The sequence below is a fragment of the Sphingomonas sp. GC_Shp_5 genome (genome assembly GCF_026540855.1).
GTDB lineage: Bacteria > Pseudomonadota > Alphaproteobacteria > Sphingomonadales > Sphingomonadaceae > Sphingomonas.
The window spans coordinates 396,129-453,345 of record NZ_JALNUP010000001.1; the positions used below are offsets into that span (position 1 = coordinate 396,129).

Annotated in this window: 48 protein-coding genes, 1 tRNA gene and 1 riboswitch (2 of these 50 only partly in view); of the genes, 26 read left to right on the forward strand and 23 right to left on the reverse strand. The window is 67.7% G+C overall.

The window, feature by feature from the left end:
- The 3 genes in view from secB to trpS are tightly spaced (at most 24 nt apart) and all read left to right on the forward strand, a layout consistent with a single transcriptional unit that may run on beyond the window.
- A protein-coding gene (secB, locus tag OXR60_RS01895; protein ID WP_267393446.1) for a protein-export chaperone SecB crosses the window boundary here: on the forward strand, positions 1-115 show its 3' portion. Its footprint begins 380 nt before the window's first position; only the last 115 of its 495 coding nucleotides appear in the window; the start codon falls outside the window, past its left edge; the stop codon is at positions 113-115.
- Between the two features lie 24 nt (positions 116-139).
- Positions 140-1,699 carry a murein biosynthesis integral membrane protein MurJ gene (murJ, locus tag OXR60_RS01900; protein WP_267393448.1) on the forward strand — a complete coding sequence of 520 codons (1,560 nt, stop codon included), beginning with the start codon at positions 140-142 and terminating at the stop codon, positions 1,697-1,699.
- 9 nt (positions 1,700-1,708) lie between these two features.
- Positions 1,709-2,713, forward strand: coding sequence for a tryptophan--tRNA ligase (trpS, locus tag OXR60_RS01905; RefSeq protein WP_267393450.1), 1,005 nt, complete (start codon positions 1,709-1,711; stop codon positions 2,711-2,713).
- A 133-nt stretch (positions 2,714-2,846) separates the two neighbouring features.
- Here the strand turns inward: trpS and dnaA are convergent, their stop codons facing one another.
- Complete coding sequence (gene dnaA / locus OXR60_RS01910) at positions 2,847-4,385, reverse strand: chromosomal replication initiator protein DnaA (RefSeq protein ID WP_267393452.1); 1,539 nt, start codon at positions 4,383-4,385, stop codon at positions 2,847-2,849.
- A 117-nt stretch (positions 4,386-4,502) separates the two neighbouring features.
- Between dnaA and OXR60_RS01915 the strand changes: the two genes are divergently transcribed.
- A complete protein-coding gene (locus OXR60_RS01915) occupies positions 4,503-4,664 on the forward strand; it encodes a hypothetical protein (protein WP_267393454.1) in 162 nt (53 codons plus the stop codon).
- A 184-nt stretch (positions 4,665-4,848) separates the two neighbouring features.
- On the opposite strand, the gene rpsT is transcribed toward OXR60_RS01915, so the two are convergent.
- Both rpsT and mutM read right to left on the reverse strand, forming a co-directional pair.
- Positions 4,849-5,112, reverse strand: coding sequence for a 30S ribosomal protein S20 (rpsT, locus tag OXR60_RS01920; protein ID WP_267393456.1), 264 nt, complete (start codon positions 5,110-5,112; stop codon positions 4,849-4,851).
- 126 nt (positions 5,113-5,238) lie between these two features.
- Positions 5,239-6,054, reverse strand: a complete 816-nt coding sequence (mutM, locus tag OXR60_RS01925) for a bifunctional DNA-formamidopyrimidine glycosylase/DNA-(apurinic or apyrimidinic site) lyase (protein ID WP_267393457.1) — start codon at positions 6,052-6,054, stop codon at positions 5,239-5,241.
- 56 nt (positions 6,055-6,110) lie between these two features.
- Here mutM and OXR60_RS01930 point away from each other — a divergent pair, with 56 nt between their 5' ends.
- The 7 genes from OXR60_RS01930 to moeB are packed head-to-tail and all read left to right on the forward strand — an operon-like array spanning position 6,111 to position 12,321.
- Positions 6,111-6,842 carry a class I SAM-dependent methyltransferase gene (locus tag OXR60_RS01930; protein WP_267393459.1) on the forward strand — a complete coding sequence of 244 codons (732 nt, stop codon included), beginning with the start codon at positions 6,111-6,113 and terminating at the stop codon, positions 6,840-6,842.
- Positions 6,843-6,849: 7 nt separating this feature from the next.
- Positions 6,850-8,385, forward strand: coding sequence for a 2-polyprenylphenol 6-hydroxylase (ubiB, locus tag OXR60_RS01935; RefSeq protein WP_267393461.1), 1,536 nt, complete (start codon positions 6,850-6,852; stop codon positions 8,383-8,385).
- A gap of 7 nt (positions 8,386-8,392) precedes the next feature.
- On the forward strand, positions 8,393-9,514 hold the full coding sequence (locus OXR60_RS01940; RefSeq protein ID WP_267393463.1) for a hypothetical protein: 1,122 nt from the start codon (positions 8,393-8,395) through the stop codon (positions 9,512-9,514).
- An 11-nt stretch (positions 9,515-9,525) separates the two neighbouring features.
- Positions 9,526-10,725, forward strand: a complete 1,200-nt coding sequence (coaBC, locus tag OXR60_RS01945; RefSeq protein WP_267393465.1) for a bifunctional phosphopantothenoylcysteine decarboxylase/phosphopantothenate--cysteine ligase CoaBC — start codon at positions 9,526-9,528, stop codon at positions 10,723-10,725.
- Positions 10,722-11,165 carry a dUTP diphosphatase gene (dut, locus tag OXR60_RS01950; RefSeq protein ID WP_267393467.1) on the forward strand — a complete coding sequence of 148 codons (444 nt, stop codon included), beginning with the start codon at positions 10,722-10,724 and terminating at the stop codon, positions 11,163-11,165. The genes coaBC and dut overlap by 4 nt, the downstream gene beginning before the upstream one ends.
- Entirely contained in the window at positions 11,165-11,569 is a 405-nt protein-coding gene (locus tag OXR60_RS01955; RefSeq protein ID WP_267393469.1) for a hypothetical protein, read from the forward strand. Before dut ends, OXR60_RS01955 begins: the two co-directional genes overlap by 1 nt.
- On the forward strand, positions 11,566-12,321 hold the full coding sequence (gene moeB / locus OXR60_RS01960) for a molybdopterin-synthase adenylyltransferase MoeB (protein WP_267393471.1): 756 nt from the start codon (positions 11,566-11,568) through the stop codon (positions 12,319-12,321). The genes OXR60_RS01955 and moeB overlap by 4 nt, the downstream gene beginning before the upstream one ends.
- 20 nt (positions 12,322-12,341) lie before the next feature.
- Here the strand turns inward: moeB and OXR60_RS01965 are convergent, their stop codons facing one another.
- A complete protein-coding gene (locus OXR60_RS01965; protein ID WP_267393473.1) occupies positions 12,342-13,343 on the reverse strand; it encodes an NAD-dependent epimerase/dehydratase family protein in 1,002 nt (333 codons plus the stop codon).
- Positions 13,340-14,209: a UTP--glucose-1-phosphate uridylyltransferase GalU gene (galU, locus tag OXR60_RS01970; protein ID WP_267393475.1), complete on the reverse strand. Its 870-nt coding sequence runs from the start codon at positions 14,207-14,209 to the stop codon at positions 13,340-13,342. Before galU ends, OXR60_RS01965 begins: the two co-directional genes overlap by 4 nt.
- Before the next feature lie 123 nt (positions 14,210-14,332).
- On the opposite strand from galU, the gene wecB reads away from it, so the two are divergent.
- From wecB to OXR60_RS01990, 4 genes are all read left to right on the forward strand, one after another.
- Positions 14,333-15,478: a UDP-N-acetylglucosamine 2-epimerase (non-hydrolyzing) gene (wecB, locus tag OXR60_RS01975; protein WP_267393476.1), complete on the forward strand. Its 1,146-nt coding sequence runs from the start codon at positions 14,333-14,335 to the stop codon at positions 15,476-15,478.
- Positions 15,462-16,760, forward strand: a complete 1,299-nt coding sequence (gene wecC / locus OXR60_RS01980; protein WP_267393478.1) for a UDP-N-acetyl-D-mannosamine dehydrogenase — start codon at positions 15,462-15,464, stop codon at positions 16,758-16,760. The genes wecB and wecC overlap by 17 nt, the downstream gene beginning before the upstream one ends.
- Positions 16,761-16,826: 66 nt before the next feature.
- Positions 16,827-17,624, forward strand: coding sequence for a metallophosphoesterase family protein (locus OXR60_RS01985; RefSeq protein ID WP_267393479.1), 798 nt, complete (start codon positions 16,827-16,829; stop codon positions 17,622-17,624).
- 163 nt (positions 17,625-17,787) lie between these two features.
- Positions 17,788-18,033, forward strand: coding sequence for a hypothetical protein (locus OXR60_RS01990; protein WP_267393481.1), 246 nt, complete (start codon positions 17,788-17,790; stop codon positions 18,031-18,033).
- Positions 18,034-18,200: 167 nt separating this feature from the next.
- Here OXR60_RS01990 and OXR60_RS01995 read toward each other — a convergent pair whose 3' ends face one another.
- Positions 18,201-18,824: an FKBP-type peptidyl-prolyl cis-trans isomerase gene (locus tag OXR60_RS01995; RefSeq protein WP_267393483.1), complete on the reverse strand. Its 624-nt coding sequence runs from the start codon at positions 18,822-18,824 to the stop codon at positions 18,201-18,203.
- A gap of 114 nt (positions 18,825-18,938) precedes the next feature.
- Positions 18,939-19,145, reverse strand: coding sequence for a 30S ribosomal protein S21 (gene rpsU, locus OXR60_RS02000; protein WP_267393484.1), 207 nt, complete (start codon positions 19,143-19,145; stop codon positions 18,939-18,941).
- A 216-nt stretch (positions 19,146-19,361) separates the two neighbouring features.
- Here rpsU and OXR60_RS02005 point away from each other — a divergent pair, with 216 nt between their 5' ends.
- On the forward strand, positions 19,362-20,273 hold the full coding sequence (locus tag OXR60_RS02005) for an intradiol ring-cleavage dioxygenase (RefSeq protein ID WP_267393485.1): 912 nt from the start codon (positions 19,362-19,364) through the stop codon (positions 20,271-20,273).
- An 80-nt stretch (positions 20,274-20,353) separates the two neighbouring features.
- A complete protein-coding gene (gene cysS / locus OXR60_RS02010) occupies positions 20,354-21,799 on the forward strand; it encodes a cysteine--tRNA ligase (protein ID WP_267393487.1) in 1,446 nt (481 codons plus the stop codon).
- Positions 21,800-21,948: 149 nt separating this feature from the next.
- Here the strand turns inward: cysS and OXR60_RS02015 are convergent, their stop codons facing one another.
- The gene (locus OXR60_RS02015) at positions 21,949-22,950 is read right to left on the reverse strand and encodes a M48 family metallopeptidase (RefSeq protein WP_267393488.1); all 1,002 of its coding nucleotides are present in this window, start codon (positions 22,948-22,950) and stop codon (positions 21,949-21,951) included.
- 307 nt (positions 22,951-23,257) lie between these two features.
- Here OXR60_RS02015 and OXR60_RS02020 point away from each other — a divergent pair, with 307 nt between their 5' ends.
- The 3 genes from OXR60_RS02020 to OXR60_RS02030 all read left to right on the forward strand — a co-directional run bounded on the left by OXR60_RS02020 (position 23,258) and on the right by OXR60_RS02030 (position 26,285).
- Positions 23,258-24,631, forward strand: coding sequence for a 3-deoxy-7-phosphoheptulonate synthase class II (locus OXR60_RS02020; RefSeq protein ID WP_267393489.1), 1,374 nt, complete (start codon positions 23,258-23,260; stop codon positions 24,629-24,631).
- An 80-nt stretch (positions 24,632-24,711) separates the two neighbouring features.
- Positions 24,712-24,786, forward strand: a tRNA-Glu gene (locus tag OXR60_RS02025).
- A 140-nt stretch (positions 24,787-24,926) separates the two neighbouring features.
- Positions 24,927-26,285, forward strand: coding sequence for a cation:proton antiporter (locus OXR60_RS02030; RefSeq protein ID WP_267393614.1), 1,359 nt, complete (start codon positions 24,927-24,929; stop codon positions 26,283-26,285).
- A gap of 49 nt (positions 26,286-26,334) precedes the next feature.
- Here OXR60_RS02030 and OXR60_RS02035 read toward each other — a convergent pair whose 3' ends face one another.
- Genes OXR60_RS02035 through OXR60_RS02045 form a run of 3 tightly spaced genes read right to left on the reverse strand, consistent with a single transcriptional unit; the run spans position 26,335 to position 32,310 of the window.
- Entirely contained in the window at positions 26,335-27,885 is a 1,551-nt protein-coding gene (locus OXR60_RS02035; protein WP_267393490.1) for an efflux transporter outer membrane subunit, read from the reverse strand.
- 6 nt (positions 27,886-27,891) lie between these two features.
- Complete coding sequence (locus OXR60_RS02040; protein ID WP_267393492.1) at positions 27,892-31,101, reverse strand: efflux RND transporter permease subunit; 3,210 nt, start codon at positions 31,099-31,101, stop codon at positions 27,892-27,894.
- Positions 31,102-31,107: 6 nt separating this feature from the next.
- Positions 31,108-32,310 (reverse strand): efflux RND transporter periplasmic adaptor subunit, encoded by a 1,203-nt coding sequence (locus OXR60_RS02045; protein WP_267393494.1) that lies wholly within the window; start codon positions 32,308-32,310, stop codon positions 31,108-31,110.
- A gap of 102 nt (positions 32,311-32,412) precedes the next feature.
- Here OXR60_RS02045 and OXR60_RS02050 point away from each other — a divergent pair, with 102 nt between their 5' ends.
- Positions 32,413-33,063 carry a TetR/AcrR family transcriptional regulator gene (locus OXR60_RS02050; protein ID WP_267393496.1) on the forward strand — a complete coding sequence of 217 codons (651 nt, stop codon included), beginning with the start codon at positions 32,413-32,415 and terminating at the stop codon, positions 33,061-33,063.
- On the opposite strand, the gene OXR60_RS02055 is transcribed toward OXR60_RS02050, so the two are convergent.
- Positions 33,047-36,838 (reverse strand): PAS domain S-box protein, encoded by a 3,792-nt coding sequence (locus tag OXR60_RS02055; protein ID WP_267393498.1) that lies wholly within the window; start codon positions 36,836-36,838, stop codon positions 33,047-33,049. The genes OXR60_RS02050 and OXR60_RS02055 overlap by 17 nt on opposite strands.
- A gap of 143 nt (positions 36,839-36,981) precedes the next feature.
- Between OXR60_RS02055 and OXR60_RS02060 the strand changes: the two genes are divergently transcribed.
- Positions 36,982-37,380, forward strand: a complete 399-nt coding sequence (locus tag OXR60_RS02060; RefSeq protein ID WP_267393500.1) for a cupin domain-containing protein — start codon at positions 36,982-36,984, stop codon at positions 37,378-37,380.
- A 72-nt stretch (positions 37,381-37,452) separates the two neighbouring features.
- On the opposite strand, the gene OXR60_RS02065 is transcribed toward OXR60_RS02060, so the two are convergent.
- Positions 37,453-38,028, reverse strand: a complete 576-nt coding sequence (locus tag OXR60_RS02065) for a hypothetical protein (protein ID WP_267393502.1) — start codon at positions 38,026-38,028, stop codon at positions 37,453-37,455.
- A gap of 336 nt (positions 38,029-38,364) precedes the next feature.
- Here OXR60_RS02065 and OXR60_RS02070 point away from each other — a divergent pair, with 336 nt between their 5' ends.
- From OXR60_RS02070 to OXR60_RS02080, 3 genes are read left to right on the forward strand one after another with little or no spacing between them, the layout of a single operon-like run.
- Positions 38,365-39,330, forward strand: coding sequence for an ATP-binding cassette domain-containing protein (locus tag OXR60_RS02070; RefSeq protein WP_267393505.1), 966 nt, complete (start codon positions 38,365-38,367; stop codon positions 39,328-39,330).
- Positions 39,327-39,992, forward strand: a complete 666-nt coding sequence (locus OXR60_RS02075) for a methionine ABC transporter permease (RefSeq protein WP_267393507.1) — start codon at positions 39,327-39,329, stop codon at positions 39,990-39,992. Before OXR60_RS02070 ends, OXR60_RS02075 begins: the two co-directional genes overlap by 4 nt.
- A 14-nt stretch (positions 39,993-40,006) precedes the next feature.
- Complete coding sequence (locus OXR60_RS02080; protein WP_267393508.1) at positions 40,007-40,807, forward strand: MetQ/NlpA family ABC transporter substrate-binding protein; 801 nt, start codon at positions 40,007-40,009, stop codon at positions 40,805-40,807.
- 9 nt (positions 40,808-40,816) lie between these two features.
- On the opposite strand, the gene gcvA is transcribed toward OXR60_RS02080, so the two are convergent.
- The gene (gene gcvA / locus OXR60_RS02085) at positions 40,817-41,728 is read right to left on the reverse strand and encodes a transcriptional regulator GcvA (protein WP_267393510.1); all 912 of its coding nucleotides are present in this window, start codon (positions 41,726-41,728) and stop codon (positions 40,817-40,819) included.
- Between the two features lie 115 nt (positions 41,729-41,843).
- Between gcvA and OXR60_RS02090 the strand changes: the two genes are divergently transcribed.
- Complete coding sequence (locus OXR60_RS02090) at positions 41,844-42,026, forward strand: hypothetical protein (RefSeq protein WP_267393512.1); 183 nt, start codon at positions 41,844-41,846, stop codon at positions 42,024-42,026.
- A gap of 56 nt (positions 42,027-42,082) precedes the next feature.
- Here the strand turns inward: OXR60_RS02090 and OXR60_RS02095 are convergent, their stop codons facing one another.
- The 9 genes from OXR60_RS02095 to OXR60_RS02135 form a co-directional block, all read right to left on the reverse strand.
- Positions 42,083-43,135, reverse strand: a complete 1,053-nt coding sequence (locus tag OXR60_RS02095; RefSeq protein ID WP_267393515.1) for an NAD(P)-dependent alcohol dehydrogenase — start codon at positions 43,133-43,135, stop codon at positions 42,083-42,085.
- A gap of 122 nt (positions 43,136-43,257) precedes the next feature.
- Complete coding sequence (locus OXR60_RS02100; RefSeq protein ID WP_267393518.1) at positions 43,258-44,166, reverse strand: LysR family transcriptional regulator; 909 nt, start codon at positions 44,164-44,166, stop codon at positions 43,258-43,260.
- Between the two features lie 98 nt (positions 44,167-44,264).
- Entirely contained in the window at positions 44,265-44,834 is a 570-nt protein-coding gene (gene pnuC / locus OXR60_RS02105) for a nicotinamide riboside transporter PnuC (protein ID WP_267393520.1), read from the reverse strand.
- The gene (locus tag OXR60_RS02110; RefSeq protein ID WP_267393523.1) at positions 44,834-45,988 is read right to left on the reverse strand and encodes a phosphotransferase; all 1,155 of its coding nucleotides are present in this window, start codon (positions 45,986-45,988) and stop codon (positions 44,834-44,836) included. Before OXR60_RS02110 ends, pnuC begins: the two co-directional genes overlap by 1 nt.
- A gap of 4 nt (positions 45,989-45,992) precedes the next feature.
- A complete protein-coding gene (locus tag OXR60_RS02115) occupies positions 45,993-48,320 on the reverse strand; it encodes a TonB-dependent receptor (protein WP_267393525.1) in 2,328 nt (775 codons plus the stop codon).
- Between the two features lie 32 nt (positions 48,321-48,352).
- A riboswitch (TPP riboswitch) is annotated at positions 48,353-48,462 on the reverse strand.
- Positions 48,463-48,575: 113 nt separating this feature from the next.
- Positions 48,576-52,844, reverse strand: a complete 4,269-nt coding sequence (locus OXR60_RS19935) for an autotransporter domain-containing protein (RefSeq protein WP_267393527.1) — start codon at positions 52,842-52,844, stop codon at positions 48,576-48,578.
- 279 nt (positions 52,845-53,123) lie between these two features.
- Positions 53,124-53,558: a hypothetical protein gene (locus OXR60_RS02125; RefSeq protein WP_267393529.1), complete on the reverse strand. Its 435-nt coding sequence runs from the start codon at positions 53,556-53,558 to the stop codon at positions 53,124-53,126.
- A 147-nt stretch (positions 53,559-53,705) separates the two neighbouring features.
- Complete coding sequence (locus OXR60_RS02130; RefSeq protein WP_267393531.1) at positions 53,706-54,950, reverse strand: ROK family transcriptional regulator; 1,245 nt, start codon at positions 54,948-54,950, stop codon at positions 53,706-53,708.
- A 108-nt stretch (positions 54,951-55,058) separates the two neighbouring features.
- Positions 55,059-57,217, reverse strand: the 3' portion of a protein-coding gene (locus tag OXR60_RS02135) for a glycoside hydrolase family 3 C-terminal domain-containing protein (RefSeq protein WP_267393533.1). The gene runs 151 nt beyond the window's last position; the window shows 2,159 of its 2,310 coding nt (coding positions 152-2,310); its start codon lies beyond the right edge, outside the window; the stop codon is at positions 55,059-55,061.

Consider the following 57,217-nt stretch of genomic DNA (forward strand, 5'->3'; position numbering starts at 1 on the left):
GCGCGACGGCGGCTTCCCGCCGCTGCTGCTCGAGCCGATCGATTTCAGCCAGCTCTACCTGCAGCAGGCCGAGGCCCAAAGCCAGGCGATCCCCGAAGGCTTCGGTCAGGCCTGATCTGATCCGAGGGGGCGGACAGCGATGAACCTAACCAAGTCGCTGGGATCGGTCGGCGGGCTGACGCTTGCCAGCCGCGTGCTCGGCCTGGTGCGCGACTCGCTGTTCGCCCGCTACATGGGCGCGAGCTTCGCGTCCGACGCGTTCCAGATCGCGTTTCGCCTCCCTAACATGTTCCGCGCGCTGTTCGCCGAGGGCGCCTTTTCCGCCGCGTTCATCCCGATGTTCAACCGCAAGGTGGCGGACCCCGACGGCGGCGGGCTGCCGAACGGCATCGCCTTCGCCGAGGACGCGCTCTCCGTCCTGCTGCCGATCCTGATCGCGCTGACGGTAATCGTCGAGGTGGCCGCCTGGCCGGCGACCTATCTGATCTCGGGCGGCTTCCACGATGCCACGCCCGACCAGTTCAGCTATGCGGTCGAGCTGTCGCGCTGGACCTTTCCCTATCTGATGCTGATCAGCGTGGTGTCGCTGCTCGGCGGCATCCTCAACTCGCTGCACAAATTCTGGATCAACGCCGCGGCGCCGATCCTGCTCAACGTCACGCAGATCGCCGCGCTGATCTTCCTCCACACCAGCCCGATCGGCACCGCGCGCAACCAGGCGATCGCGGTGACCGTCGCCGGGGCGCTCCAGCTCGGCTGGCTATGGTGGGCATGCCGGCAGAGCGGCGTGCGGCTGCGGATCAAGCGGCCGCAGCTCAACCCCGACGTCAAGCGGCTGATGGCGCTGATCTGGCCTGCCGCGGCCGGCGCCGGTGCGGTGCAGATCAACCTCGTCGTCTCCAGCGCGCTGGCGGCGCATTTCCTGCCGCATGGCTCGGTGACCTACATCTACCTTGCCGATCGGCTCAACCAGCTGCCACTCGGCCTGATCGGTATCGGCCTTGGCACCGTGCTGCTGCCGACGATCTCGCGCCTGCTCGGGCGCGGCGAGGAAGCGCAGGCGATGACCACGCAGAACCGCGCGATGGAACTGGCGCTGTTCCTCACCCTGCCGGCCACCGCCGCGCTGGTGATCTGCGGCCGGACAATCATCGCGGCGTTGTTCCAGCATGGTCATTTCCGCGCCGACGATGCCGTGGCGACCACCCAGGCGCTCGCCGCCTTCTCGATCGGCCTCCCGAGCTACATCCTCGTCAAGGTGCTCACCCCGGGCTATTATGCCCGCTCCGACACCAAGACGCCGGTGCGCTATGCGACCATCTCGATGGCGGTCAATCTGGTGCTCAATCTCGCCTTCATCCTGCCGCTCGGCCACATGGGCCCGCCGCTCGCCACCGCAATCGCGAGCACGGTCAACGTCACCCTGCTCTATCGTACGCTCAACCGCCGCGGCCAATTCACCCCCGATGCGCAGCTGCGCCGTCGGGCGCCGCGGATGCTGGTCGCCGCGGTGATCATGGGCGTGGTGATGTTCTTCCTCAACGACCTGTTCCAGCCCTATGTCACCGGCCCCAGCCTCGCGCGCTGGATGGCGATGGTGGTGCTGGTCGGCACCGGCGGGCTGGTCTATGCCGCGGCCGTCTTCGCGACCGGCGCTCTGCGCCCGCGCGACATCCGTCAGCTCGTTCGTTCAAAGTAAGGCCCTGCCATGCGCGTCGTTTCCGGCATCCAGCCCACCGGCAATCTCCATCTCGGCAATTACCTGGGGGCGATCCGGCAGTGGGTGGCGATGCAGGACGCGATGGGCCCGGACGACGATTGCCTGTTCTTCCTCGCCGATCTCCACGCGCTGACTCAGCCGGTGGTGCCGGCGGATCTCTCGGCCAACACCATCGAGATGGCAGCAACGCTGCTCGCCTGCGGGATCGATCCCCAGCGCTCGATCCTGTTCAACCAGGCGCGCGTGCCGGCGCACAGCGAGCTCGCCTGGATCCTCAACGGCACCGCGCGGGTCGGCTGGCTCAACCGCATGACCCAGTGGAAGGACAAGGCCGGCAAGAACCGCGAGGGCCAGAGCGTCGGACTGTTCGTCTATCCGGTGCTCCAGGCCGCCGATATCCTGGCTTATCAGGCGACCCATGTGCCGGTGGGCGACGACCAGAAGCAACATCTCGAGCTGGCGCGCGACATCGCGACCAAGTTCAACACCGATTTTGGCGTCGAGCTGTTCACCCTGCCCGAGCCGCTGATCAGCAAGGCCGCGCCGCGGATCATGAGCCTGCGCGACGGCAGCGCCAAGATGTCCAAGTCCGATCCGTCCGACGCGTCGCGGATCAGCCTGATCGACAGCGACGACGCCATTGCCCAGAAGCTGCGCAAGGCGAAGACCGATCCCGAGCCGCTGCCGGCGATGCTGGAGGAGCTGGACGGCCGCCCCGAGGCGAAGAATCTGGTGACGATCTTCGCCGCGCTGGCGGATCGTACGCCGGCCGAGGTGCTCGGCGACTATGCCGGCCAGGGGTTCGGCGCGTTCAAGCCCGCGCTGGCGGATCTCGCCGTGGCGACGCTAAGCCCGATACGCGAGCGGCTGACCAGCCTGCTCGCCGATCGCGCCGAAGTCGCCGCGACTCTCGCCCGCGGCGCGCACAAGGCCCGCGACATGGCGGCGCCGACGGTGGCGGCGGCGCAGGCGGCGGTGGGGCTGCAGCTCTAGCCAACGCCGTCATCCCAGCCGAAGCTGGTGTCTCTCGCGGCTCCGTTCCTGCGCATGCCGCATGAGATCCCAGCTTTCGCTGGGATGACGTACTTGCGGCTGGTCGAGCGCCGGGCACTCGATGGCGGAAGCGCTAGGCTTCCAGCTCGCGCATCAGCGTGCGCACCGCGGCGTCGATGTCGCGGTCCTGGTCGCGCAATTCCTCGATCTTGCGCACGGCGTGGATCACCGTGGAATGATCACGCCCGCCGAACTTGCGGCCGATCTCGGGCAGCGAGCGCGTCGTCAGCCGCTTGGCGAGATACATGGCAATCTGGCGCGGGCGGGCGACGGCGCGGCTGCGGCGCGCCGAGACGAGGTCGAGCGGCTTCAGCTCGAAATGCTGGCTGACCAGCTTCTGGATCTCGTCGATCGTCACCCGGCGCTGGGCGCCACGGAGCAACTCGCCGAGCGTCGCCACCGCGAAATCGAGATCGATGGTGTCGCCGGTGAGATGGGCATAAGCGATGACGCGGTTGAGCGCGCCCTCGAGCTCGCGGATGTTGGCGTGGATGCGGGCAGCGAGCAGGTCGAGCACCTCGTCAGGCACGCGGGCCTCGGGAAGGTCGGCAAGCTTGCGTTCCAGTATGGAACGCCGCAGCGTGAGGTCCGGCGACTTGATGTCCGCGACCAGCCCGACAGACATCCGGCTGATGATCCGCGCTTCCACCCCTTCGAGCGCCTGGGGGCACCGATCGGCCGAGATCACCAGCCGCTTGCCCGCGCTCATGATCTCGTTGACGGTGTGGAAGAACTCTTCCTGGGTGGCGTCCTTGCCGGCGATGAACTGCAGGTCGTCGATCAGCAGCAGGTCGGCGCCGCGCAGCCGCTGCTTGAACGCGAAGGTGTCGCGCGCGCGCATCGCCGCGACGAAGTCGAACATAAAGCGCTCGGCCGACATGCACAGCACTGTCGCATCGGGATGCGCCGCGAGGAACGCATGGCCGATCGCATGCATCAGGTGGGTCTTGCCCTGGCCGGTGCCGCTGTGGAGAAACAGCGGGCTGAACCTGGGCGGACCCGGCTCGGCGAGCACTTTGGCAGCGTTGAACGCCACCCGGTTGGTCGCGTCAACGACGAACCGCTCGAAGGTGAAGCGTGCGTCGAGTGGCGGGCGCTCGGCCGGCGCGCGCACGACCGCGGCGGCGGCGACGGCGACGGGCTTCAACGCCGCGATTGCCGCCGAGACGTGAAAGCGGCCAGGCGCCGGGGTCTCGGCCGGCGCCGGCACCTGAGCCGCTGGGGCCGCGAGCGCTGGCGCTGGAGCTGCGGCAGCGGCCGGCGCCGCCACATGGAAACGGCTCGGCGGCGGCGGTGCGGGTGTTTCGGCCACGGGTGCCGGCACCTCGGCGACGAGCGTGACCGGCGCGGGGCGTGATGCCCGCGTCTCGATCGCGACGCTGCGCACCCGCGGCATCAACGCCTTGAACTCAAGCAGCAGGCGATCCGCATAATGGCTACGGACCCAGTTGGTCATGAACGCGGACGGGAGGCCGAGGCGGATCGAGTCGGGCTCTTCGCCATCGATCAGCTCCATCGGCTTGAGCCATTGATCGAACAATCGCGCGCCGGCAGATTCGCGCAGGTTGGCGCGGACGCGGGCCCAGGCGCGATGCGCCTCGCTTCCCGTCATCGCTGCCCCCTGCCCGTAAGCCAACGCACACACCTCCTCGATCTCGCACGCAGGGCGCGCAAGTAGCCAAATTGCGGACAGTAAGAGTTCCCCCTCACGGCCAGTCGGCCGATCGGCATGCTCACGCTGTTCAGTAACGCGGTGGTGAATACCGCCGCGGTGAGGGTCAGTTATGAAGGGTTGGCTGAGTCGATCAAGGCCTGCCCAGGTCGCATTTCTGAAATAAACCGGATTGACACTCCGTCAGCCCAGCAAATGCGTCAGATTTTTGATAAGTGATTGTTTCGGTGGGCTTTTATGCAGCGTTAACGGTTAAGCATCCACTCGAATCGCGGTAAGTCCTGGGTTTCTCTTTTCGTTCCAAATTCGCGCGTTTCGCACATCAAAAAACCCGCCGGGAATGATCCCGACGGGCTAAACTTTTGAGCCTGAACACTTAGTCCCGGCCGAGACCCTTATGGTCTCACGCCATCAGCGACAGACGCTTGGTGAGGCGGGCGAACTTGCGGCTCGCGGTGTTCTTGTGGAGCACGCCCTTGGCGACGCCGCGCGCCAGCTCAGGCTGTGCCTGCTGCAGCGCCACCGCCGCCGCCGACTTGTCGCCCGAGGCGAGTGCCGACTCAACCTTCTTGATGAAGGTGCGGATACGGCCGACACGCGCGCCATTCACTTCGGCGCGGGCCTGGTTACGACGGATGCGCTTCTTGGCTTGCGGCGTGTTCGCCATTCTTACGTCCTCGAAATCTCTGAAACGGTGAAAAAGGGGCGCCGGATAGACCCTACGCCCTCTCGAAGGCGCTGCCCTTAGCGATTGCCGGGCGGCCGGTCAACCAACTTGACCCCTTCTGGCAGGTCACTGGCGCTGGCAGCGCGGGCACCAGAAGGTGGAGCGGCCGTTCTCGGTGCGGCGCTGGACGATGCCGCCGCAATGGCACGGCTCACCTTCTCGGCCATAGACCAGGAACTGCTTGGAGAAATAGCCAAGCTCGCCATCGGGCCGGGCATAATCGCGCAGGGTGGAGCCACCCGCCTCGATCGCCGCGAGCAGCACTTCGCGCACCGCCACCGCCAGCCGGTCGAGCCTGGCGCGCGCGATCTGCCCAGCCGCGCGGCTCGGTGCGATGCGGGCGACATGAAGCGCCTCGCACACATAGATATTGCCAAGGCCAGCGACGATCCGCTGGTCGAGCAGCATCGCCTTGATCGGCGCGGTTCGGCCGGCGAGGGCCTTGTGCAAATAGGCCCCGGTGAAACCGGGCCCGAGCGGCTCGGGGCCCATTGCCATGAACGGCGGATAGGCCTCGATCGTCTCAGTTGGCCACAGGTCGAGGAAGCCGAACCGGCGGGGGTCGTTGAGCGCGAGCGTTCGCCCCTGCTCGGTCTCCATCTCCAGATGATCGTGCGCGATCGATTCGGTCGGATCCACCCGCCACCGCCCTGACATGCCGAGATGGAAGATCAGCGTGTCGCCGCGATCGGTGTCGATCAGGCCGTATTTGGCGCGACGGCCAAGCGCGGTGACGCGCGCGCCGGTGAGCCGCTGGCGCAGGTCGACGGGGATCGCCTTGCGCAGATCGGCACGGCGCGGCTCGACGCGGGTGAGGCGCTGGCCGGCAAGCACGGGGGTGAGCCCGCGCACAGTGGTTTCAACTTCGGGGAGCTCGGGCACGGCTTTCAGCTAGGTTGCGTTTGCCCCTGCCACAAGCACTGGCTACAGCCGCTCGCATGACTGACACCGTCTCCTTCGGCTACGAAGACATTCCCGCCGACCAGAAGACCGCCCGCGTCGGCGGCGTCTTCACCAATGTCGCCGCGAAATATGATTTGATGAACGACGCCATGTCGGGGGGCATGCACCGGCTGTGGAAGGATCGCTTTGTCCGCCGCGTCCAACCGCGCGAGGCCGAGCAGATCCTCGACATGGCCGGGGGCACGGGTGACATCGCCTTCCGCCTCGCGCGCTCCGGCGCCTCGGTGACGGTAGCCGATATCAACCCCGCGATGCTCGAAGTGGGCATGGAGCGTGCCGCCAAGCGCGGCATCGACGGGCTGGTGTGGACCGAGGCCAACGCCGAGGTGCTGACCTTTCCCGACAAGTTCTTTGACGCCTATACGATCGCCTTCGGCATCCGCAACGTCACCGACATTCCGCAGGCGCTGCGCGAAGCCCATCGCGTGCTGCGCCGCGGCGGCCGCTTCTTCTGCCTCGAATTCTCCACCACGGTGTGGCCCGGCTTCAAGGAAGTGTACGACAGCTATTCGCACAAGCTGGTGCCGCAGCTCGGCCAGCTGCTGGCGCAGGACGCCGACAGCTATCGCTATCTGATCGAATCGATCCGCCGCTTCCCCGACATGCCGACCTTTCAGGGCATGATAAAGGAGGCCGGCTTCCTCCGGACCAAGGTGGAGCCGCTGCTCGGCGGGCTGGTGGCGATCCACAGCGGCTGGAAGATTTGACCCGCCAGTGACATCGCCCCTCGTCCATAGCTGGCGCCTGCTCAAATGGGGCCGGATCCTCGCACGCCACGGCGCGCTGCGCGGGATCGAGCGCGATCCCAACACCCCGGCACCGGTCCGCCGGCTCGCCCGCATCGCCCGATTCGGCGCGCGGGTGCCGGCGCAGCCACGCTACGCCGATGCCTTCCAGGCGATCGGACCGGCGGCGATCAAGCTCGGCCAGACGCTGGCGACCAGGCCTGATCTGGTCGGTGAACATGCCGCGCACGATCTGCTGCGGCTGCAGGACCAACTGCCGCCGGTACCGTTCGAGACGATCCGCGCAGCGATGGCGGCAAGCTTCGGCCGTGATCCGAACGAGCTGTTCCAGCGCATCGAGGAAGTGCCGGTCGGCGCCGCGTCGATTGCACAGGTCCACCGCGCGATCACAACCGACGGCCGCCAGGTCGCGGTGAAGGTGCTGCGCCCCGGCGTTGAGGACGATTTCACCCGCGCCATCGATACCTATCAATGGGCCGCCGCCCAGCTCGAGGGCATGAGCATCGAGGCGCGGCGGCTGCGCCCGCGGCTGACGGTGGAGAATTTCCGCCGCTGGACGCTGCGCGAGCTCAACTTCCGTCGCGAAGCGGCCTCGGCGTCCGAACTTGCCGAATCGATGACTGCCGAGCCCGATTTCGAGGTGCCGGCGATCGACTGGCAGCGCTCCACCGCCAAAGTGCTGACGATCGAGTGGATCGACGGCATCAAGCTGTCTGACCGTGCCGCCTTGCTCGCGGCGGGCTATGACCTGCCCAAGCTTGCCAGCACACTGGTCCACGCCTTCCTGCGCCAGGCCATCGCGGAAGGGTTCTTCCATGCCGACATGCACCAGGGCAATCTCTTCGCGCTGCCTGGCAACAAGATCGCCGCGATCGACTTCGGCATCATGGGCCGGATCGACCGCCGCGCCCGGGTGTGGCTTGCAGAGATCCTCTACGGGCTGATCACCGGCAACTATAAGCGCGTCGCCGAGATCCACTTCGAGGCCGGTTATGTGCCGAGCCACCACAATGTCGCCGAATTCGCTACCGCGCTGCGCGCGGTCGGCGAGCCGATGCGTGGCCTGCCGGTCAAGGACATGTCGATCGGGATGATGCTCGACGGGCTGTTCTCGATTACCCGCGACTTCGACATGGTCACCCAGCCCCACCTGCTGCTGCTCCAGAAGACGATGGTGATGGTGGAGGGCGTCGCCACCGGGCTCGATCCCAACATCAACCTGTGGGACACTGCGGCGCCGTTCGTGCGCGAATGGATCCGCACCGAGCTCGGCCCCGAGGCGGCGGTGGCGGACCGGTTGATCACCGACTTGCGCACGCTCGCTCGGTTGCCCGATCTCGTCCGCCGCATCGAAGCGCATTATCCGGTGCCGGGCGGCGAACCGCCCTCGCTGCCGTTGCGCGAGATAGAGGTGGTGCGGATCGGTGGCGGCTGGCGCTATGCCGCCGTCGCCCTGCTCGCCGCCGCGGCAAGCGTAGGCGCGACCCTTCTGATGATCCACTAGGGCCGCGATGACCCGACGCCCGCTCAGCCCGATCTGGCTCGCTCAGCCATCGCGCTTCGCGTCGATCTCGCCGTGGCGCGGGCGGATCGGGCTGGTGCTGGTCGCCCTGCTGCTGCTGGCGACACTGCTCGTCTTTGCGACCCCTATGCCGCCAGCGGCAAGCCGCGATCCGGCGAGGCGCGCTGACGATCAGGCCGATGTCGTCCTATATGAAACGATCGTCGAAGGCGTGCGCCACGGCGGTGATTATTATCAGGTCGCCGCCAATGCCCAGCGGGCCGGCAATTACCCGCTGAAGCCGTTCGTGACATTTCGGCTGCCAACGCTGGCGGTGGTGCAAGGATCGATCCCATCCTGGGCGACGCCATTATTGCTGTATGCCCTGGCTCTGGCTGTGTTTGTAGCCTGGTATCGCCGGCTGGCGCCGGTGTTCTCACGACCGCCGCCGCTGCTCATCGCGATGGCGCTGCTGGCAGCGGGGATGATGGCGTTTGTTCAGGCCGAGCTGGCGCCATTCCACGAAATCTGGGCGGGGATGTTCGTCGCGTTGTCGCTGGCAGTGCGACGACCGGGCGCGTGGCTGCCGGCGGCGGCGTTCGGACTTGTTGCCGTGCTGATCCGGGAAACTGCCGCGCCTTACTTGGCCCTGATGGCCGTGATGGCGTGGATCGACGGCCAGCATCGCGAGGCGATCGGGTGGGGCATAGCGATCACGATCTTGGGGGTCGTACTGACGCTTCACGCTCATGCCGTCGCGCAGGTCGTTCACCCGCTCGACCCGCAGTCGCCCGGCTGGGCGGGAATGCTCGGCTTTGGCTTCTTTATCCGCACCATGACGGTCTCGACGGCGCTGGCGCTGATGCCACTGTGGCTGGCGGCGCCGCTGATCGGCCTGTCGCTGGTCGGCTGGGCGGCGTGGCGAGATCCGCTAGGGCTGCGGATGGTGCTGCTACTGGCGGGCTATGCGCTGGTGCTCTCGATCTTAGGACGGCTCGACACCTTCTACTGGGGGTTGCTGGTGGCGCCGGCGATGCTCGTCGGGCTTGCCTTCGTCCCCGATGGCGTGCGCGATCTCGTCGCCGCCGCGCAGGACACCCGGCGGATCACGGTGACGAGGGTCACGCGATGAGGGATAACGCGATGAAACGCATCCTGCTGATCATCGGTGGCGGTATCGCCGCCTACAAGGCCTGCGAGCTGGTCCGCCTGCTGCGCAAGCGCGGCTATCGGGTTCGCTGCGTGCTCACCGCCGGGGCGAGCCATTTCGTCACGCCGATGACGCTCGCCGCGTTGAGCGAGGACAAGGTCTATACCGACCTGTGGGATCTCAAGGACGAGGCCGAGATGGGCCACATCCAGCTCAGCCGCGAGGCCGATCTGGTGGTGGTGGCGCCCGCCACCGCCGACCTCCTCGCCAAAATGGCCGCGGGGCTTGCCGACGATCTCGCCACGACGCTGCTGCTCGCCACCGACAAGCCCGTGCTCGCCGCGCCGGCGATGAACGTGCGGATGTGGGACCATGCCGCGACGCGCCGCAACGTCGCCCAGCTCCGCGGCGACGGCATCACCGTGATCGAGCCTGACGAGGGGCCGATGGCCTGTGGCGAGTTCGGCGCCGGCCGCCTGCCTGAGCCGCCGGCGATCGCCGACGCGATCGATGCGGCGCTTGCCGGCCATGCCGCGGTGCCGGCGCGGCAGCGGCTGGCGGGCCAGCGCATGTTGGTGACCGCCGGCCCCACCCATGAACCGATCGACCCCGTCCGCTACATTGCCAACCGCTCGTCCGGCCGGCAGGGCTTCGCGATCGCCGAGGCGTTGGCGCGCCTCGGCGCCGAGGTGACGCTGGTCGCCGGGCCGGTGACGCTGCCGACTCCTGCGGGCGTCCGCCGTGTCGATGTCGTCAGCGCCCAGGACATGGCCGATGCCGTCGCCGGCGCACTGCCCGTCGATGCCGCCATCATGGTCGCCGCCGTCGCCGACTGGCGGGTCGCGGCCGCGCCGCACAAGGTGAAGAAGGGCGATGCGCCGCCTGCCCTCAGCCTCACCGAAAATGTCGATATCCTTGCCACCGTCGCGCAGGGCCCCGCACGGCCACGGCTGGTGGTCGGCTTCGCCGCCGAGACCGAGCAGGTGGTGGACCATGCCATCGCCAAGCGGGCCCGCAAGGGCGCCGACTGGATCGTCGGCAACGACGTCTCGGGCGACGTGTTCGGCGGCGACGCCAACACCGTCCACCTCGTGACCGCCGCCGGGGTCGAAACGTGGGAGCGCCTTGCCAAGGAGGCGGTCGCGGAGCGGCTCGCCAGCCGCATCGCCGATGCGCTAGAGGCAGGCGCATGACTGATATCCGTGTCGCGCTGATGCGCCTGCCGCATGGGGAAGGCCTGCCGCTCCCCGCTTATGCCACCGACGGCGCCGCTGGCATGGACGTGGTCGCCGCCGAAACGCTGAGCCTTGCGCCCGGCGCCAGGGCGGCGGTCGCCACCGGCTTCGCCATCGCCATCCCTGCCGGCTTCGAGGTGCAGGTGCGCCCCCGCTCGGGGCTCGCGCTCAAGCACGGCGTTACCTGCCTCAACACGCCCGGCACGATCGACTCCGACTATCGCGGCGAGGTGAAAGTGATCCTCGCCAACCTCGGTGACGAGCCGTTCGCCATCACCCGTGGCGACCGCATCGCCCAACTTGTCCCCGCCCCGGTTCAGCGCGCGACACTGGACGAGGTCGATGCGCTGGATCAGACCGGCAGAGGAATTGGAGGGTTCGGCTCGACCGGACGATGATGGCAATGTTGGCAATAGCGATCCAGGCGGCGGCCGTGTTGGCCGCCCCCGCCCCCGTGCCGCCCCAGGACTGGAGCGGGCTGCCGGTGCTCGCCTATGCCAAGGCGCCTGACGGTGCGGCGGTGTCGGGGTTCGTCGCCGCCGAGGTGACGGCGGGGCGATGCCGCGCAGCCTCCGTGTCGCCGGCAGGCGCGACGCTTGCGGTCGATGCCGCGGTGCTGGTCGCGCCGGACGGTCTTGCCCGCAAGGTGGTGCCGCGCGCGATCGATTGCCCCGCGGTCGAGCAATATGCCGCCGGCCTGATCTCCAGCACCGTCCGCGCCAATGCCGCCACCAACAGCCCGGTCGCCGTCGCGGGCGAAGGCTGGTACCGGACCACCCTCACCTTCTCCTGGAAGCCGTGATCCTCGCCGACGAGGAGCTCGACCGCTACGCCCGTCACATCATCCTCAAGGAGATCGGGGGCGATGGCCAGCGTCGCCTAAAAGCGGCGACGGCACTGATTATCGGGGCGGGCGGGATCGGCTCGCCTGCCATCCAATATCTGGCGGCGGCGGGCATCGGCCGGCTGGTTATCGTCGACGACGATCGGGTGGAAGCCTCCAACCTCCAGCGCCAGACGATCTTCTCCGCCGCCTCCATCGGCGCGCGCAAGGCCGAAGCAGCGGCCGAAGCGGCGCTCCGGCTCAACCCGCTGATCGAGGCCGTGCCCGATGTCGTCCGGCTCGACGGCGACAATGCAGAATCAATGGTTGCCGATGCCGATGTCGTGATCGATGGTTCCGACAATTTCGACACCCGGCTCACCGTCGCCGACACCGCTCACGCCGCCCGTGTGCCGCTGGTTTCGGCAGCGGTCGGCCAGTTCGATGGCCAGCTGGCGACGTTCCGCGGCTGGGAAGCGGGCAAGCCATGCTACCGCTGCTTTGTCGGCGGCGATCCCGCACAGGCCGGCGCGACCTGTGCCGACGACGGCGTGCTCGGTCCGGTGACGGGGGTGATGGGCAGCCTGGCCGCGCTCGAGGCGATCCGCGCGATCGTGCCGTTCGGTGAAGACACGGCGGGCAAGCTGCTGCTCGTCGACGCCCTGTCGTGGCGATTCCGCACGCTGAACCTGCCAAAGGATCCCGGCTGCCGGACGTGTGGGCAGCAGTAGGTACCTGACCGACGGTCGGGCTACTGCCCGATCCGCTGCCGGTACCAGTCGACGAACTGCGGCACCCCCACCTCGATCGGCGTGGTCGGTGCAAATCCGAGGTCGCGCTGTGTGGCAGTAATGTCGGCATAGGTGGCCATCACGTCACCGGGCTGCATCGGCTGGTGATCGCGCACTGCCTTGCGCCCGCACGCCTCCTCGATCACGTCGATCAGCCGGCCAAGCTCCTCCGACCGGTGGTTGCCGATATTGTAGAGCGCGTGCGGCTTGATGCTGCCACCGGGCTTGGCCACGCCGTCGTCCGCCGGCGGGCGGTCCAGCGCGGCGACCACGCCGGCGACTATATCGTCGATATAGGTGAAATCGCGCTGCATGCGGCCATGATTGAACACCTTGATCGGCCGCCCGGCGAGGATCGCGTCGGTGAACAGCCACACCGCCATGTCCGGCCGCCCCCATGGTCCGTAGACCGTAAAGAAGCGGAGGCCGGTCTGCGGCAGCCGATAAAGATGGGCATAGCTTTCGCTCATCAGCTCGTCCGCCTTCTTGGTCGCGGCGTAGAGCGAGACGGGATGATTCACCCGGTCGTCGACGCTGAACGGCAGCGTCTCGTTGCCGCCATAGACCGACGAGGATGACGCATAGACGAGATGGCCACAGCCGCGTTGGCGGGCGACCTCTAGCATGTTGAGGTGGCCGGCGAGATTGGCCCGGGCATAGGCGCGAGGGTTCTCGATCGAGTAACGCACCCCGGGCTGCGCGCCGAGGTGGACGATGCGATCGAATGCGCGACCGGCCAGCGCCTCGTCGAGCCAGCGATCGTCGGCGAAATCGCCGTCGAGTACCGTCACCCGGCCGCCGCTGCGAGCGACGAGATCGGCCACCCGATCGAGCTTGAGCTGCGGGTCGTAATAGTCGTTGAAATTGTCGACCCCGATCACCGTGTCGCCGCGCGCGGTGAGGCGTGCGGCGACGTGATAGCCGATGAACCCGGCGACCCCGGTGACGAGGACGCTGCTCACCCGAGCAGCTGCTCCGCGAAGCTGCGCACCGCCGGGCCGATGTCGGCCCGCTGCAGCGCCAGCGCCAGATTGGCCTGGATGTAGCCCGCCTTGTCGCCGCAATCGAAGCGATGGCCATCGAAGGTGAAGCCGTGGAACGGCTGCTGGCCGATCAGCTGCGCCATCGCGTCGGTCAGCTGGATCTCGCCGCCGGCACCCTTTTCCTGGTTCTCCAGGATGCGCATCACCTCGGGCTGCAGAATGTAGCGGCCCGGGATCATCAGGTTGGACGGCGCACTGCCCTTGCCGGGCTTCTCGACCAGCGCCTTGACCTCGGTAAGCCGGCCGTCGATCGCGCCGGGCGAGATGATGCCATATTTGTCGGTCTCGCTGTCGGGCACCTCGAGCGCGCCAATGACGTTGCCGCCGACCTTGTCATAGGCCTCGACCATCTGCTTCATGAAGCCTGGCGAACCGGCCATCAGTTCGTCGGGCAGCAGCACCGCGAACGGCTCGTCGCCGACGATCTCGCGCGCGCACCACACGGCATGACCAAGGCCGAGCGGCTCCTGCTGGCGGACATAGACCGGCGAGCCCGGCTTCTGGCGGATGCCATCGAGCACGGCGAGCGACTTGCCGCGCCGGCGCATCGTGTCCTCGAGCTCGTAGGAAATGTCGAAATGATCCTCGAGCGCGGTCTTGTTGCGACCGGTAACGAAGATGATCTGCTCGATGCCTGCTTCCAGCGCCTCTTCGACCGCATATTGGATCAGCGGCTTGTCGACGACGGTGAGCATCTCCTTGGGCATCGACTTGGTCGCCGGGAGGAACCGGGTACCGAGCCCCGCGACGGGGAAGACGGCCTTGCGTACGCGCTTGATGGTCATTGCGATCCCTTGTTACCCCGGAGTTTTCGAGGGGGCGTCTAATCTGCTGGCGATGTGTCGGCAACGGCATGCCGCACAATTGCTTAGCGGCATGTTAAGAGCTTCTATCTAGCGATGCAGCGCATGCCAGCAGCCTCTTCCGCCGCCTCTCCCAAGATCCTGGTCATTTTCGGCACCCGACCCGAAGCGATCAAGCTATTCCCGGTCATCCGTGCCCTGGCGGCGACCGATGGCCTACGCGTGGTCACCTGCGTCACCGCGCAGCATCGCGGGCTGCTCGATCAGGTGCTCAGCATCGCGGATTTGCGACCCGACATCGATCTCGACCTGATGGAGCCCGGACAAACGCTCGACCGGCTCACCGCGCGGCTGCTCACCGGGCTCGGCGAGGTGATGGATGTTGAATTGCCCGATCGCGTGATCGTCCAGGGCGATACCGCGACCGCGATGGCCGGTGCGCTCGCCGCTTACTACCGCAAGATCCCGGTCGCACATGTCGAGGCGGGGCTGCGCTCGGGCAACATCTACCATCCCTGGCCAGAGGAGGTGAACCGCCGCATCGTTGCGCCGATCGCCGACCTTCATTTCGCGCCGACCAACACCGCGGCAGCCGCGCTGGCGCGCGAGAATGTCACCACCGGCGTTCATGTCACCGGAAACACCGTGATCGACGCGCTGCACTGGACGCGCGAGCGGATCGCCGCCGATCCGTCGATGGCGGACGGGCTCGATGCCATCGAACGGCGCTTCGCCGGCAAACGCGTCGTGCTGGTCACCACCCATCGGCGCGAAAATTTCGGAGACGGCATGGCCGCGATTGCACGGGCGATCGCGCGCATCGCCGATCGCGAGGATGTCGCCGTACTGTTCCCGATGCACCCCAATCCCAACGTCGGCGCGGTGATGGATGCGATCCTTGGCGAGCGCGCCAATGTCGCCCGGATCGAGCCGCTGGATTATCCCCACTTCATCCGCGCACTGGCGCTGTGCGATCTGGCGCTGACCGATTCGGGCGGCGTCCAGGAGGAAGCGCCCGCGCTCGGCAAGCCGGTGCTGGTGATGCGCGACACCACCGAGCGCCCCGAAGGCGTGGCGGCGGGGACCGCGCGGTTGATCGGCACCGACGAGGACCGCATCGTTTCCGAAGTCTTCACGCTTCTCGACGACAAGGCCGCCTATTCCGCGATGGCGCGCGCCCACAATCCTTTCGGCGACGGCAACGCAAGCAACCGGATCGCAAGGATCGTCGCCGATGGTTTCGGACTCTGAACTCAAGGTCGTCGTACTCGGCCTGGGCTATATCGGCCTGCCGACCGCGGCGGTGATCGCCCGGACCGGGGCGAGCGTGCTCGGCATTGATGTGACACCCTCCGTGGTCGAGACGGTCAACTCAGGCCGCGTCCATATCGAGGAGGTCGATCTCGATGGGCTGGTATCCGGCGTCGTCGCGCGCGGTTCGCTGCGCGCGTCCACCCAGATCGAACCGGCCGATGTGTTCGTCATCGCCGTGCCGACGCCGTTCGCCGAGGATCACGCGCCCAACATCGGCTATGTACTGCAGGCGGCGACGAGCATCGCCACGGCGCTCAAGACCGGCGACACCATCATCCTCGAATCGACCTCGCCGGTCGGCACCACCGAGGAGGTCCGCGACCTGATCGCACAGCTCCGCCCCGATCTGCGCGTGCCCGGGCGCACCGGCGATCAGGCCGATGTTGCCATCGCCTATTGCCCGGAGCGGGTGCTGCCCGGCCGCATCCTCGTCGAACTGATCGACAACGATCGGGTGATCGGCGGCATCACGCCGCGGTGCGCGCGCAAGGCATTGGGCTTCTATCGCCGCTTCGTCCGCGGCGCCTGCGTCACCACCACCGCACGCGCCGCCGAGATGACCAAGCTGACCGAAAATGCGTTCCGCGACGTCAACATCGCCTTCGCCAACGAATTGAGCCTGGTCGCCGACACGATGGGCGTCGATGTGTGGGAGGTGATCCGGCTCGCCAATCGCCACCCGCGGGTCAACATCCTCCAGCCTGGCCCGGGCGTCGGAGGGCATTGCATCGCCGTCGATCCCTGGTTCCTGGTACACGCCGCCCCGGACAGCACGCCGCTGATCCGCACCGCTCGCCTGGTCAACGACGGCAAGACCGATCATGTCATCGCTCAGGCTGCGGCGTTGATCGAGGCGCAACCTGGGGCGCCGGTCGCCTGCCTCGGGCTCGCGTTCAAGGCCAATATCGATGATTTCCGCGAAAGCCCGGCGCTCAAGGTTGCGGTCGCGCTTGCCGACATGTTCGGCGAGCGGGTGCGGATCGTCGAACCTTATGCGGCGACGCTGCCGGATGCGTTCATCGGCACCGGTGCAACGCTGACCGATGTCGACAGCGCTATCGAGACGTGCCCCGTGATGATCGTGCTCGTCGACCATGACGTGTTCCGCTCGATCCCGCTCGAGGAGCGGCTCGACAAGGCCGTGCTCGACACCCGCGGAATATGGCCGGATCAGCCGCGTGCGGCCAAGCCGGCACCGGCGTTGCGACTCGCCAGCTGAGCCGGACACCCTTGCCGCCCGTCACGGGCGGGGGTATCGAGTCCTTTCCTCAATCTGACTGGTGTAATGCTTAGGAAGCTGCTCAATCCGCGGCGAGCGGCGGAGGTTTCGCTGACATCGGTGCCGCCCGGCGAACGGGTCTATGCGATCGGCGACATCCACGGCTGCGCCGACCTGCTCGACGACCTGTTGGTGAAGATCGACGCCGATGACGCCGCGCGCTCGCCGGCACGGACCACGCTGGTGTTCCTCGGCGACCTGATCGATCGTGGCCCGGCGTCCGCCGCGGTGGTGGAGCGACTGCGCCAGCTTCACCTGCGTCGGCCGGATACCCGCTTCCTGCTGGGCAATCACGAGGAGATTTTCCTCGGCGCGGTCGACGGCGAACCCAAGGCGCTGCGGCTGTTCTGCCGCATCGGCGGACGCGAGACGATCATGAGCTATGGCCTCGAGGCAAGCGCCTATGACGCGATGGACTATGAAGAACTAGCCAAGACGCTGGTGCATCTCGTTCCCGACAACCACCGCGCCTTCATTGCCGCCTTCGAGAACATGATCGAGATCGGCGACTATCTGTTCGTCCATGCCGGTATCCGTCCGGGCGTTGCGCTGGACGAACAGCGCGACTCCGATCTGCGCTGGATCCGCGATCCGTTTCTCGAACATCGCAAGCCGCTCGGCAAGATGATCGTCCATGGTCATACCATCGCCGAACAGTTGGATGTCCAGCCGCATCGGATCGGCGTCGACACTGGTGCTTATGCGACCGGTCGTCTGACCGCCCTCGCCTTGGAGGGAACCGAACGCTGGTCGGTGCAGACGAGCGGGGATGCTGCCGCGACGAAATCGGAAGCGTCGGCTTGATTTGCCTTCCCTGTTTTCGGTCGGCTGGTTAGATGGCGACGACGGCTGCATGTTGCACCGTCGCAACAGTGCCTGACATGATCTGCGCACATCTCGTCATCTACTTGTTCTGTTAACGTTTATGTGGCAGGCGTTTGGCTGACGAGCACAAAGGGAGTTCAACATGCGTCTTGGGAAGTATCTCATGGCAGCAGCAGTCGCCACCATGGCGGTTGCTCCGGCCGTAGCAGCTCCGGCCAACCCGGCCGCCAGCCTGTCGGTGTCGAAGTCGGTTCGTACCGGTTCGACCTCGGCCAAGAAGAACGAGCTCGCCGGTGGCGGCATCCTGATCGCGGTTCTCGCGGCAGCAGCCGTTGTCGCCGGTATCGTTGTCGTTGCCGACAGCGATGACGACGCGGACAGCAACTAAGCTGTTCTAGCTTCGGCTAGGGAAATAGCGGCCTTCGGGCCGCTATTTTTTTGCCCGACGAAGATCGGGCAGGTGGACGGGAGATACGACAACGGCCGCACGCCCTGGGGCATGCGGCCGTTGCGCTCGGTGCGGCGGCGAGCATGACGCCCGCCGCCGGACTTCGATCAGTTTTGCGGCGCGGGGGCCGGCGCACCACCGGGCATCGGCTGGCCGGGCATCGGCTGACCGGGCATCGCCTGGCCGCCGGGCATGCCTTGGGCGCCGCCCATCATCTGCTGCTGCTGTGCCTGCATCTGGCGCACGACGCTCTCGGGCAGGAAGTCGAGCAGGTCGATATCGAACACCAGCGTCGAATTGGCCGGGATCGGGCCCGACGCCTTGTCGCCATAGCCGAGGCTCGGCTTGATCCAGACGCGGTACTTGGCGCCCTTCGGCATCAGCTTGAGCGCCTCGGAGAAGCCGGGGACGACCGCCGCGACCGGCATCGGGGTGGGCTGCTGCGACTTGTCGAAGGTGGTGCCGTTGAGGAGCTTGCCCTCATAGTTGATCAGCGCGACGTCGGCGTCGGTCGGCTTGGGCGCACCGGGCTTGCCGGGCTCGAGCACCTTATACTGAAGGCCCGAGGGGGTGGTGAGCACACCCTTGGCGCGGGCATTGCGGGCAAGGAAGTCGTCGCCCTGCTGGGCCAGCGCGAAGGCGGCGATGCAGGCGAGGACGATCCCTACCCAGAGGTAGACGAGATAGCTGCGCTTGATGGGACGCAGGGGCACGGCAGTGACGGTGGACATCGGGACACCTGGAGTTGTGGTGCCGGTCCGGCCGTCACCGGTGAAACTTCTCTAACCTCGCGCATACGCGCCGCGACTGGCGGCGTATACGACAGCTAAGCTTACCTACTTATCTCAGCGCGCGCCGTCGCGTTCGGCGCGCTTGCGCTCGAGCTTGCGGGAGCGGCGAACGGCAGCAGCGCGCTCGCGGGCACGCTTCTCCGACGGCTTCTCATAGTGCCGGCGCAGCTTCATCTCGCGATACACGCCCTCGCGCTGCAGCTTCTTCTTAAGCGCGCGAAGGGCCTGGTCGACATTGTTGTCGCGGACGACGATCTGCATAAAACCGATGAACTCCACTCAAATGGGTAACGCGGCCGCGCACCGAGGGTACGCGCCGTGTGAACGGGCCCCCTAGCAGCGAGGCAGGCAATTTGCAACCCGCAGCACCAACGCCCTGGCCGCAACATGGCGGCAACAAAGCCCGTTTCGCAGACATAGCCGCGCAACGGCGCCCGCGCATCATCGTCCGGCTTTTACCCCGGGAGACGGATCAGCATGGACCATCACGACAACCACACCCACGGCCACAGCCTTGCCGACGACCTGCCGCTGATCGACGCGATGATCGCGCGCCGCCGGGCGCTGAAATGGTTCATCGGCGCCGGCAGCGCCGCGCTGGTCGCCGGGTGCGGCGGCAGCGGCGCGGACGATGTCGACGTGATCACCGGCGCCGCGGCCACCGCCACCCCGACTCCGACGGCGACACCGACACCGACCGCCACCGCCGGGCCGCTCGCGACCACCGCGGCCTGCATCGCCGATCCTACCGAAACCGGTGGTCCCTACCCCGCCGACGGCACCAACACGTCGGGCGGCGCCAGCTCGAACGTGCTCACCGTCAACGGCATCGTGCGCAGCGACATCCGCGCAAGCTTCATCTCCACCACCACGGTGGCGACGGACGTGCAGATGACGCTCACCCTGACCCTGGTCGACGTCAACGCGAGCTGCGCCCCGCTTGCAGGCTTTGCGATCTACCTGTGGCAGTGCGACCGCAACGGGCATTATTCGCTGTACAGCGGCGCCACTGCGGAAAGCTATCTGCGCGGGGTGCAGGTGACCGACGCCAACGGCCAGGTCAGCTTCACCACCATCTTTCCCGCCTGCTACGACGGGCGCTGGCCGCATCTGCATTTCGAGATCTTCTCGAGCCTCGGCAATGCGCTCGGCGGCCGCTATGCGGTGTTGACCTCGCAGCTGGCGCTACCGGCCGACTGGTGTGCGACGGTCTATGCCGACACGAGCACCTATCCCTCGAGCAGCGGCAACTTCGCGCGGGTCAGCCTGGCGAGCGACATGGTGTTCGGCGACAACAGCGATGCCCAGCTCGCACAGCAGACCCCGGCGGTGACGGGGACGGTGGCGACGGGACTGGTCGCGACGGCAGTGATCGGGATCGCGCGCTAGCGACGCGGCGCGCTGCTCGAGACAGCGGGAACATGGCAGCGCTCTTGGCGCGGGTCGGTCGGCAGGGCTAAGGCGGGCGGATGACGTCGCTCACCCTTTACAACAGCCTGACCCGCAGCCTTGAAGCGTTCCAGCCGGAGGACCCGGCCAACGTACGGGTCTATTCGTGCGGGCCGACGGTGTACCATCATGCCCATATCGGCAATCTGCGCGCCTATGTGTTCACCGATACGCTGGCGCGGGTGCTGCGCTGGACCGGCCATGGCCTTACCCATGTGATCAACATCACCGACGTCGGCCACCTCACCTCCGATGCCGATGCCGGCGACGACAAGATGGAGGCGGCGGCGCGGGCGAGCGGGCAGGACATCTGGGCGATCGCGCGCCACTATACCGACGCGTTCAAGCAGAATTTGCGCGATCTCAACATCGGCGATCCCACCCATTTCCCGCTCGCCACCGACCATGTCGAGGCGATGATCGCGTTCGGCGTCGCGATCGAGCAGCGGCATTGCTACCGCCTGCCCGACGGGCTGTATTTCGACACCAGCACCGTGCCTGATTACGGCCGGTTGGCGCGGGCGCAGGACGATGTCGGCGAGAGCCGGATCGACGTGGTCGACGGCAAGCGCCACCCGGCCGACTTCGCGATCTGGCGGACCTCGGCGCCCGGCGAGAACCGGCAGATGGAGTGGGACAGCCCGTGGGGCCGCGGCGCGCCGGGCTGGCATCTCGAATGCTCGGTGATGGGCCGCCATTTCCTCGGCGCGCATTTCGACATCCACACCGGCGGGATCGATCACCGCGAAATCCATCATCCCAATGAGATCGCGCAGAACCAGGCATTCGGCGGCTGCACCGGCGGCAGCCCGATCGACACCGGCGCGAGCGTGTGGATGCACAACAACTTCCTGGTCGACCGTGGCGGCAAGATGTCCAAATCGTCGGGCGAGTTCCTGCGGCTGCAGGCGCTGGTCGATCGCGGCTTCCACCCGCTCGCCTATCGGCTGATGTGCCTGCAGGCACAGTATCGCAATGAGCTCGATTTCTCCTGGGACAATCTGGCGGCGGCGGCGACGCGGCTGAAGCGGCTGGTGCAGACGGTCGCGGCGCTGAAGGCCAGGCCCCCTGCCCCCTCGGCGGCGAGCGCCGCGGCCTATCGCGAGCGGCTCGCCGCCGCCGTCGCCGACGACCTCAACACGCCGAAAGCGCTGCCGGTGCTCGACGAACTGCTCGCCGACAAGAAGGTATCGGCGGCCGACCGGGTCGCCGCGCTGGCCGATTTCGACGCGGTGCTCGGGCTCGACCTGCTTGCACTGTCGCGCGAGGATCTGCGGGTGCGGCCTGTCGATGCCGGGATCGACGAGGCGGGGATCGCTGCACGGCTGGCGGAACGGCGCGAGGCGCGCGCGGCGAAGGATTTCCCGCGCTCCGATGCGATCCGCGACGAGCTCGCCGCGGCGGGGGTCGAGGTGATGGACGGCGACCCATTGGGGTGGGACTGGAAGGTCCAGGTGGAACGGTGACAGCGCGTGTGACCACCCGCTCAGCATGAGCCGTCATCCCAGCGCAGGCTGGGGTCTTGTGCGGCGCCTATCCTGCTCCACTGCCTGAGATCCCAGCTTTCGCTGGGATGACGGACATTGAGGGGAGACGGCATTGCAACGGCCGCGGTCTAGTCCAGCGGGCGGTCACGCTCGGCGAGAACCGGCGGCAGGTAAGGCAGCGGCGCGTTGGCGGGGATGCGGGCGATCTCGTCGGCGAGCGCCTGGGCACGGGCCTTGGATGAGGGATGGGTGCGGCTGCGGAACACACCGCCATCGATGTCGCCGCCATGCTCGCGCCAGAAGCGCACCGCGAGCTGCGGATCATAGCCGGCGTTGCGGATCAGGTGCAGGCCGAGCAGATCCGCCTGATCCTCGGTGGTGCGGAACAGCCGGCCGTTGCGGCCGACCTCGGCGAGCAGCCCGCGGTTGACCTTGGCGGCATCGAGCCGGGCGCGATGGCGCAGGATGTTGTGGGCGAGCTCATGGGCGACAACCACCGCGACCTCGTCGTCGCTGTAGCGTTCGAAGAAGCGCACCCCGAGCTGGACGATGCGGCCGTCGGCAGAGGCCTCCATGCCGGGGCCGAGCAGCACCTCGAACGCGCTGCGGCAGCCGGGGCTCGCCGCCACGGTGACGCGGCGGCGCTCGCCGCCCTGCAGGGTATCGACCACCAACGGGCGGTCGGCCGGCTGCGCGGCGACCAGCGCATTGGCGGCGTCGCGCGCCTGGCTGGTCGCGGGAGCATTCCCGGGCGCTGCAGGGGCGAGCGGCTGGCCGTCGACCGCGACGATCGACAGATTGTCGTGCAGCCCGGCGCGCGCCGCGACCGAGCCCGGCACCACCGCCTCGATCGCGATCGGCGCGTCGAACCCGAACGCGGTGCGCGCGGCCCCGCGCAGCCCGGGGTCGTACTGGCCGAGGCCATGCAGCGCCCAGCCTGGGGTCGGCGCGAGATCGCGGCACAAGGCGGCATTGGCGGTGGTGAGGCGGTAGGCGATCGCCGCCATCCGGCCGTCGACCGCGCGCAGCGCGGCAAAGGTCGCGGCGGGATCATCGGCCGCGGTGGCGGTGATCGGCGCGGCGATCAGGGCAAGGGCAGCAAGGCGGGCGGCGAGCGAGGCGACGGTCATTGGGGGTGGTTCTAGTCGCCGGCGGGCGGGATGGCCATTGGTCGCGGGGCGACGTGGGCGGATCGGCTGAGAACCTGCCCTGCTTTGCCCCCATCCCGTCATGCCGGCGAAAGCCGGTACCTTCTTGGGAAGAGAGCCGCCGCTCGCCGCGAGAGTCCCCGGCCCCCGCGGGGGTGACGGATTTGAACGGAATTGGCGAATGCCCCCCGGCATGGCGAAGAAGCGCCTATCCCTCGCCCAAGCCCTGCTTAATTGCGTCGGCGGCCATTTCGGCGCATGAACCCGCGCCTCAACCGAGGAATTCATCATGGCCGCCCACTGGGCCCCCGACAGCTGGACGCGCGCCGAAGCGCGCCAGCTTCCCGATTATCCCGATGCCGCCGCGCTCAAGGCGGCCACCGACACGCTCGGCTCGTTCCCGCCGCTGGTGTTCGCCGGCGAGGCGCGCAACCTGACGAGCGAGCTCGCCGATGTCGCCGCCGGCAAGGCGTTCCTGCTCCAGGGCGGTGATTGCGCCGAGAGCTTCGCCGAATTCCACCCCAACAACATCCGCGATACCTTCCGCGTCATCCTGCAGATGGCGGTGGTGCTCACCTATGCCGGCAAGCTGCCGGTGGTGAAGCTCGGGCGGATGGCGGGGCAGTTCGCCAAGCCGCGCTCGACCGCGACCGAGACGATCGAGGGCGTCGAGCTGCCGAGCTATCGCGGCGACAACGTCAACGACATCGCCTTCACCCCCGAGAGCCGCATTCCCGATCCGCAGCGGATGGTGCGGGCGTACTCGCAATCGGCGGCGACGCTCAACCTGCTGCGCGCCTTCGCGCAGGGCGGCTATGCCAATCTCGCGCAGGTCCATCGCTGGACCCACGACTTCATGGGCCGCAGCCCGTGGTCGAAGAAATATGCCGAGACCGCCGACCGGATCGGCGAGGCGCTCGAGTTCATGGCGGCGTGCGGGATCAACCCCGAGACGGTGCCGCAGCTCGCGCAGACCAGCTTCTTCACCAGCCACGAGGCGCTGCTGCTGCCGTTCGAGCAGGCGCTGACGCGGCAGGACAGCCTGACCGGCGACTGGTATGACACGTCCGCGCATTTCCTGTGGATCGGCGACCGCACCCGCTTCGAAGGCTCGGCGCATGTCGAGTTCCTGCGCGGGATCGGCAACCCGATCGGGCTGAAATGCGGGCCGAGCCTGGAGCCCGACGCGCTGCTGCGGATGCTCGACACGCTCAATCCCGGCCGCGTGCCCGGGCGGATGACGCTGATCACCCGCTACGGCTATGACAAAATCGAGGCGGCGCTGCCGCGGCTGGTCCGCGCGGTGACCCGCGAGGGCCATCCGGTGGTGTGGAGCTGCGATCCGATGCACGGCAATACCGTGAAGGCAGTGACCGGCTACAAGACCCGGCCGTTCGACCGCATCCTCGCCGAGGTGCGCGGCTTCTTTGCGGTGCACCGCGCCGAGGGCACGCACGCCGGCGGCATCCATGCCGAGATGACCGGGCAGAACGTCACCGAATGCACCGGCGGCGCGGTCGACGTCACCGAGCAGAGCCTCGCCGATCGCTACCACACCCATTGCGATCCGCGGCTCAACGCCGGGCAGAGCCTGGAGCTCGCCTTCCTGCTCGCCGAGATGCTCAACGCCGAAATGGCGGAGCGCCGCAAGGTCGCGGCCTGAGCGCACGCCCCTTGAAAAACAGCGCCGGGCGGACTTGACGCCCGGCGCCGTCCCACGTAATTGCCCGCCTCCACCGTATCGGCCCCTTCGTCTAGCGGTTAGGACGACGCCCTCTCACGGCGTAAGCACGAGTTCGATTCTCGTAGGGGTCACCACGGTTTTCCTGTCATCGAGCCGATCGTCGCCGCGCCCATTGCGGCGATGCGATCGCTTGCCTCTTGCATCCGCCCGCCGCTTTGCTGTTTACCCGCCACGATGACGAGCGGAGCGTACCGCCGCGTATGGGGGAGTGATGATGGACGATTGGTGGGCAAGCCTGGGCAAGACGGTGTCGGGCGTGTTGTCGGCGCACGGGCCGGCGGTGCCGGCGGCGGCGCACAGCTATGCGCCGGGTGATTTCAGCATCCATTTCTTCCTCCAGCTCGCGGTGATCCTGGTCGCGTGCCGGCTGGTCGGCTGGCTCGGCAAAAAGCTGCTCGGTCAGCCGCAAGTGGTCGGCGAGATGATCGCCGGCGTGCTGCTCGGGCCGTCGCTGTTCGGCCTGACGCTGCCCGACCTGCAGGGCGCGGTCTTCCCCAAGGAGACCAAGAACGTGCTCTATGCGGGCGCGCAGCTCGGCGTCGGCCTCTACATGTTCCTGGTCGGCACGACGCTGCGGCTCGACCATTTCCGCACCAAGGCGCGCAGCGCCTCGATCGTGTCGCTGGCGGGGATCGCCGCGCCGTTCGCCATCGCGGTGCTGATCACGCCGCTGCTGCTCGGCGTGCCCGGGCTGTTCGCGGCGGGGATCAGCCAGGCCAATGCGACGCTGTTCCTTGGCGCGTGCATCGCGCTCACCGCCTTCCCGATGCTGGCGCGGATCATCAACGAGCGCGGGCTCGCCGACAGCGCGCTCGGCACGCTGTCGCTCACCGCGGGGGCCTTCGACGATGCCTGTTCGTGGTGTGTGCTGGCGATCGTGCTCGCGACCTTCGGCGGCGGCCCCGGCGTCGCGATCCTGGCGATCGGCGGCGGGCTGCTGTGGGCGCTGGTCGTGCTGCGCGCCGGGCCGCGGCTGCTGGCGCCGCTCGCGCGCACCGTCGAGGCCGAGGGCGGGATGAGCATCCAGGTGTTCGCGCTGGTGATGATCGCCTTCTGCGTCTCTGCCTTCCTGATGGACGTGGTCGGCATCCATGCGATCTTCGGCGGCTTCATCCTCGGCGTGGTGATGCCGCGCGGGCTGCTCGCGAGCGAGATCAAGCGCAAGCTCGAGCCGCTCACCGTCGTGCTGCTGCTGCCGATGTTCTTCACCTATTCGGGGCTCAACACCCGGATGGACATGGTCAACTCGCCTAGCCTGCTGCTGATCGCGCTCGGTATCCTGGTGGCCTCGGTGATCGCCAAGGGCGGCGCCTGCTACCTCGCGGCGCGGCTGTCGGGCGAGGACAATCGCACCGCGCTCGGCATCGGCGCGCTGATGAACTCGCGCGGGCTGATGGAGCTGATCATCATTAACATCGGGCTGCAGAAGGGCATCATCGGCCCGACGCTGTTCTCGATGCTGGTGCTGATGGCGATCGTCACCACGATGATGGCGAGCCCATTGTTCGAGCTGTTCTATGGCCGCAAGGGCCGCGAGACGGGCGAGCTCGGCGCGCTCCAGCGCGCGGGGTAGTCACGCCGGCGCGGGGCGGTTCAGCGCCGATGCTGAACCGCCCCGACGGTCATGGACGGGTGGCGGTGACCGGCGCGCGTTCGTCGGGTTCGAGACCGCCGCCGAGCGAGCGATAGAGCTCGACCAGATTGCTCTCGCGGTTGAGCCGAGTGGTCACCAGCTGCTGCTGCGCCGAATAGGCCGTGCGCTGCGAATCGAGCGTGGTCAGGAACGACTCGACGCCGGCGCGGTAGCGGGCATCCGAGATGCGCAGCGCCGCGGTGGCGGCATCGACCCGCGCGGTCTGCGCAGCGATCTGTTCGTCGATCGTGCCGCGCTCGGCGAGCGCATCGGCGACCTCGCGGAACGCAGTCTGCACCGCGCGCTCATAGGTTGCGACGGCAGATTGCTGCTGCGCCTCGGCCACGCGGACGTTGCCGCGCAGACGGCCGCCGTCGAACAGCGGCAGCGAGATGGCGGGCGCGCCGGTGTAGGTGAAGCTGCCGCCGGCGAACAGGCCGCCGAGCGCGGTGCTGATCGTGCCCAGCGTCGCGGTGAGCGAGATGTTGGGGAACAGCGCCGCGCGCGCCGCACCGATATTGGCATTCTGCGCGATCAGCTGATGCTCGGCCTGGAGCACGTCCGGCCGGCTGAGCAGCACCGCGGATGCAATACCGGCAGGCAGCGCCTGGATGGCGCCGCCGTCGGTGCCGAGGCCCTGCGGCAGATTGTCGGGCGAGACCGGCGCGCCGACCAGCAGGTCGAGCGCATTCTTGTCCTGCGCCAGCCGGGTCCTGAGCACGGCGATGTCGTTGCGCGCCGCCTGATAGGTGGTCTCCGCCTGACGGGCCTCAAGTTCCGACGCCACGCCGATGCGGAATTGCGCGCGGGTCAGCTCGAGCGACTGCTCGAACGACTTGAGCGATTCCTGCGAGATGCGCAGCTGGTCCTGGTCCGACGCGAAGGTCAGCCAGGCGGTGGCGATCTCTGCGATCAGCGCGATGCGGGTGGAGCGCTGCGCTTCCTCGGTGGCAAAATACTGTTCGAGCGCGGCGCGGCTGAGGTTGCGGACGCGGCCGAACAGATCGACCTCATACGCCGAGAAGCCGACGTTGAGCGAATAGAACTCGTAATTGGACGAGGTCGACCCGACCGCGGACGCGGCGCCCGTGCCAGTCCCCGTGCCCGCGCCGCCCCCCGTACCGGTACCGGTGCCCGTACCAGTTCCGGTCCCGCCGGTCGCGGCGCCGGCCAGCGCCCCCGAGGCGCCCTGGACGTTGTTGGTATAGGTCGCCGACCCCGACAGCGTCGTCGAGGGCACCAGATCCGCGCGCTGGATACGATATTGCGCGCGGGCCTGGAGCACATTGGCCGCCGCGACGCGCAGGTCGCGGTTGTTGTCGAGCCCCAATGCGATGGTGGCGCGCAGGCGATCGTCGGTGAAGAACGAGCGCCAGCCGATCTTGGTGACGTCGGGCCCATCGGTGGCGGCGGCCGGATAGACGCCGCCCTGTGGCAGTGCCGCCGGTACCTCACCCACCGGCCGCACATAGTGCGGCGCGAGATTGCACCCGGCGAGCGCGGTGGCTGCCAGCAGGGCGAGGACGCATTTGCTATTCATCACAACTCAGGCTCCCTGCGGCGCGGGGCTGGGCCCACGCTCGCCGTCATCATGGCGTCCATGATCATCATCATGCGGATGGTCTTCCGCCACTGGTTCGGCATTCTGACCGGCGCCGAACAGCCGCAGCACGACGATGAAGAACATCGGCACGAAGAAGATCGCCAGCACCGTCGCCGAGAACATGCCGCCGACCACCGCGCGGCCGATGGCGTTCTGGCCGCCGGCGCCCGCGCCGTTGGCGATCGCCAGCGGAAACACGCCGAAAATAAACGCCAGACTGGTCATCAGGATCGGGCGGAGCCGCAGCTTCGCGGCATCCACAGCGGCGTCGAAGGCGTTCAGGCCGTGGCGCATCCGCTCTTCCGCGAACTCCACGATCAGAATCGCGTTCTTCGCCGAAACACCGATCGTGGTGATCAGACCCACCTGAAGGTAGATGTCGTTGTTGAGGCCAGTCAGCCGCGCCGCGAGCAGCGCACCAACGACACCCAGCGGCACCACCAGCATCACCGAGATCGGCACCGACCAGCTTTCATACAGCGCCGCGAGGCACAGGAAGACGATCAGCAGCGACAGGCCGTAGAGCGCCGGTGCCTGGCCGCCCGACAGCTGCTCTTCGTAGCTGAGGCCGGTCCAGTCGAGCCGCGTGCCGGGTGGCAATTTGGCCTGCATGTCTTCCATCGCCTTCAGCGCGGCGCCGGAGGCGACGCCCGGCGCCGGCTGGCCGAGGATCTCCATCGACGGCTGCCCGTTGTAGCGGGTCAGCTGGGTCGGCCCCTGGTGCCAGGACATGGTGGAGAAGGCCGTGAACGGCGTCATCGTGCCGCTCGCGTTGCGGACATAGAGGTCGCCGACATCTTCCGGGGTCATGCGGAACGGAGCGTCTGCCTGAATGTAGACGCGCTTGACGCGGCCGCGATCGATGAAGTCGTTGACGTAGGAGCCGCCCCAGGCGGTCGCGATGGTGCTGTTGACCGTCGCCAGATCGAGGCCGAGCGCACGCGCCTTGTCCTGATCGACATCGACCCTGAGCTGCGGCGCGTCGTCAAGCGCGTTGGGGCGCACGCCGACCAGCAGCTTGTTCTGCGCCGCCATGCCGAGCAACTGGTTGCGCGCAGCAAGCAGCTTGTCGTGGCCGATGCCGCCCTCGTCGACGAGCTGGAGGTCGAAGCCGGTGGCGTTGCCCAGTTCCTGGACGGCCGGCGGGATGACCGCAAAGATCAGGCCATCCTTATATTGCGAGAACACGCCCATCGCGCGGCCGACGATCGCCTGCGCCTTGTTGGCGGCGCCGGGCCGGTCCTTCCACTCCTTCATCGGCATGAACGCGATGCCGCTGTTCTGGCCGGTGCCCGAGAAGCTGAAGCCGTTGACCGTGTAGACGCCCCGGATCGCGGCGCCCGCATCCTTCAGGAAATGGTCGCGGACCAGATCCAGCCCCTTCTGGGTGCGCGCCGTGGTCGACCCTGCCGGCCCCTGAACCAGCGCGATCATCACGCCCTGGTCCTCATCGGGCAGGAAGCCGGTCGGCAGGCGCATGAACAGGAAGGTCATGCCGGCGACGATCAGCGCATAGATGATCAGCGAGCGGCCCCAGCGGCTGGCCGTGGAGCGGACGCCGCGCTCGTAGCGAGCACGCCCGCGATCGAACCGGTCGTTGAACCAGCGGAAGAAGCGCGCGAGCGGACCATGGCCTTCGTTCTTGTTCGGGTCATGCGGCTTGAGGATCGTCGCACACAACGCCGGGGTCAGGATCAACGCCACCGCGATCGACAGGATCATCGCCGAGACGATGGTGATGGAGAACTGACGATAGATGACGCCGGTCGAGCCGCCGAAGAAGGCCATCGGCAGGAACACCGCCGACAGCACCAGCGCGATGCCGATCAGCGCGCCGGTGATCTCGTCCATCGACTTACGCGCCGCTTCCTTCGGCGTCAGATGCTCGGTGGTAATCAATCGCTCGACGTTCTCGACGACCACGATCGCGTCGTCGACCAGCAAGCCGATCGCCAACACCATGCCGAACAGGGTGAGCGTGTTGATCGAATAGCCGAACATCGCCAGCACCGCGAAGGTACCGGTCAACACCACCGGCACCGCGATCGTCGGGATCAGCGTTGCGCGGAAGTTCTGGAGGAACAGGAACATGACGAGGAAGACGAGCACCACCGCCTCGACCAGCGTCTCGATCACCTGCTCGATCGAGAGGCGCACGAACGGCGACGTATCGTAGGGGAAGATGACCTTGACGTCGGGCGGGAACTGCTTGGCAAGCTCCGTCACCCGCTTCTTGACCGCGACCACGGTGTTGAGCGCGTTGGCGCCCGGCGCGAGCTTCACGGCGATACCCGAGGCGGGCTTGCCGTTCCATTCGGCCGAGAAGCTGTAGTTCTCCGCGCCGATGGCGACACGGGCGACATCGCCCAGGCGTACCACCGAACCGTCGGTGCCACTCTTCAGGCGAATTTGCGCGAACTGCTCGGGCGTGGTCAGCCGCGACGAGACGGAGACCGTCGCGTTGAGCATCTGTTCCTTCGGCGCCGGCTGGGCGCCGATCTGGCCGGCGGAGACCTGCGCATTCTGCGCCGTGACCGCGTTGGTCACGTCCTCCATCGTCAGCGCGAAGTTGTTCAGCTTGAGCGGGTCGACCCAAATGCGCATCGCATATTGCGAGCCGAAGATCTGCGTGTCGCCAACACCCGCGACCCGCGACAGCGGGTCGGAGATCTTGGAGGCGACGATGTCGGCGAGATCGTCCGCATCATGTTGCCCATTCTCGGAATACAGGCCGACGAACAACAGGATGTTCTGCGTCGCCTTCGCAACGATGATGCCCTGGCGCTGGACTTCCTGCGGCAGCAGCGGCGTTGCCGCCTGCAGCTTGTTCTGAACCTGGACCTGGGCAATGTCAGGATTGGTACCCTGCTCGAAGGTCAGCGTGATCGTGACGGTGCCGGCCGACGACGAGGATGCCGAGAAGTAGCGAAGGTGATCGATCCCCTTCATCTGCTGCTCGATGATCTGCGTGGTCGTATTCTCCAGCGTCTGCGCGTCCGCACCCGGATAGGTCGCGGTGATCGACACCGCGGGCGGCGCGATCGCCGGGAACTGCGCGATCGGGAGCGTGCGCACCGCCAGGATACCGGCGATGACGACCATCACCGCCAGCACATAGGCGAAGATCGGGCGATCGATGAAATAGCGTGACATGGCTGGTTACTTCGCCTTTGCCGGATTCTGGGCCTGCGCCGGCCCCTGCTGCGGCGGGGTGCCAGCAGGCGTGGCATTGGGGTTCCAGGGCTGGCCCTTCACGGGCGTACCCGGACGCAGCATCATGGCGCCTTCGACAATGACCTTGTCACCGGGCTTGATGCCGCCGGTGACGAGCCAGTTGTCGCCGATCGTGCGCGTCGTCTGCAGCGTGCGCGACTCGATCTTGTCGCCGGCGCCGATCACCAGCACCGTGGCCAGGCCCTTTTCATCGCGGCTGGTGGCGCGCTGCGGCACCAGCATCGCCTTGGCCTGGGTGCCCTCGACCAGCGCGGCGCGGACGAACATGCCCGGCAGCAGCAGGCCGTTGGGGTTGGGGAACAGCGCGCGGATCACCTGCGACCCCGTGGTGGGATCGACGGTGACGTCGGCGAAGCGCAAGGTGCCCTGCGGGCCGTATTCGGTGCCGTCCTCAAGCTTCAGCTTGACGTGGGCGTTGCCGTCACGCGTCAGCTGGCCGCTGAGGATCTGCTGGCGCAGCTTGAGCAGATCGGCGCTCGATTCGGTGATGTCGACATAGATCGGGTCGAGTCGCTGGATCGTTGCCAGCGGCGCGGTCTGCGACGCGGAGACGAGCGCGCCGGTGGTGAACGCCGAGCGGCCGATCCGGCCGGTGATCGGCGCGCGAATGGTGGTGCGGTCGAGATCGATCTGCGCGGTGCGCAGCGCGGCCTGCTGGGCGGCGACATCCGCCTGCGCCTGCGCCGCGCTGGTCTGCGCATTTTCAAACTCCTGGCGCGCGATCGCGTTGATCTTGACCAGCTCGCCATAACGACGCGCCAGCGCGGCGCTCGAGGCGATGCTCGAGCGGGCGCGGGTGAGCGCGGCACGGGCGCTGGCGACCTGCGCCTGATAGGGCGCCGAGTCGATCCGGTAGAGCGGCTGGCCCTGGTGAACCATGTCGCCCTCGACGAACAGGCGCTGGAGCACCAGGCCGTTGACCTGCGGGCGGACCTCGGAGGTCTCGAACGCGGTGGTGCGGCCGGGCAATTCGGTGGTCAGCGTCACCGGTTGCTCGCTCACCGTGACATAGCTCACGGTCGGCGGCCCCTGGGGAGCCTGCTGTTGCTGGTTGCCGCCACCGCAAGCCGCCAAGGCGAGCAAGGCGCTAGATGCCAACACACAGCCCATCAGCCGCTTGGAGAACATAGATTTTCCCGCTTGTAAAAAGGGTAGAGAGCGATCACTCACGAAACCGGTCGTTAGCTCGACCGTTCTAAGGCGTCAACAAGGCTGAGGAAGGTTTGCACAGTGCGCGTGGACGAAGGATGTTTGCCGACCCGCGCCGATCTGCGCCGTCACAACATCAAGGAAGTGGCGCGGCGGCTGTTCATCGAGCATGGCTTCCACGCCACCGGCATCGCCCTGATCGCCAAGGCCTCGGGCGTCGCCGTCCAGCAGCTCTATCGCGATTTCCCGGCCAAGGAGGACATCATCGCCGCGATTGTCGAGGCGGATTGCGAGCGGTTCGCCGATCTCGCGACGCTTGATGCCGCGCTGGCAGCGGAGGATCGCAAGGGCGTGCGCGACTGGCTTGCCTCCACCACCTGCCGCAAGGACAAGGAAGGCGATCGCCTGTTCCTCGAGATCGCCGCCGAAGCCTCGCGCAACAGCCGGATCGCGGCGATCCTCGCCTGCGTGCGTCAGACGATGTTCGACAACATCAGCCGCGCGTTCGCGGGCATGACCGGCAGCAGCGTCGTCACCGACGAGCATCGGCTGCTCGCCGAATCGTTCATGATCGTCTCGATCGGATCGATCTACACCCGCACCATGCACAGCGGCTTCGTCGAGCCGGCGAGCCGCAACCTGCTGTCCTGCCTGATCGACAATGCGCCTGGCGTCAAAGGCCAGGAGGGCTTCTGCTCGGCCAGGGTGGACGAGATCACGCGACCAGCCTGATCGCCGCCACCGATTGCCCGATCTGCTCGGCGCGGGTGGTGCCAGGCCAGGCCGAGAGCCCCTCTTCGAGCAGCCGTGCGGCATCGCCCAGCGCCGCCTCGCCGAACATCTGGGCGGTGCCGGCGAGCTTGTGCAGGCAATCGGCGACATCGGCGAGTTCCGCGTCGGCGAAGGTGCCGCGGCGCACCAATTCGTCGCACTTGGCGAGCGCCTCTTCCTTGCGCAGCCGGTAGCGGTCCTGGAGCTTGGGGCTGAAGCGCGACGCCGGGGCCGCGGCCCGCGGCGGGGCGGCCGTCACCGAGGGAGCGCCGCACCATCGCTCCAGCGTCGCGCGGAGCCCGTCGATCGTGAACGGCTTGGCGAGATGGCTCTGCATGCCTGCGTCGAGGCAGGCGGCGACATCGTCGGCATAGGCGTTGGCGCTCAGCGCGACGATCGGCAGCGCCGCGGCGGCGAACCCATCGCCGCGGATCTGCCGCGCCGCCTCTAGCCCGTCGACGTCGGGCATCTGCATGTCCATCAGGACGATGCCATAAGGATCGCCGGCGACACCCGCGGCATGGACCATCGCCACCGCCTGGCGCCCGTCGACCGCGAGATCGGACCGATAGCCCAGCCGATCGAGCATCGCCTTGATCAGCAGCTGGTTCACGTCGTGATCCTCGGCGACGAGGATGCGCCGGCTGTGGCACGGCCGCTCGCCGGCGCCGGCCGGGGCTTCATCGGCGGGGCTGGCGTGTGTCGCGGCTGCGCGGTGGGCGAGCAGCGGCAGGCTGAGGAAGAAGCTGGTGCCAACGCCGGCTTCGCTGGTCAGGCGCAGCTCGCCGCCCATCAGGCTCGCCAGCTGGCTGCTGATCGCAAGGCCAAGCCCGGTGCCGCCATATTTGGCCGCGGTCATCCGCTCCGCCTGGACGAACTCCTGGAAGATCGCCGCCTGGCGATCGGGGGCGATGCCGATCCCGGTGTCCGCCACCTCGATCAGCACGCCCTCACCCTGCCGCGCCGCGCTGAGCGTGATCGAGCCATGGTCGGTGAACTTGGTGGCGTTGCCGAGCAGGTTGAGCACGATCTGGCGCAGGCGCAGCCCGTCTCCCACCACCATCGGCGGCAGGTCGTCGGCAAGGTGGCAGTGCAAGGCCAGCCCCTTGCGCTGCGCGGCCGGCGCGACGAGCTTCATGCAGGCTCTGAGCGCATGGAGCATGTCGAACGGCTCGGCAGCCATCTTCATCTGCCCGGCCTCGACCTTGGACAGATCGAGGATGTCGTTGAGCAGCCGCATCATCGCCTTGCCCGAATCGGCGATCAACTCGGTCTGCCGGCGCTGCTCGGGATTGAGATCGCCGGCGAGGAGCAGATCGGTGAAGCCGACCACGCCGTTCATCGGCGTGCGGATCTCGTGGCTCATGTTGGCGAGGAAGCTCGATTTCGCCCGCGCCGCTGCCTCGGCCGCGGCGCGCGCCTCGTGCAGCGCCAGCTCGGCAGCGACCTGGCGGCTGGCGTCGCGGCTGACCGAGATGATCCGCGTCTCGCCCTCATAAGGCGTGACCCGCGACGCCACCTCGATCCAGCGGATGTCGCCATCGGCATGCTTCATCCGTACCCGCACCGTCGCGACCGCGCCGACGCCCGCGGAGAGCACCGCCCGGCCATGCTCCCGGAACGCCTCGTGATCCTCGGCGATGACGATGTGGGATGGCTTATGGCCGAGCAGCGCCGCCGGTTCGTAGCCGAGGATGGTGCGCGACGCCGGCGACATGAAGATGCAACCGCCATCGACATGGTTGAGCGAGATCATGTCGCTCGCTTCCTCGGTGATAAGCCGGAAGCGCTCTTCCTCCTGGCGCAGCAGCGCCTCGGCCTCGGCCTGCTCGGTGATGTCTTGGACGATGCCGAACAGGCCCCTGATCTGGCCGTGCGGATCGACATCAACTTCGCCGCGGACGAGGATATGAGCCCTGGCGCCATCGGGGCGGATGATCCGCGCCTTGAAGCCATAGCCCTCGCGCGTGGCATAGGCCTGCTCGACGAGCGTTTTCACCCGGTCGCGGTCGTCGGGATGATAGAGCAGCAGCGCGTCATCGAACGACGGCGGCGTTCCCGGTTCGAGGCCGTGGATGCGATAGACCTCGTCGGACCAGAAATGCTGCCCGGCGAGCGAATCGACACGCCAATGGCCGAGGCGCGCGACGCTCTCCGCCATGGTCAGCATGCGGTTGCTGTCGCGCAGGTCGTGGCTGCGGGCCTTCAGCGCGAGTTCGGCCTCGCGGGCGTCGGTGACGTCCTGGAACACGCCGAACAGCGCCACCACCTGTCTGTCCGCCGCCATTTCAGGGCGGCCCCGCGCGATGACGTGGCGCATCGTCCCGTCCGGACGGATCAGCCGGGCGCGGAACTCATAAGGCTGGCCGTTGGTGAGCGCCGCGGTGAATACTTGCGAGACGGCGGCGCGATCATCCTCGTGATAGGCGGCGAGCGCGGTATCGACCGGTGGACGGAAGCCGTGGGGCCGGCCATGGATGTCGCACACCGTATCGGACCAGAAGGCGGTCTGGTCCGCCAGATCGACCCGCCAGTGGCCGACCCCGCTCATCTCCTCGGCCATCAGCAGCATGCGGTTCGCTTCGGCCAGATTGGCGCCTGCCTGCCGCAACGCGCTCTCGGCACGGCGTCGCTCGGTGACGTCGGTGAGGCCGCCGAGCACGTGGACGGCACCATCGTCGCGCGCGGTTTCGATGCGCGCGGTGGCGATGACATCAAGCACGGTGCCGCCCCGCGTCACGCAGCGATATTCGCGCAGGCCGATCATACGATCGCGCACCAAGGCGGGCCAATCCTCGGTGACGAACCGGTGCGCCGCATCGCCGGTGAGGAAGTCCGCGAACCGCCGACCGATCACCTCGCCATGCCGATAATCCATCAACGCCAGCCAGGCGTCGCTGACCTGATCGATCCGGCCCTCGCCATCCAGCGAATGGAGCGGCAGCGGCGTGCCGCGATACAGCGAGCGGAACCGCTCCTCGCTGCGGCGGAGGGCATCTGCCTCGCGCGCGGCCAGGACCGAGAAACGCCGGTCGAACATCGCGGCGACGAGCGCGAAAAACAGGATCAGCGCGGTCGCCGCGAACACGCTGAACGCCAGGCCCGTCGGCCCGACCCCGCTGCCGGCCGTGGTTCCATGGTGATGAACGGCATAGGTCGCCGCCTGCATGCCGGCGAAGTGCATGCCGGAGATTGCGACGCCCATCACCACCGCGGCAAGGCCGCGCTGCGCCACGCTGTTGTTGCGCCCCGCGAGCCACAGCGCCACGGTCGCGGCACCGATCGCGATCAGGATCGAGATCGCCACCCACAGGCGATCGAAGCTCAGCACGGCGGCCATCCGCATCGCCGCCATGCCCATGTAATGCATGGCCGCGACGCCGAGGCCCATGATGATCCCGGCGACCGCCAGCCTGGCGCCGACCGGATGGGGCCGGTCGACCAGCAGGAACCCTGCCCCGGTCATCAGGATCGCGACACCCAGCGACGCAATCGTGAGCCCGACGTCATAGCTGACCGCCAGACCGGGCACGCTGTGCGCCAGCATTGCCACGAAGTGCATCGTCCAGATGCCGCCGCCCATTGCCACCGCGGCAGCCGCCAGCCAGGATCGCCGCAGCCGGCCGCTCGAGGCACGGAGCCGTGCACCGAGATCCAGCGCGGTGTAGGAAGCGAAGATGGCGATCATCACCGACATGGCCACGAGCATGAAGTTGTTGGCGCCGGAATGCGTCATCTGGTCCCCTGGAAACGGCTGAGCGGTTACGCCCCGTAGAAATTCGTCACATTCGGTGCACTTGTGCTGGTAAAGAGTTCGGAAATAACCCGAACTGACCGACATTGCCGTGCGTTGACGCTGCCCAGCACGGAGACAGGACGATGGACATCACCCGCAGCGGATCGCAGCCCTCGGCAAGGGGCCCGGCCGACTATTTCACCGGCACGGTGCGGACCGACGGCGCCTTCAAGGGCAGCGGCGCGCTGAGCTGCGCGACGGTCACCTTCGAGCCCGGCGCGCGAACTGCGTGGCATACGCATCCGCTCGGCCAGACCATCGTCATCACCTTCGGGCTCGGCTGGGTTCAGCAGGAGGGCGGCGCCATCGAGGAGGTGCGCCCGGGCGACATCGTGTTCTTCGCGCCAGGCGAGAAACATTGGCATGGCGCCTCGGCGCATGCGGCGATGAGCCACCTCGCCATCACTGAGGCCCAGGACGGCGTTGCCGTCGACTGGCTGGAGCAAGTGTCCGACGACGAGTATCGCGCTCGCGCAGGCTGATCCGCTCGATGGCGATGCATGGCCAGTCTGCGGGCGGCCATGGCGCTCGGGGGGCAACGTCCCGCCGAGCGGTCAGGGTATCGAGAGCGGCGCGTCCATGCGGCTGGGGAAGCGCGCGAACAGCGCGCTCGCCAGCTTGCTTGCGACCGCCGACGGCGCTCCAGCCGGCGTGTCCTCAACCTGGGCTGTCGTCGCGCTGCCGGTCCACAGCGGATGAGGATCGCCCCGCTGCACCACTGTAACGGTGAGCTGGGTAACGACGAGGCCATGGAGTGCGTTGTTGCTGGTCGGCAGGCTGAACTTGACCCCTGCCCCCCAGTTGCCGACGTTCGTGGCCGGCGGCGATGCCTTGGCGCCCGAGGTGACGACGCCGCGGGCCTGGCGTAATACCGACACCAGCGCGACGTAGCGGCTGTGGCTCGGCGCCGGCAGCGGCATGAAGCTGGTTTGCAGGATCGCACGCTGCACGGCCTCGACGAACGGCTGGTCGCCGGCGCGCGTGGCAGGCGTATCTCCCGCCCCTCCCCCGCTCTGCTCGACGGTGATCGTGCCAGGGGTCAGTGCGCCGGCATCGCTCTTGTCACCCGTGCCGCGGGACGCCGCTGTGATCAGAGCGGCGCTCAGGACGGCGGTGGGAAGAAGATGCATCGGGACAACCTCGCGGCTCGGACCGGCCAAGCGCCGAGCAAGCGGTGACTATCGCGCGTGATTGGGCGTTACAAGCGCGCCGCCCGGGTGTAGCCCGGCTTCCGCCGGACGAAGACGGACTATGTTGAACCGCCGCCGTGCTTCGCGGACATAGCACGCTTTACCGATAGCTGGCCCTGCTACGGCCCCGGCGCTTGCCGGTGCCGCTGTCGCCCGACCTGTTACAGAATAGATGATCAGCAACACATCCTCCCCTATTGCTCCGCCGCCAGCCGGCGAGACCAACCCGATGGCTCGGTTCTACAGCATCTGCGCTGGCTCGAGGCGCGTGAACCGATGATCGAGCTGGACAAGGTGAGCAAAGCGTTCGGCGCCCAGGCGGCGCTGCGCGAGGTCACGCTCACCGTGCCGCGCGGCGAGGTGTTCGGCATCATCGGCCGATCGGGCGCGGGCAAGTCGACGCTGGTGCGGCTGCTCAACGGGCTCGAGCGACCGGACGCCGGCGCGGTGCTGATCGACGCCGTCGACGTGACGCAGCTCGCTCCGGCAGGTTTGCGCGGCCTGCGCCGGCGGGTGGGCATGATCTTCCAGAATTTCGGGCTGCTGTCGTCGCGCACCGTGCTCGACAATGTCGCGCTGCCGCTGCGGATCGCGGGCACCGATCGCGCCGGCATTGCGGCACGCGTCGCGCAATTGCTTGGCCGCGTCGGGCTCGAGGATCATGCCGACAAATATCCGGCGCAGCTGTCTGGCGGGCAGAAGCAGCGCGTCGGCATCGCCCGCGCGCTCGCCACCGGCCCAGATATCCTGCTGTGCGACGAGGCGACCAGCGCGCTCGATCCGGAGACGACGCGCAGCATCCTGGCGCTGCTCGCCGACCTCAATCGCGACCTGGGCCTCACAATCGTGCTCATCACCCACGAAATGGATGTGGTGCGGCAGGTGTGCGATCGCGTCGCCGTGCTTCACGCCGGGCGCGTGGTCGAGACCGGCAGCGTCGCCGACATCTTCCTCGGCCCGCAGGCGAGCGAAACCCGCGCGCTGCTCGCCACCCATGCCGATGGCGTCGATCGGCTGCCGTTCGCGGGCCGCACGGTGCGGCTGCTGCTGCTCGGCGAGGCCGCCTCGTCGCCGCTCCTCACCCGCGTCGCCCGCGACACCGGGGTCGACATGACCATCCTCGACGGCCATGTCGGCCGGCTCAAGGACGTGCCGTTCGGCGAGCTGACGCTCGGCCTGCTCGGCGGCGACCAGGAGGCGGCGCTCGCCGCGCTCGCCCACCACGGCACGGTGATCGCATGAGCGGCTGGTTCAGCCATGTCGCCTGGAGCGAGATCGTCCAGGCAAGCCTCGACACGCTGGCGATGCTGGCGGGGTCGCTGCTGCTCACCGTGATCGTCGGGCTGCCCCTCGGCGTGTTGCTGTTCCTCACCAGCCCCGGCGAGGTGTGGGCGAACCGCGCCGCCAACGGCGTGCTCGCGCTGGTCGTCAACCTGCTGCGCTCGGTACCGTTCATCATCCTGCTGATCGTGATGATTCCGCTCACCGTGCTGCTGGTCGGCACCTCGCTGGGGGTCGCCGGTGCGATCCCGCCGCTGGTGGTGGGCACCGCACCGTTCTTCGCGCGACTGGTAGAGACGGCGCTGCGCGAGGTGGACCGCAACACGATCGAGGCGGTGCAGGCGATGGGCGCGACCACCCGCGACCTGGTGGCGCGGGCGCTGCTGCCGGAGGCGATGCCGGGGATCATCGCCGGGATCACCGTGTCGGCCATCGCGCTGGTGTCGTTCACCGCGATGGCCGGGGTGGTCGGCGCGGGTGGCCTCGGCGATCTCGCGATCCGCTTCGGCTACCAGCGCTTCCAGACCGATGTCATGCTGGTCACGGTGGTGCTGCTGCTGATCCTCGTCCAGCTTCTCCAGATGATCGGCGACCGCCTGGTGCGGCGGGTCAGCCGCCGATGACCAAAGGATTGTCGATGAACCGCCGTCTCCTGCTCGCCGCTGCCGCTGCCGCCACGCTCGCCTTGTCGGGGTGCGGCCGGTCGGCAGCCACCGATCCCAATACGCTGACGGTCGCCGCCACCGCGGTGCCGCATGCCGAGATCCTCGACTTCATCAAGCCGACGCTGGCGCGCGAGGGCGTGAAGCTCGATGTCCGGGTATTCAACGATTACGTCCAGCCCAACGTCCAGGTCGCCGAGGGGCGGATTGCGGTCAATTACTTCGAGACGGCGCCCTATCTGGCCGAGTTCAACAAGGCGCAGGGCACCAAGCTGGTGACGCTGGCCGGCGTGCACGTCGAGCCGTTTGGCGGCTATTCGCGCCGCTGGAAGACGCTGGCGGCGCTGCCCGACCGCGCCACCGTCGCCATCCCCAACGAACCGAGCAACAGCGGCCGCGCGCTGCAGTTGCTCGCCAAGGCCAAGCTGATCACGCTGCTCGATCCGACCAGCACCACCGCCACCCCCAAGGACATCGTCACCAACCCCAAGAACCTCCAGTTCCGCGAACTGGAGGCGGCGACGCTGCCGCGGGTGCTCGACCAGGTCGATCTGGCGCTGATCAACACCAATTACGCGCTCGACGCCGGGCTCAACCCGACCCGCGACGCGCTCGTGATCGAGGACAAGAGCAGCCCCTATGTCAACTTCGTGGTCGGGCTGGACAGCGCGCGCAAGGATCCCAAGGTCGTCAAGCTGATCGCGGCGTTGCGCAGCCCGGCGGTGAAGACCTTCATTGCGCAGAAATATCATGGCTCGGTGCTGCCGGCCTTCTGAGCCGCGCCGCTAGCGGCCCATGGCGAGATCGGCCGCGACCTCGGCGTGCAGCCATTCGCGGAAACGCTTGATCTTGGGCAGATGGCGGCGGTGCTCGGCGCAGACCGACCAATAAGCCTGGCCCATCGACGAGACCTGCGTGAACGGGCGGACCAGCCGCCCCTCGGCGATGTCGTTGCGCCAGAAGAAGGGGGTGAGCATCGCCAGCCCCTGCCCGGCCATCGCCGCGGCGCCTTCGCCGGTCTGCGAATCGAGACGGATCCCGGGGCGGAGGGTGTCGCCCGGTACGGTGACCCCCGCCTCGCGCAGCCAGACGGTCCACCAGATGTCATGCTGGCTGATCACTGGCAGCGTCAGCAGGTCCGCAGGCTCCAGCGCACCGTTATGGGCGCCTAAAAAGCGGGGCGAGCACATCGGCGTGAAATCGATGTCGATCAGCCGCTCGGCGGCAAGGCCCGGCCATTTTCCATGGCCGCTGCGCACGGCGACATCGACTTCATCGGCGGCGAAGTCCGCCAGCGCGTCCGCGGCGATCAGCCGCACCGCCATCGCCGGATTGGCCATTTGGAACGCGCCGAGCCGCCATGCAAACCAGGTGTTGGCAAAGGTGGTCGAGGTGGAAACCGTGAGCATCGCCTCATTCTCGGCGCGCAACTGGGCGAAGGCGCCGTCGAGCACGTCGAACGCGCGGCTGACCTCGCCCGCCGCTCGCCGGCCCGCCTCGGTCAGCTTCACCCGCTTGCGCTCGCGGCGGAACAAGGCGGTGCCGAGCCGCTCTTCGAGGATGCGGATCTGGTAGCTGACGGCGGCCTGGGTGAGGCCGAGTTCGGCCGCGGCGGCGGTGAAGTTCTCGTGCCGCGCGGCGGCCTCGAACACCCGGATCGCAGGCAGAGGCGGCAGGTGGCGCATGCCGGCGATCATAAGCCCGGCTTATCAACTACGTCCACCGTTTCGTTGGCGGCGGCAACGCCACGCGCTTAGCTCATGGCTTGCCGGCCACGGATCGTCCGCCGCCAGCCGCATGAGGTGAGACGCCATGCACGACGATTTTCTGCGCTCGGAATGGGCCGAGCACCACGGGGCGGTGAGCAGCCTGTTGGCCGAGCTGATCGAGGAAACGCGGTTCGCGTTCGAACGGCTGGCGGCGCGGACCTATGACGCACCGTGGAAGCACGAGGCGCACACCGGGCTCTGCTCGGGTGCGGGCAACGACGGCTGAACCGGCAGGTGAACCCCCGAGCGGCGCGCGACGACCGCAGCGCCCGGGGGGTCGGGTCAGGCGGCGAGCGTCGCGTTGTCGATGACAAAGCGATACTTCACGTCGCTGCGCTGCATCCGATCATAGGCATTCTCGATGTCCTGGATGCGGATCATCTCGATGTCGGCAACGACGCCCTTCTCGGCGCAGAAATCGAGCATCTCCTGCGTCTCGGCGATGCCGCCGATCAGCGACCCGGCAATGGCGCGACGCTTGAAGATCAGCGCGGCGACATTGGGCGACGGATGGGCATGCTCGGGGACGCCGACCAGCGTCAGCGTGCCGTCACGCTTGAGCAGCCCGGTAAAGGCATCGAGGTCGTGGCTTGCTGCCACGGTGTTGAGGATGAAATCAAAGCTGTTGGCGTGCGCGTTCATCTCTTCGATGTTGCGCGAGTTGATCACCTCGTCCGCACCGAGCTTCTTGGCATCCTCAAGCTTGGCTTCGGAGGTGGTGAAGGCGATCACGTGCGCGCCCATGGCATGGGCGAGCTTGACGCCCATGTGACCGAGACCACCGATGCCGACGATGCCGACCTTCTTGCCCGGGCCGACGTTCCAGTGGCGCAGCGGCGAATATGTGGTGATGCCCGCACACAGCAGCGGTGCCACGGCGGCAAGCTGCTCTTCGGGATGGCTGATCTTGAGCACGAACTTGTCGCTCACGACGATGTTCTGCGCATAGCCACCAAGCGTGTGGCCGGGCGCGTCAGGGGTCGGGCCATTGTAGGTGCCGACGAAGCCGTTCTCGCAATATTGCTCGAGGCCTTCGGCGCAGGATGCGCAATGCTGGCAGCTGTCGACCATGCAGCCGACGCCGACCAGGTCGCCGACCTGAAACTTGCTGACCTCGCCGCCGACGGCGCTGACGCGGCCGACGATCTCATGACCGGGGACGCACGGGTAAATCGTGCCTTCCCACTCGGCGCGAACCTGGTGGAGATCGGAATGGCAGACACCGCAATAGCTGATGTCGATTGCGACATCATGGGCGCCGGGGGCGCGACGCTCGATATTGAGCGGCTCGAGCGGCTTGTCGCTGGCGGTCGCGCCATAGGCCTTGGTGGTCATTGCTGGATCCTTGGTAGAGGTCGCGCCGAAGACGCGCGCTAATGGGTAAATAGGCCTGCGAACGCGTGATGGTTACCGGGCCAGTGCTTCACGACACCGTGAGCCTCGCTCATCGTCACCGGTCACAGTCCGAGCGGCCGCATCTCGCGAATCAGCTCGACCAGCAGCCGTAGCGCCACCGGTACCTGGCGCCGGCTGGAGTAATAAAGCTGGAAGCCGTCCCCCGGGATTGCCCAATCCGCCAGCACCAGCCGCAGCGCGCCGGTGGCGAGATACGGCGCGAAGGCGGGTTCGATCCCGTAGACTAGCCCGCCGCCGTTGACCGCCATCGCGATCACTCCCTCGGTGCCATTGGCGGTGATCCGGCTCGGCACTACGATCGCCAGCTCGCCGTCGGGCCCTGCGAACTCCCAGCGATAGATGCGATCGTTGCCGAGCCTGATGCCGAGGCAGCGGTGATCGGCGAGCTCGCCCGGGTGTTGCGGCGTGCCGAACCGATCGAGATAGGCGGGCGACGCCGCCACCACCCAGCGTAGGTCCGCCGACAATCGCTGCGCGATCATGTCCTCGGGCACGGTGCCGCCATAGCGTATACCAGCGTCGAACCCCTCGCCGACGATGTCGACCATGCGATTGCTGGCGACGATATCGACTTCAATATCCGGGTAGCGCTCCTGGAACACCGGCATCACCGGCCCGAGCAGCAGCGGCGCGGCATCGGCGACGATGTTGAGGCGGATGTGCCCGGCCGGCGCCTCGCGGAAGCGGTTGAGGTTGTCCACCGCCTGGCCAATCGCCTCGAACGGCGTGCCGATCGCGCCGAGCAGTTCCTCGCCCGCAGCGGTGAGCATCACGGAGCGGTTGGTGCGGTTGAACAGGCGCACGCCGAGCCGCGCCTCCAGTGCCTTGAGCGCATGGCTGATGGCGGACGCGCTCACCCCCATCTCCAGTCCCGCGCGCCTGAAGCTGCGGTGGCGGGCGATGGCGAGGAAATAGGCGAAATCGGCCAGATCGGCGCGACTGGGCAGCATTGGGGGACATCTCTCCGCGCCGCTGCCCGGTAACGGCACGCAGCGGCGGGGTCGCAATAGAGGGTGATGCGCGGCGGCTCCAGCCCCGGCGCGCGCGATCAGCGGTGATCGAGGATAGACGGTGCTTGGCGCCAGCGCCGATAGCCGAGCACGGCCAGCACGATCATCGTCGCGTAGAGCCCCGCGGTGAGCGTCAGCCCCTTGAACAGGAACATGCCGACATAGACGCAGTCGACCGCGATCCAGAGCAGCCAGCTCTCGCGATGGCGCCGTGCCGTCCAATATTGCGCGACCAGGCTGAAGCTGCTCAGCGCCGAGTCCATCCACGGCAAGGCTGCATCGGTATAGTGGCTGGTCAGCCAGCCGATCGCCACTGCGCCAGCGGCGCCGATCGCCAGCGCCAAGGTTCCGCGGTTCGGCGACAAGGGTGCGACGACGATCTCGCCGGCCTGCTGCCGCCCACGCGCCCAGACGATCCAGCCGTAGACGATGGCAAGCCCGAACAGCGCCTGGAGTGCCATGTCTGCATAGAGCCGTACGTCGAGGAACAGCTTGAAGTAGAGCGCGCAGGCCAGGAGGTTCACCGGCCAGCACAGCATCCGCCGCGTCGCGGTGAGCCAGATGCCGAGGAAGCTGACGATCACGGCGATGATCTCGAGCAGCGACATCAGCGTGTCGCCTCGCCCTCGATCCGACGTAGGAAATCCTGCCCCGGCGCCGACAGGAACCAGTCGGCATGGCCGACGAGATAGCCGTCCCAGGCCAAGGCGGCATCGTTCGGCGCGGCAAGCACCGCGGTGAAATAATCCACCTCCGACATGGCGAACTCGACGTGGACCAGCGGCAGCAGTCGGGCGATCGCGGTGACATCGGCCGGCGTCAGCGGTGACACGGCGGCATAGCCCGCGAGCAACGCGCGCGCCGCGGCGGGATCGCCGATCGCGTCGTCCGCCCCCTCACCCAGCTCGAGCCAGCGCACGGCAGTACGCTCGATGGCGGTGGCGAGATCGTGGATCGCGCAGCTGCGATCGGCGAGACCGAAATCGAAAATCGTCTCGACGGTGCCCTCGACCGACCACAGCAGGTTGGAGGGATGCCAATCGTTATGCGTCCATAGCGGCGGCCGGTCAGCCAACACGGCGGCCACATCGGCACCGGCCGCCGCGAACAGCCGCGCCAGCTGGCGACGCCACGGCCGATCCGCCAGGAAAGCAGCCATCGCCGGACGCGCGGCAACATAGGCGTCGGCCGCAGCGAGCGGATCGGCGGCGGGGAGGATCGAGAAGCTCGCCACCAGCGGTTGCTGGCGACGCGCCCGCGCGGCATAGCCTTCGGCAGCCTGATGCAACCGTGCCAATGCTTCACCGGCGGCGTAGGCATGGTCGAGCGACAGGAACGGCGTCCAGGAGGGCCGGTCGCGGTACAGGTCGATGCCCGATGCGGTGCGATGGAGTTCGTAGCTCGAGCCCGCCAGCATAATGGCGGTGGCGCCGTCCGTCGCCGGCATGACTGCCGGCACCGACAAACCGGCATCGCGCAGATGGGCGATGAAGCGATGTTCCTCCATCAGCCCGGCCGGCGAGCGCAGCCGGTGATGGTGCCGCTTGAGAAAGAACGCTCCCTGATCGGTGTGGACCAGTGCCGCCGCCGAGAAGGGTCGCGGCGAATGCCAGCTAAACCCTACCAACCGCCCTGCGCCAGGAAATTGGGCAAGCGCCGCCTCCGCCTCGCCGGCGTCGATCGCGGGCCAGATCGGCGCCTCCCAGGCGGTGCCCATGCCATGCACCAGATGCCCGGTGCTCGCCGCAACAGCCCCGCCCATCGGCTCAGAAGGCGCGCGACAGGGTGGCGATCACCACCGCGCCGCTGCCGATGTAATAGGCCGGGGCATAGCCGGCGATCACGGTGCCGCCGCGCCCGACTGTATCGTGGGCGTTGGTGCTGACTGCCTGCACGCCGGACAGGACGTGCGGATCGGTGACGTTGATCGCGTTGACGCGGAGGTCAGTACGCTTGCCGTCAAGCCAAGGCGCGAGATGGACGCCGACCGACAGATCGAGCGTGGCATAACCCTTAATGCTCTCGTCGTTCATGAAGGTCGCATATTGGCGATCGACATATTTGAGCGCGGCGCTGCCGAACAGCCGGCCATCGTCATAGGTGCCGCCGACGCCCAGCTGGACGGTGGGGCTCGACACCGCCTGCTTGCCGCGGGTGGGCAGGTAATCGTCGCCGACCGGCAGGTCGTCGTCGAGGCGGGCGTGAAGATATTCGCCCGACACATAGAGGCTGACCCCGGCGGCCGGGCGATAGTCGATCTCGGCATCGACGCCGTAGGAGGTCTGGCTGCCGGCATTGAGCGTCGAATTGACCTGCGCGCCGCCGACATCGACCACCGTCGCCAGCTGGCGATTGCGGAGATGATAATGGAAGCCGGTCACCGACGCCGACAGATTGGCGCCGATGTAGCGATAGCCGAGCTCCTGCGAGAGCGAATATTCGTTCTTGAGCGCGTTGGTCCCCGCCGTCGACACCAGCCCGCCGTCATAGCTGTCGTAAAGGGTGAACTCGTTGGGGGTGCGGAAGTTGGTGGTGATGTTGGCGAACACTTGCTGGCGGTCGTCGAGCTGATAATGCACCGCCGCACGCGGCAGCGCCGCGAAGCTGTCGAGGCGGACGTCCGTCTGCGGGCCCGGCAGATAGTTGCGGCCGTTGCGCAGCACGTCGACGCCCTTGAAGCCGATGTCGAGCGTGAGGCGCGGATCGATCGCGATGTGATCGGCGACGAAGAAGCCCTTGGTGACGGTGACGGTACGCTGGTTCTCATAGGCGAGCAGGCGGCCGTCGGCAGTCTGGATCGCCTTGTCCTGATAACCCCAGCGATCGACCGGTCGGCCCTCGGCATCGATCGAGGTGTAGGATTGGGTGACGCGATCGGTGCCGTAGTCGAACCACAGCCCGGCGGTGAACCGGTGCGCGCCGGCCTGGAGCGTCAGCTTGCTGACATTGCCGCCGCGAAACTGATCGCCGGTATAGTTGCCGAGCACCGTCGCCACCCCGTGCACCGCGCCGGGCAGCGCGATCGGCTGGGTCAGTTCCTCGGCACCGAGGAAGTTGCCGGTGGTGGCAAGCTCGGTGCCATAAGGCGAGTTGCCGTAGCCGAACTGGAGGTAGCTGGTGCTGTCGAGCGCAAGGCGCTCGCCGAGCGCCAGATGGACCGGCGCGGCGACATAGGTATTGCGGAACGGCGCGCGGTAGAGCCGCCAATAATTGGTGTCGCCGTCGGCATAACGCCGGTCGTAGTTGAAGCCGCGGCCCTCCGCCTGCCAGTCGGCGAGCGTCGGGCTGGGGTAGCTCGATGAATTGGCCTGGTTGAACGACACCGCGATGCTGGCGCGATTGCCGTTGCCCCATTCGCCGAGCAGCTTGGCATCGACATGCTGGCGCAGATCGTAGCCCGCGCCACGCCAATTGTCGGCGCGGGTGTTCGAATAGGAGACGAACGCCCTGAGCCCGGTGGCGCCGAGCGTGCCGGTGTCGAGGCGGACGAAGGCGCGGCGCATGTCATAGCCACCGAGCGACAGATCGAGCAGCGCCTGCGGCCGCTCCTTGGGATCGTCGAGCGACAGCGAGAGCAGCCCGCCGGCGCCGCCGACGGTGGGTGAATCGATGTCCACCGCGCCCTGCGCCAGCGCGATTTGGCGCACGTTCTCGGCATCCGCGAATTGCGCGGGATAGGCGTAATAATAGCCAATGTCGTTTTGCGGCGCGCCTTCCATCAGCACGCCGATCTCATCCTGGCCGAGCCCGCGCAGGGTGAGGCTGGAGCTGGTCGACAGGCCATAAGGATCGCTTGACGAAACGTTGGCGCCGGGCAGCAGATTGACGAGCTGGAAGGCGTTGAGCGTCGGCGCCTGCTTGGTGATGAAGTCCGCCGAGATCGCGCTCACCGCCTTGGCGTCGGTCTGATCCGGCAGCAGCCCTTCGGGATCGGGATGGCCGATCACGCGGATGTCGGCGGGATCGGCCGCAGTCGTCTGCGCTGCCGCGGGGCAAGCCAGCAGCGCGATCCAGGTCGCGGTGCCCGTCGCCAGATAGCGCGACAAACGGATGCGCGGGCCACCATTATTCAGAACTGCGGGATGATCCGCCATCGTCTCGTGTCCACTCCACTCGGAGGGACAACGGACCGGCCGCCAACCCTCCCTACGCCGGGGTCAGCCGGATCAGGTTCAGCGGGTCATGGGCTGCAGCCCACCTCTCAGCCGCGCGATAGCGGCCCCCCGGGGATGGGCGCGCTCTAGGCGGTCGCGGCGCAGGTGGGAAGCGCTAACTGGTCGGCCCGCCAACCGGTGCGGACACGAAAAGGCGCCCGGCGATCTGCCGGACGCCCTGAGGATCGGGATCGATCAGAACTTGATCGAGAGACCCGCGCGGCCGCCGCCGCCCTTATAGTCGTCGCCGACGTCGCCGAACGCCTCGAGAAAGCCTGCCACCCGTGCGCCGGTGTTGATCGTGACGCCGACCGTGCCGCGGCCGTAGGTGTCGAGCCGCGGGTTGGCGAAGCCGAGATCGTAGCCGCCGTTCGAGAAGGTGACGCGATCGCGGCCCTTGAACTCGTGGATCGCCTCGCCCTTGAGGTAGAAGCTGGTCGTCGTCACCCCAGAGGTCATCGTCGAGCCGATCCGCAGCCCGGCCTTGCCGCGCAGGCCATTGGTGTCGCCGAAGTCGAGCGTGGTCGGCGCTAGATCGATCCGGTCGATCGACGAGCGGGCATAGTCCACCCCGACGCTGGGCTCGGCGAAGAAGCGGTCGCTGCCGAAGCGGAAGCCTGCCTGCGCCATGCCGCCATAGCTGTTGCCGTTGATCTTCTGGCGGATGCCGTTCGAGGGCATGCGCACGTCGATCCAATAATGCTCGTATTTGCCGAGCACGTTGAGGAAGAAGACCCCCGCATTGAGACCGGCATAGGCGCCGCCGTTGACCGACTGGTAGCCGAACCGATCGGCATTGGCGACAAAGCCGAGCGTCGAACTGGCATAGCCGCCGGTGAGGCCGAACACCGCGCCGCTGCGCCCGAAGCTGCCGAGATCGAGCCCGAACTGGCCGCCGTAATAATCCTGCTTATGAGCAAGATCGGCGGTGACCGACTGGCCGAAGGCGGTGAAGCTCTGGCTCGCGCGGTTGCGATCCACCGAGCCGAACATCTGCGCCCAGAACGCCGAACCGCGGCGCGGAGTGTCGGCGTTGCCCGCGGTGGCATCGCGGACGGTCTGCAGATGCCCTGCGACGGCATCGCTTCCGCGATAGAACACCTCGCGAGCGCCACTGCCGAGCTTGACGAACTCATAAGCCTGGCCGGTGGGGGTGCCGTAGAGGCCGTAGGTCGCCGCGGTGGGATCGAACACCAGCGAATAGCCGATCAATCCGTCGACGACGGTCCCGCCGGCGAGGTTGAACGCCGTCGGGCTGCTGCCGGCGCCGGCATCCACCACCACCAGATTGTTGACGAGCACGCCGGGGTTGGTGCCGATCGCCTGGAGCGTGACGACGGTGCTGCCCGTCGCCGCGCCGCCGATCACCAGCCGATCGGCGGTGGCCCCTGCGGCACCGACCGCGACGTCGATGCCTACGGTGCTGACACCGGTCCCGACGAAGTTGCCCGGCAGGGTCAGCGTGTCGCCGGCGACGCCGTTGCGCAGTTCCACCAGCCCGCTGTTACTGAAATTCTCCAGCCCGGCCAGCGTCACCGCCCCTGCCACGGTCGCACCCGGGCGGACGGCGAACAGGCCGTTGTTGACGAAGCTGTCGGTGCCGCCGCCGAACGCGCTGTCGCCCGCTGCGGCAAAGGTGCCGTTGTTGGTCAGCGTGTCGTCGCCGTCGGTGAGATCGACGAAGCCGTTGATCCGGCCGGTGCTGGCCACAGTGATCGTTGCCGGGCCGCCATCGGCGTTGATCGCAGGGCCGGCGGTGGCCTGCACGACATCGCCGAGCGTGATCTTCGCCGCGGTGCCAGAGGTGACGTCGATCCCTGCCGCCTGGCCGGAGATCGCCGCACCGGTGGCGGTCGTGATCGTCACACCGCACCCGCTTGTCGCGGCGATGCCGGTGCCCTGGGTGGCGGTGATGGCGCCGAACGCGGTGATCGCCACCGTGTTGCACCCGGCGGCATTGGCGAGGATGCCGTTGCTGCGCGGGCCTCGCACCGTCACCGGCCCCGCGGTAATCGACTGATCGCCGCCGGTGGTGGCGACCGCAATGCCATCGGCATCGGCGCCGTCGGTGGTGACCGCGCCGACCGTGACCGCCACCGGACCGGCGCCGCCGGCAATGACGAGCCCGTCCGACCGGTCACCACTGGTGGTGATGCTCGATCCGGCGACGGTGATCGGCCCGTTGCCGGCGACATCCACGCCGCGCGCATCCGCACCGGCGGTAACGATATCGCCGAAAGTCAGATTGATCGGGCCGTCGCCGCCGCCGATCACCGTGCCTGCCGAGCCGTCGGCGACCGTTGCCACGTCGCCGATCGAGACGGTGACGGGTCCGGTGCCGGTGACCGCGACACCGGTCGCATCGGTGCCGCCGGTGCTCACGTCGCCGGTCGAGACCGTGACGGGCCCGGTGCCACCGGCTACCGCAACACCGGTCGAGCCGGTGCCGCCGGTGGCCACGTCGCCGGTGGTGACATTGATCGTGCCATCACCGCTGACGTCGACACCCGGCGAACCTTCGCCGCCGGTTGTGACATCGCCGGTGACAACGGTGATCGGCCCTGCGCCGCCATCGACGATGACGCCGGTGGAGCCGTCGCCGCCCGTGGCGATATCGCCGGTGGACACATCGATCGGGCCTTCGCCGCTCACGTCGACGCCGTCGGAGTCGTTGCCGCCGGTGGTCACGTCGCCGGTGACGACGGTGATCGGGCCGGCACCGCCATCGACGATCACGCCGGTGGATCCATCGCCGCCGGTGGTGACGTCGCCAGTGGTGACATCGATCGGGCCTTGGCCGATCACCTCGACGCCGTCCGACTCGTCGCCGCCGGTGGTGACGTCACCGGTGCCAACCGTGACCGGATCGTTGCCGCCATCGACGTTGACGCCATCCGAATTATCGCCGCCGGTGTCGACTGGACCGGTGACGACATCAACCGCGCAGGCACCCGGCCCGAGCACCAGGCAGACGGCGGGATTGGTGATGATGCTGACCGCGGTGGCATCGTCGCCGCTGGTGCTGACCGCGCCGAGCGTCGCGAGGATCGAGGCCGGCGCGTTGATCAGCACGCCGAGTGCGCCATTGCCGGTGGTGGTGACGCGATCGGCGGCGAGGTCGATGTCGCAGGCGCCGCTGCCGAGCAGCACGCAGGCGGCCGGATCGGCAGCGATGTCGATACCGTTGGCGCCATCTCCCGTCGTCTCCAGCAGGCCGATGCGACCGGTGGTCGGGCCGACGACGCGGGCAAGGATGCCGGTGGCGCCGACGCCCGAGGTGGTGAGCTGGCCGATGTTGAAGGCGTTGCCGCAGGCGCCGGCGCCGAGCAGCACGCAGGCATCGGGATCGGAGGCGAGATCGAGGCCGATGGCGCGGGCGCCATTGGTCTGGAGCAGGTCGATCGAGCCGGTGACATTGCCCGCCGCGCGGATCAGCGCCCCCGGCGCGTCGGCGCCATTAGTGATGAGACTGCCGACGGTGAAGTTGCTGTCGCAGGCGCCAACGCCAAGCGTCGCGCACGCGGTGGGATCGGCGGCGAGGCTGATCCCGGCGGCCTGGTCGCCGTTGGTCTGAAGCACGCCGATGTTGAGCGCGACCGGGGCGGCGGCGGTGATCAGCGCGCCGATGCCGCCGAAGCCGTTGGTGGTGATCTGGTCCGCCGCGGCGGTGACGCTGCAGCCGCCGTTGCCGAGCAGCACGCAGGCGGCCGGATCGGTGGCGATGTCCAACCCCAGTGCCTGACCGCCGGCGGTGCGCAGCACGCCGACGTCGAGATCGACGTTGCCGGCGGCGCGGACCAGCGCCGCGGTGGAGAGATTGCCCGACGTGTCGATCAGGTCTGCCGTGAGCAGCGCCGGGCCAGACAACGTCACGAGCTGCACGCCGTTCGAATTGTTGCCGGCGGTGAGGATGTCGGTGGCGTTGACTGTCACCCGGCCGCCTTGGATGTCGATCCCGGGCGCATTGTCGCCGACGGTGGAGACGACATCGTCGACGGTGAACAGCACGTCGTCGACGGCGCGGAGCAGCGCGCCGGTCGCACCGGTGCCGCTAGTGACGAGGCTGGTGATCCGGGCATCGATGCCGCCGCCGGCGGTGAGCGCCAGCGCGGGCTGGTTGACGGTGTTTACCACCGCGGTCGCGACCGGCGTCAGCGTCAGGTTGGCGCCGGTGCCGATGGTGGTGAGATCGATGCCGGTGTTGGAATTTACGCCGGCGAGCAACGTCACCACGGCCGGCCCGAGGATCGGCACGGGTGCGGTGGGGACCGGGGCGCCGGGATTAGCCGGATCGGCCACAACAGGGTTGGTCGAGCAGAGGATATTGATCCCGGTGCCCGGCAGGCACAGCAATTGTGCCTCGGCAGGCGCCGGCGTGACCAGCCCGGCGCCGATGATGGCGGCCGGTGCGAGCATCCACGATGTGGCGATGCGGCTGACGCCGTCCCTCAGATTGTTCTTCACGGTCACTCCCTTTCAGCTGATGATTATCCAGGGGCGCAGCGTGCGTCCTTGATGATAAAATCGGCTCCAGGATGTTAACTGCCAGTAAATATCGCGTTTTCTATCGCATCCAGATTGGAATGCATCAGTACTGCCGTTCACAACCAGCCTAGGTTTATGAACACTCTTCCATCGATATACTTATTCTCAAACGCTTTATGGCGATCTAGAAAGAAGCGGTCGCTTCGTTCTAGATCGCCCATTATGATCAATACTTGGTTTGATCACGTTGTCGTGCAGCTACCCGCCGCCGCGCAAACCCGCCTCCTGTTGACGGCGGCCATGCGGCGTCGGTGGCGGCGTTGCATGGTCGGACAGGGCCTGCTCGATTATGGCTCGCGCGCGTTCGGTGAGATGAAAGCGGCGGCCCTCCTCGCGGATCAGCGCAGCGCCGAGCAGCGCGGCGATCCAGCGGCGGGTGCTGTTGGGGGCTGCCTGGGTGATCTGGCAGAGGTCGTCCTCGTGCATCGACCGGCCATCGGCCTCGGCGACACACAGGGTGAGCAGGATGTCGAACACCGGATCGTAGAGGAAACCTTCGGGCAGGGACGCACCGAGATGGCGGCGCATCGCCACCGTCGCCCGCGCCGCCGCGGCGACATCTACCTGACCGTCTTCCGCCACAGCGAAGCCGAGCCGTTGCGGCTTCCACTTCCCGCCGAGCATGGCCCCCATATCAGTCCTCCTCTTGTGTTTTTCTGACACTTGATCGGGAAACAGCCGGGATCGGCGGGTGGTCGCAATCGACCCAAATTGATCAGCAATTCTGATGGTTAACGACGCGGCCTGGCAGAAAGAATCAGAAAAGAATCGCGACGGATCTCAGCTCTTGATGAGAATCGCGTCCGACGGGAGGATGCGATCGAGGAACGGCAGGATCGCCGCGCCTACCGCCGGCGCGTCACGCGACAGCGTGGCGCGGCGCATCGGCGCAGCGGCGGGCAAGGCGGGCGCCGCCTCGAGCAGCTTGCGGTAGGTCTCGCTGGACAGGCTATCGAGCACGCCATCGGGAAGCCTCCCGCCGACCAGCACCGCTGCCGGGTTGATCAGACAGTTGACCGCGATCATCGCCGGCACCAACGCGCTCGACGCCTCGTCGACCCAGGCGGCGACCGGGCCAGCAAAGCTCGGCGGGAATGGCTCGAGCGGATCGAGATCAGGTGGCATCACGCCCGCCTCTTCGAGCCGCTCGGCGAGCGCGGACAGCGACACCACGTCCTGCAGCACCCGCCCCTCGCCCTCACCGCCGCCGCCGTTGAGCGGCAGAAAGCCGATCTCGCCACTGCGCGCGCCCGCGCCGCGGTAATAAGCACCGTCGATCACCACCCCGCCGCCGAGCCCGGCGCTGACCAGGATGTAGAAGAAGCTGGCATGATCGTGGCCGCTGCCGAACTGCGCCTCGCCGATCGCCGCGGCGGCGGCATCATTGTCGATGTGGATCGACCAAGGCACCACGTCGGCCAGCAGCGCCTGAAGGTTGACCTCGCTCCAGCGCTCATAGCCGTCGGGCCGATGCGGCAGCGCGACGCGGCCAAGATCGTCAGGCAGCGCGACACCGACGCCGAGCACGCGGTCCATCGCGATGGCGCCGGTGCGACGGATCTCGGCGATACCGGCCCGGATCATCGCCACCACATCCTCGGGCATGGCGAAGGCGGCCTGGCGGGTGAAGCGCGAGCGAACGTTGCCGGCAAGATCGAGCGACACCAAGGTGACATGGTCGCGATCGATGTTGAGGCCGATCGCAAAGCAACCATCGGGCTTGATCCGCAGCCGCACTGCGGGCTGGCCACGGCCGCCGGTGCGCCGGCCGGCATCGACGATCAGATCGGCCTCGAACAGCCGCCCGGTGATATTGGCGATGGTCGGCGCGGTGAGATTGGTCAGCGCCGCGATCTCGACCCGGGTAATGTCCGGATGACGGCGGATGACCTGCAGCACCAGGCGCTGGTTGTAATCGCCGGCCCGCGCCAGATTGGTGCCCGACAGGCTGGAGCCGAGCCGCACCGCCCGCTCGTCGGCGGTGACGCCGCCATATCCCATCGAGTCGAAGTCCGAAAAGTTCACCTGCCTGTCACTCCGCTGTCAGGCAACCGATCTGCCAGCAAAGTGCCGGCCCCGCTAGCATATGCCTGCGGCGGCGATTGTGCCACCGCAGGCATGCGCGTCAGCCGCTCAGCGCGCGCTGCCCGGCAGCGTCGCCGCAGCGACCTGGACCTTGGTGGACGCGACCGACTCGGCGGCCGAGGCGGCGAGGCTGACGGTGTAGGTGCCGGCGGCGATCTTCCAGCTGTGCGAGGCGACGTCGAAGGTCGCGAGCAGCCGCGGGTCGATCGACACCGAGACCTGCTGGCTCGCGCCCGGCGCGAGATCGACCTTGGTGAAGGCGCCGAGCCGGCGCGGCGCCTCCCAGCCGGCACCGGCGACATAGACCTGCGGCACCGCCTTGCCCTGGACCGCGCCGGTGTTCCTGACCGTGAAGCTCGCCTTGATCCCCGCCCCGTCGGCCGCGGCGGTGAGATCGGTCAACGCGAAGCTGGTGTAGGACAGGCCGTGGCCGAACGGGAACAGCGGCTTGGCGCCAGTCTTGTCGAACCATTTGTAGCCGATCGCCGCACCCTCGATGTCGTAGTTGCTCATCGGATGCGCGTCGCTGTCGAGCTTGACGTCGCCTTCGAGCTTGGGCCGCGGCAGCTGCGCCACCGACGCTGGGAAGGTGGCAGAGAGATGGCCCGACGGATTGATCTCGCCGGTCAACACCCGCGCGATCGCCGCGCCGCCGGACGTGCCCGAATACCAGGCCTCGAGCACCGCGCCGACCCGCGGCAGCCACGGCATCAGCACCGGGCCGCCGGTTTCGAGCACCACCACGGTGTTCTTGTTGGCCCGTGCGACCGTGTCGATCAGCGCATCCTGGCCGTTCGGCAGGCTGAGATCGGGCACATCGATCGATTCGCCGGTCCATTGCTCGCCGAACACGATCACAACATCGGCCTTACGCGCCGCCGCCGCGGCGGCCTTGGCGTCCTTGCCGTCGAGATAGGTGACGCTGGCGCCGGTGCGCGCCTGCAGCTCCTTCACCGGCGACGAGGGATGGTAGACCTTGGGGCCGGGGAAGCCGCTGGGATATTCGTCCGCCACCACCAGGCCGTTGGTGGGGCCGCCGTGCGGATAGACCTGGCTCGAGCCGCCACCGGAGAGCACGCCGGCATCGGCATGCGCGCCGATCACCAGGATCGAACGGGCGCTCTTGGCGAGCGGCAGCAGGCCGGTGCGATTCTTGAGCAGGACGATGCCCTCCTCGGCGTCGGCCTGGGTGATCGCGGCATGGCCGGCATAATCGATGCTGGCGGCGCGATCGCCGGCGACGGGCGTATCGAATAGCCCGACCGCGAACATCGAATGAAGAATGCGGCGCGCCATATCGGTCGCCCGCGCCTCGCTGACATGGCCGTTGTTGACCGCCTCGCGCAACGCGTCGGCGAAATAGGGGGAGCGATCGAATGCCCAGCCCGATTGCTGGTCGAGCCCGGCATTGGCCGCCTCGCTGGTCGAATGGGCGGCACCCCAGTCGGTCATCACATAGCCCTTGAAGCCGAAGTCCTTCTTGAGCACCTGGTTGAGCAGCCAGTCATTCTCGCAGGCAAAGGCGCCGTTGACGCGGTTGTACGAGCACATCACCGCGCCCGGGCGGCCCACTTCGTGCGCGATCTCGAAGGCGAGCAGGTCCGACTGGCGCGCCGCCTGCTCACCGATGTGGTGATCCATGATGAAGCGGTTGGTCTCCTGATCGTTGAAGGCATAATGCTTCATCGTCGAGATGACGTGCTCGGACTGGATGCCCTTGATCTCGTGGCCGGTGATGGTGCCGGACAGCAGCGGATCCTCGCCGCCATATTCGAAATTGCGGCCGTTGCGCGGCTCGCGCATCAGATTCATGCCGCCCGCGAGCTGGACGTTGAAGCCCGACATGAAGGCCTCGTTGCCGATCATCGCGCCGCCGGCCTGCGCCAGCGTCGGATTCCAGGTGGAGGCGGTGGCGATCCCCGAGGGCAGCGAGGTGCGCAGCCGCGGGGTAGGCGTGCGCTGGCTGGCGACGCCGACGCCGGCATCGGTTTCCCACTGGCTGGGAATGCCGAGCCGCGGAATGCCTGGCACGAAGCCCGCCGAATCGGGCAGGCCGCCCTTGGGATATTCCCAATTCTTGGTCGGGGACTTCAGCCAATCGGCCTTCGTCGCGAAATAGCTGAAGGTGAGCTGCAGCTTTTCGGCAATCGTCATCTGCTGGAGGATCAGCTCGGTGCGCGCCTCGGGCGCGAGCGAGGCATCCATCC

What these genes read in the sequence shown, in the direction of transcription:
- OXR60_RS02110 (WP_267393523.1), bottom strand. Translation starts at nt 45,988, where the DNA reads ATGGGCGGGGCTGTTGCGGCGAGCACCGGGCATCTGGTGCATGGCATG.
- OXR60_RS01985 (WP_267393479.1), top strand. Translation starts at nt 16,827, where the DNA reads ATGCTTAGGAAGCTGCTCAATCCGCGGCGAGCGGCGGAGGTTTCGCTG.
- OXR60_RS02045 (WP_267393494.1), bottom strand. Translation starts at nt 32,310, where the DNA reads ATGTTCTCCAAGCGGCTGATGGGCTGTGTGTTGGCATCTAGCGCCTTG.
- OXR60_RS02035 (WP_267393490.1), bottom strand. Translation starts at nt 27,885, where the DNA reads ATGAATAGCAAATGCGTCCTCGCCCTGCTGGCAGCCACCGCGCTCGCC.
- OXR60_RS01915 (WP_267393454.1), top strand. Translation starts at nt 4,503, where the DNA reads ATGCTCACGCTGTTCAGTAACGCGGTGGTGAATACCGCCGCGGTGAGG.
- OXR60_RS02090 (WP_267393512.1), top strand. Translation starts at nt 41,844, where the DNA reads ATGCACGACGATTTTCTGCGCTCGGAATGGGCCGAGCACCACGGGGCG.
- OXR60_RS02015 (WP_267393488.1), bottom strand. Translation starts at nt 22,950, where the DNA reads ATGACCGTCGCCTCGCTCGCCGCCCGCCTTGCTGCCCTTGCCCTGATC.
- OXR60_RS01990 (WP_267393481.1), top strand. Translation starts at nt 17,788, where the DNA reads ATGCGTCTTGGGAAGTATCTCATGGCAGCAGCAGTCGCCACCATGGCG.
- OXR60_RS01955 (WP_267393469.1), top strand. Translation starts at nt 11,165, where the DNA reads ATGGCAATGTTGGCAATAGCGATCCAGGCGGCGGCCGTGTTGGCCGCC.
- OXR60_RS02060 (WP_267393500.1), top strand. Translation starts at nt 36,982, where the DNA reads ATGGACATCACCCGCAGCGGATCGCAGCCCTCGGCAAGGGGCCCGGCC.
- OXR60_RS02005 (WP_267393485.1), top strand. Translation starts at nt 19,362, where the DNA reads ATGGACCATCACGACAACCACACCCACGGCCACAGCCTTGCCGACGAC.
- OXR60_RS01995 (WP_267393483.1), bottom strand. Translation starts at nt 18,824, where the DNA reads ATGTCCACCGTCACTGCCGTGCCCCTGCGTCCCATCAAGCGCAGCTAT.
- OXR60_RS02055 (WP_267393498.1), bottom strand. Translation starts at nt 36,838, where the DNA reads ATGACGCATTCCGGCGCCAACAACTTCATGCTCGTGGCCATGTCGGTG.
- OXR60_RS01940 (WP_267393463.1), top strand. Translation starts at nt 8,393, where the DNA reads ATGACCCGACGCCCGCTCAGCCCGATCTGGCTCGCTCAGCCATCGCGC.
- OXR60_RS02125 (WP_267393529.1), bottom strand. Translation starts at nt 53,558, where the DNA reads ATGGGGGCCATGCTCGGCGGGAAGTGGAAGCCGCAACGGCTCGGCTTC.
- rpsT (WP_267393456.1), bottom strand. Translation starts at nt 5,112, where the DNA reads ATGGCGAACACGCCGCAAGCCAAGAAGCGCATCCGTCGTAACCAGGCC.
- wecB (WP_267393476.1), top strand. Translation starts at nt 14,333, where the DNA reads ATGCCAGCAGCCTCTTCCGCCGCCTCTCCCAAGATCCTGGTCATTTTC.
- pnuC (WP_267393520.1), bottom strand. Translation starts at nt 44,834, where the DNA reads ATGTCGCTGCTCGAGATCATCGCCGTGATCGTCAGCTTCCTCGGCATC.
- OXR60_RS02095 (WP_267393515.1), bottom strand. Translation starts at nt 43,135, where the DNA reads ATGACCACCAAGGCCTATGGCGCGACCGCCAGCGACAAGCCGCTCGAG.
- coaBC (WP_267393465.1), top strand. Translation starts at nt 9,526, where the DNA reads ATGAAACGCATCCTGCTGATCATCGGTGGCGGTATCGCCGCCTACAAG.
- OXR60_RS02020 (WP_267393489.1), top strand. Translation starts at nt 23,258, where the DNA reads ATGGCCGCCCACTGGGCCCCCGACAGCTGGACGCGCGCCGAAGCGCGC.
- cysS (WP_267393487.1), top strand. Translation starts at nt 20,354, where the DNA reads ATGACGTCGCTCACCCTTTACAACAGCCTGACCCGCAGCCTTGAAGCG.
- gcvA (WP_267393510.1), bottom strand. Translation starts at nt 41,728, where the DNA reads ATGATCGCCGGCATGCGCCACCTGCCGCCTCTGCCTGCGATCCGGGTG.
- OXR60_RS02100 (WP_267393518.1), bottom strand. Translation starts at nt 44,166, where the DNA reads ATGCTGCCCAGTCGCGCCGATCTGGCCGATTTCGCCTATTTCCTCGCC.
- OXR60_RS02040 (WP_267393492.1), bottom strand. Translation starts at nt 31,101, where the DNA reads ATGTCACGCTATTTCATCGATCGCCCGATCTTCGCCTATGTGCTGGCG.
- OXR60_RS01930 (WP_267393459.1), top strand. Translation starts at nt 6,111, where the DNA reads ATGACTGACACCGTCTCCTTCGGCTACGAAGACATTCCCGCCGACCAG.
- OXR60_RS02080 (WP_267393508.1), top strand. Translation starts at nt 40,007, where the DNA reads ATGAACCGCCGTCTCCTGCTCGCCGCTGCCGCTGCCGCCACGCTCGCC.
- dut (WP_267393467.1), top strand. Translation starts at nt 10,722, where the DNA reads ATGACTGATATCCGTGTCGCGCTGATGCGCCTGCCGCATGGGGAAGGC.
- trpS (WP_267393450.1), top strand. Translation starts at nt 1,709, where the DNA reads ATGCGCGTCGTTTCCGGCATCCAGCCCACCGGCAATCTCCATCTCGGC.
- murJ (WP_267393448.1), top strand. Translation starts at nt 140, where the DNA reads ATGAACCTAACCAAGTCGCTGGGATCGGTCGGCGGGCTGACGCTTGCC.
- OXR60_RS02070 (WP_267393505.1), top strand. Translation starts at nt 38,365, where the DNA reads ATGATCGAGCTGGACAAGGTGAGCAAAGCGTTCGGCGCCCAGGCGGCG.
- dnaA (WP_267393452.1), bottom strand. Translation starts at nt 4,385, where the DNA reads ATGACGGGAAGCGAGGCGCATCGCGCCTGGGCCCGCGTCCGCGCCAAC.
- OXR60_RS02115 (WP_267393525.1), bottom strand. Translation starts at nt 48,320, where the DNA reads ATGGCGGATCATCCCGCAGTTCTGAATAATGGTGGCCCGCGCATCCGT.
- OXR60_RS02075 (WP_267393507.1), top strand. Translation starts at nt 39,327, where the DNA reads ATGAGCGGCTGGTTCAGCCATGTCGCCTGGAGCGAGATCGTCCAGGCA.
- OXR60_RS02030 (WP_267393614.1), top strand. Translation starts at nt 24,927, where the DNA reads ATGGACGATTGGTGGGCAAGCCTGGGCAAGACGGTGTCGGGCGTGTTG.
- galU (WP_267393475.1), bottom strand. Translation starts at nt 14,209, where the DNA reads ATGACCATCAAGCGCGTACGCAAGGCCGTCTTCCCCGTCGCGGGGCTC.
- rpsU (WP_267393484.1), bottom strand. Translation starts at nt 19,145, where the DNA reads ATGCAGATCGTCGTCCGCGACAACAATGTCGACCAGGCCCTTCGCGCG.
- OXR60_RS02065 (WP_267393502.1), bottom strand. Translation starts at nt 38,028, where the DNA reads ATGCATCTTCTTCCCACCGCCGTCCTGAGCGCCGCTCTGATCACAGCG.
- wecC (WP_267393478.1), top strand. Translation starts at nt 15,462, where the DNA reads ATGGTTTCGGACTCTGAACTCAAGGTCGTCGTACTCGGCCTGGGCTAT.